A 57,671-nucleotide genomic window follows, 5' to 3' on the forward strand; every position below is an offset into this window, starting at 1 on the left:
ATGGCTCGCTGCTCGAAGGCGCGGTGCTCATCGAGACGGTGTTTGCCTGGCCGGGTTTCGGCCAATACCTCACCAGCAGTTTGATGCTCGGCGATATGAACGCGGTGATGGGCTGTGTGTTGGTGATTGGACTGATCTTTGTCGCGCTCAACCTGATCAGCGATGCCTTGTACAAGGTGTTCGACCCCCGCACCCGTTAATCCACAACGCTGCTGCAGTACCGATAAAACTATAAAAAGAAGGATCCTTGAATGAAGACTGCTTTTTCGAAACTGCACATAAGCCTGTTGGCGGCCGTTCTGGCCTTGGGGCCGATGACAATGGCCAATGCCAAGACCCCGGCTGATCAATTGATCGTCGGCATGAGCATGGTCAACCTGTTCTCGATTGATCCGGCCAACGCCCCCGGCCTCGATGCCTCCGGCGTCAACGCCAACCTTTACGACACATTGATCAAGCGTGATCAAGGCAACCCGGAAAAACACCTGCCGCAATTGGCCGAACGCTGGGAGATCAGCGAGGACGGCAAGCAGGTGACGTTCCACCTGCGCCAGGACGTGAAATTCCATTCTGGTCATCCGCTGACTGCCGAGGACGTGGCCTGGTCGCTGTACCGGGTGATGAAACTCAACTTCGGTCTGGCGACGACCTGGAAGGCTTACGGCTACAGCGTCGATAACATCCAGTCGCTGATCCGCGCCAGTGATGCCCACACGCTGATGATCGACTTGCCGCAAACCATGGATCCGCTGCTGTTGATCGACTCGTTGGCCATCTCACCCAGCGCCGTGGTGGTGGATCGCAAGACCGCCCTGGCACACGAGAAAAACGGTGACTTGGGTGCTGGCTGGCTGGTGACCAACGAAGCCGGCAGCGGTCCATTTGTACTGACCAAATGGAGCGCCAACGACTCGCTGCTGCTGACCCGATTCGATGGCTACTGGGGCGGCGCGGCCAAACTCAAGCGCGTGGTGGTAAGGCACATGACCGAATCCCAGTCGCTGCGCTTGATGCTTGAACGCGGTGACCTTGACCTGGCCTACGGCATGGCGGCCCCAGACATTCGGGCCATCGACGGCTCGGACAAAATCCAGGTGCAGTCGTTGCCGCGCGGCACGATGTACTACGTGGCGATGAGCATGAAGCAGCCCAAGTTCGCCAAGCCAGAGGTGCGCGAAGCGGTGCGCAACCTGATCGACTACAAAGGCCTGGACGAACAGGTGATGCCGTATTACGGCAAGCTCAATCAACAACCGATGCAACTGAGCCTGGAAGCGCGCCTGCCGGATCCGGGCTATCACATGAACGTGCCCAAGGCGAAAAAACTGCTCGCCGAAGCCGGTTATCCCGAGGGTTTCAGCACCACGATTCGTACGTTGTCGGAGCCACCCTTCATCGACATCGCCGCGCGCTTGCAAGCGACGTTGGCCGAAGGCGGGATCAAGGCCAGTATCGTCACCGGCACCGGCAATCAGGTGTATGGCGCGATGCGTGCGCGCAACTTCGAGATCATCGTCGCACGGGGCGCCGAGCGGTATCCGCATCCGTATTTCAGCCTGCGGACGTTCGCCTACAACCCCAACAACAGCGATGACGCCGGCTTGCCAAACTTCCAGGTCTGGCGTGCCTCGTTCTTTAACCCGCAGCTCAACAGTTTGATCGACCAGGCCGGGGTCGAACGCGACGGGGCGCAGCGGCTCAGCCTGTATCACCAGGCGCAGGAACTCTACGACCAGCAGGTCGGGCCGATCCTGATGATTTCGCAGATGACCGACACCGTGGTCAGCGCTGCCGACGTCAAGGGCTTCGCTGGCGATGATGCCGAGGCGACGCGTTACCTGGGCGTCTACAAGCAACGCTGAATGCGGCCGGACGTGTCTGCGGACGCGCCGGGTGATCCTGAATTCAACCCGAGAACATGCCAATGATTGCCAACATGTCTTCTACCGATTCCAACGCCAAGCGGCAGGTGGATCGCACCCCCGGGTCCAGCTTCGATGCCTTGTGCAAGAGCGGCCTGAAAGTGCTGCACCACCTGTTGCGTAACCCAATGACCCTGGCTGGGCTGCTGGTCGCGATGCTGTTGGTCGTGGTCGCGGCATTTGCCCCCTGGATCGCCACTCATGATCCAGTGGCACAGAACCTCGCCAACGCGCTACAGGCGCCCGGCGCCGTTCACTGGTTCGGCACCGATGAATACGGCCGGGATATCTTTAGCCGGTTGGTCTATGGCTCACGTATCACCCTGTACATCATCACGCTGGTCACGGTGATAGTCGGTCCTATCGGGCTGTTTATCGGCACGGTCTCCGGCTATTACGGTGGCCTCGTGGACACGGTCTTCATGCGCTTGACCGACATCTTCATTTCTTTCCCCAGCCTGGTATTGGCGCTGGCGTTTATCGCGGCCCTTGGTCCTGGCCTCGAACACGCGGTGGTGGCGATTGCCTTGACTTCCTGGCCGCCGATTGCGCGGCTGGCACGGGCCGAAACCCTGTCGTTGCGCAAGGCGGATTTCGTCGTGGCGGTCGAGCTGCAAGGTGCTTCGACATCGCGAATTATTCTGCGGCACATCGTCCCGATGTGCATGTCGTCGGTGATTATCCGCCTGACCATGAACATGGCCGGGATCATCCTCACCGCCGCGGCGTTGGGCTTTCTCGGCCTGGGCGCCCAGGCACCGTCACCGGAGTGGGGCGCGATGATATCGACAGGCCGGCGCTACATGCTTGAGTGCTGGTGGCTGGTGGCTGTTCCAGGTGCGGCGATCATGCTGGTCAGCCTGGCCTTCAACCTGTTGGGCGACGGCCTGCGGGACATTCTTGATCCGCGCAGCGAGTAATCGGAGGCTGTATGTCTGCAATCAAATTGAACGTCGAAGGGCTCAATGTGCGCTTCGTCAATGGTCAGAAAGAAACCCACGCGGTACGGGATGTGTCCTTCACCCTGGGGCGCGAAAAACTGGCCATCGTTGGCGAGTCAGGTTCGGGCAAATCAACGGTGGGACGCAGCCTGCTCAAGTTGCACCCGGCCAGTACCCGAATCACCGCCAAGGCCATGCAGTTCGGTGAAGTCGATTTGCTGACGGCCAGTGAAAAAGTCATGCAAAAGATTCGCGGACAGCGCATCTCGATGATCATGCAAGACCCCAAGTACTCGCTGAACCCGGTGGTCAAGGTCGGCGACCAGATTGCCGAGGCATACCTGGCTCACCATAAGGCCAGTCGCAGCGAGGCCCGTGAGCGGGTAATGGAAATGCTCGAAAAGGTGCATATCCGTGATCCGCAGCGAGTCTACAACTTGTATCCCCACGAGGTTTCCGGCGGCATGGGCCAGCGCATCATGATCGCAATGATGGTCATCACCCGGCCGCAAGTGATCATCGCCGATGAGCCGACCTCGGCCCTCGATGTCTCGGTGCGCCAACAAGTGCTAAGCGTGCTTGAAGAGTTGGTTGAGCAGCAGGAAATGGGGCTGATTTTTGTCAGTCACGACCTAAACCTCGTGCGCAACTACTGTGACCGCGTGCTGGTGATGTACGCCGGGCGGGTGGTGGAATCACTGGCTGCCTGCGACCTGCAACACGCCCAACATCCCTATACCCGTGGCCTGCTGGCGGCATTGCCGAGCATGGACAATCGTCGCGAACGATTGCCGGTGCTGCAACGCGACCCGCTCTGGCTGACTTGCTGAGGAATTGACCATGCCCATGATCCAAGCACACGCGCTGAACCTGAGTTTCGGCGTTGGCCCGGCTCTCAATCAAGTGCTGCACGACGTCAGCCTCAGCGTTGCCGATGGTGAATCCTTTGGTTTGGTGGGGGAGTCCGGCTCGGGCAAAACCACCGTGCTGCGCTGCCTGGCCGGGCAGTATCGGCACTGGAGCGGCGAGCTGAGCATTGCCGGCGTGCCGTTGCAGCACAAGATTCCGAAGGCGCATTTCCGGCAAGTGCAGATGGTTTTTCAGGACCCCTATGGTTCCTTGCATCCACGCCATACGGTCGACACTGCGCTGCGCGAGCCGCTGATCATTCACGGGGTAGCGGACAAGGACGACCGGATCAGCGAGATCCTGCTCAAGGTGGGTTTGAACGACAGTTACCGCTATCGCTATCCGCATCAGTTGTCCGGCGGTCAGCGCCAGCGAGTGGCGATTGCCCGTGCACTGATTCTTGAACCCAGGGTCTTGCTGCTGGATGAGCCGACGTCGGCACTGGATGTTTCGGTCCAGGCGGAAATCCTCAACTTGCTGGCGGATCTGCGCCAGCGCGAGAAGCTCACGTATTTGATGGTGACCCACGATCTGGGTGTGGTGACGCACCTGTGTGATCGGGTGGCGGTGATGCAGCAGGGCAAGATCGTTGAACTGCTCGACAGTAAGGCACTCAATCAGGACCTGGCGACCCACGCCTATACAAGAATGCTGGTGCAGGCCAGCCGTGATTTCAGCCAAGAGTCCGAGCGCCAAATGGCAGTTTGAACAGACCGATTCGCGGAGAAACAACCATGCCCCATTGCCTCATCGATTGCCCCGTAACCCTGGCCCAGCGCGTCGGCGAGCAGACCCTGCTGGCCACTGTGCACGATGCCCTCGACGCCTTTGGCGTATTCAAGCCGGGGGATATCAAGGTTCGACTCAACGGTTATGTCCATTACCGCTGTGGGGCTACCCAGGATGACTTCGTCCATGTGGCCCTATACCTGTTTGCCGGGCGCAGTGCCGAACAGCAACGCAGCTTGGCTTCGGCGGTGTTGGCCGCATTGCTGGGCCTGCTGCCAGACGTCGAAGCCTTGTCCATGGATGTACGGGAAATGCCACGGGAGACGTTCGTCAATCGTAGTCAATACCTCGAAGAAGCCGGGCTATCGGCCTGAACCCGTGGGTTCAGACACCCTGGCTTGAAGACTGGCAAAGACAAGGAAAACGACATGCCGTATCAACCTCCCGCTGTTGCTCCGCCCAAACACTTTTTGGCGCGGTCACTGATCGCCACCCTGGCCGTGAGTTGCAGTCTGTCATCGTGGGCGCTGCAAGCACCGTCGAAACTGCAAGTGCCGACCCTGGCCTTTGATGATCAGCAGATCATCCTCGTCTGGGAAAAACCTGCCGATCACACCGACACCAAGGACTATCGGGTCTACGCCAACGGCGTCCTGCTGGGCAGCAGCAACGCCAACAATGACCGGGTATCGCCGGCCAAGCCCTATATCGATCGCTTCTACGAGCAGGACACCGCGAACTTCCACTACCGCATCGGCATTCACAGCTACACCGCCCAAGGTCTTAAACCCGACACCTCATACCGTTTCACCGTGCGTGCAGTGGGTGCCGATGGCAAGGAATCGGCTGACAGTCCGGCACTCGTGCAACGTACGACGAAGGTTGCGCCGGTGTTCGACGTGAAGAAGTACGGCGCCAAGGGTGACGGCAGCAGCCTCGATACCCTGGCCATCCAGAATGCTATCGAGGCCTGTACCGTTGGCTGTAAAGTGTTGTTGCCCAAGGGCATCTACAAAAGCGGCGCGCTTTATGTCAAAAGCAACATGACTTTGGAAATCGCCGAGGGTGCGACACTGCTGGGTTCCGAGCGCGCCGAAGACTATCCGCTGGCGGGTTACATTCAGTACCCGTATTCGAGCACGGTGCGCCCGGCCTCGCTGATCAACGCCTTGCCCCGCGATCCACGTCAACACCAGTCGTTCGAAAACATCCGTATCGTTGGCAAGGGCACCCTTGATGGTAATGGCTGGAAGCGGCGCACGGATATCGTCGACGAGCGTGGTCAGCCTTTGCCGTTCTACCTGCCCAGCGATAACACGCGCTACCAGCAAGACGGCATTCTCGCCAAGGCGCAAGTCGAACAAGCGGTGGCGCGAGGCATGAATGTCAAGGATGCCTACGGGCAGATGCGTTCTTCGCTGATCACTCTGCGCAATGTGAAAAACGTGTTCTACGGCGGTTTCACCGTGTTGAACCCGGCGTTCCACGGGATCATGAACCTGGAAACCGAAAACGTGGTGCTGGCCAATACCACGCACCAGACCTATGACGCCAACAACGGCGACGGCATCGAGTTCGCCAACAGCAAAGGCGCGATGGTTTTCAACAACTTCTTCGACACCGGCGATGACTGCGTCAATTTCGCGGCTGGCACCGGTGCCGATGCGGTGCATCAAAAGCCCCAGGAGGATGCGTGGATCTTCAACAACTACTTTCGCAAAGGTCATGGCATGGTGGTTGCCGGCAGCCACACAGGTGCCTGGATTCAGAACATTCTGGCCGAGGACAACGTCTCTGACGGCACCGATGCCGGTTTGCGAATGAAGAGTACTAACTTCATGGGCGGCGGGGCGCGGAACGTCACCTTCCGGGATTCGGCGATGCGCAATACCGTCAAACAGGCCTTTATTTTCACCCTCGACTACAACGACCCGAACGCCAAACTGGATTACCAGCGTTCAACAGTCCCGGGGCAGTTCCGGGATATCCGAGTCGCTGATGTGAGCGTCGAGAATGCGCAAGGCAAGGCGATCGAGGTCAAGGGCGATAGCCGGAGCAACGCCTGGCATCAGGGCCTGGTGTTCGAACGCGTACGCTTCAGCGGCCCGGCCAAGGTGCAGATCGATGGGTTGAAGGATTCACAGTTCGACAGCGTTGTATTCAGCGAGACGGGCGGGGGAAATTCATGGCAAGTGAGTAATAGCCAGGGTTTGTCTTTCAGCGCGATGGGCCCGACTCCGCCATAGTCGTTGCTTGCCTTTGGAGCTGGATGGCGCTTGGAATGTGCCCGCAACAGCCATCCTTGCCACAGCCCAAGTCAATCCAACTGATGCCGATAAGGCAAGTCCGGCCCGGTCTTGCCGCAGGTGAGGGCGGCGGCGCTGACGGCGAAGGTGAGCATCGCGTCGATCTGTTCGCGACTCAAGCGCTGCAAACCCTCCACCGAATCCAGCTGCTGTTCGGTCAGCCAGGCGATCAACGCCGCTTGGAAGGTGTCGCCGGCGCCCACGGTATCAGCCATCACCACCGCGCAGGCCGGCGCCGACCAACTGCCATGGCGGCGGCTGAATACCGTTGCTCCCTGGCCGCCACGGGTGAGGAATACCAGCTGGCAGCGGTGTTCCAGCCAGTCATGGATCACGCTGTGCGGATCGCGCTCGGGGTAGAGCAGGTTCAGGTCCTCGTCGCTGACCTTGATCAGGTCGGCATGCTCGACCAGAGTGTTGATGCGTTCGCGCCACAGTTCGATATTCGGTTGCGGGTTGAGTCGCACGTTGGGGTCGAGGCTGATCAGGCGTTTGCCGCTTTCCCGGCGGACCAGGGCCAGCAGGGTGTCGGCAATCGGCTGCACCACCAGCGAGAACGAGCCGATATGCAACCCACGCACCTCAGCGCCTAACTCAGGTAAATGCCCTGGCAACAGCTGGCGATCGGCACAGCCTTCGCCTCGGAAGCTGTAATGCGGCGAGCCGTCGGCACCGACGGCGACCATCGCCAGGGTGGTCGGTGCATCGAAGTCCTGCAGGTAGTCCGGGCGCACGCCTTCCTCCTGCAGCACTTGCTGTAAACGCCGGCCGAGGTAGTCGCTGGACAGCCCGGCGAACAGCGCCACGTCGATGCCCAGACGTCGCAAGCCGACGGCGACGTTGAACGGCGAACCACCGGCAATCGCTTTGTAGTTCACTTTTGAAGCTTGAACGTTGACGTCGTTTTCACTGAAGAAATCGAACAGCGCTTCACCACATACCAGATACATAGTCATTCGCTCTTTAAAGGTTCGCTACAAGTTGTTAATAGCGTTCGTAGGCCTGTTAGCGTTAAAAAGCTAGCCAAGCAAAGCGCTTGGTTAACGGCGTGATTCTTTCTCAAAAGAGAGGAAGTGGGATCTTAATTTGTGATCGTGAAGTCAGCGATATTGCTGGCCGAAATCACAATGTCGGCATTCGGAAGGTCGTTGCGATGAACTTTTTCATAGGAAGTAGACTCATCGAAACCCAATGATCGCCATCGATCAAGCAGGCGCGCTTCCAGGGTTTTGCGGTCAGCTTGCAGCATTATGGTGGCGTCAAAACAGTCTATTAAGGACGACCATGGGGCGAGGTCTAATAGAAGGTAGTTTCCTTCCACGATGAGATATTTCACGTCAGAGGGAATCAACTGTCCTGCAGCACGGGAAATCTCCAGGATTCGATCGAATACCGGAACGGCAACCACTGGTTCGTTGTTCGCACGAAGCCGCAGCAGCAGACTCCTGAAGCCACCCACATCGAATGTATCAGGCGAGCCCTTACGATCCAAAAGGTTCAAGGATCCAAGAACCGCGTCATCGTAATGAAAGCCATCCCCGGGAACGACAGCTGCGCTCCCCGGCATAACGCTATTAAGAGCCTCTACCAAGGCCTGAGAGACGGTGGACTTACCGGCACCAGGCGGCCCCGCTAGCGCAACGACAATTCGATTCCCAGACAGGGCCTTAACGTAGTTGAGTAGCTCTGTACTTACTATTGTGTTTGTTTTGGTAAACATGCCAAATCTCTCCTCAGCAGCCGTCGCTCAGGTTTCCCGTAGGTTCGTCCCTTTAGGGGTTTTCATGCCGTGCGGCCGCTGCGAGCACCTCGCAGCAGCCATTCCCCGCATGACAGAGGTGGCTAGAAACCCCTATGTCATTTGACTCAACCCCTCAGTTGGTCAGTGGTCAGCTTGCCAGCCTTTGTACTCCATGACGTTGGCTCGTGTTACCAGTGAGGGTTGAAGCAGTACCGTTGTGCTTTCCAAAGATTTGCCATTCAACAGGTCATAACCCATCGTTACGGCCTGTTGTGCCTGGCCCCAAGGGGATTGAGAGGCGGATGCCTGGATCTGTGTATCGCTTTTGAGCGCAGTCTCTATATCGGGAGCGCCATCCACCGATGCGATAATGATGCCTTTGCGCTTGAGTTGTTTTGCTGCCAGGTCTGCACCTATGGCCTGGGGGTCATTGATCGCGAACACCGCGTCGACTTTTGCAAAACGAGTCAAGTCGCCTTGCATCACACTGTAGCCACCTTCGCGCGAGCCTTTGGCATCCTGATTATCAGACAGTACTTTGATATCGGGTGCCTGCGCGAATACACTCTTACAGCCATTGACTCGGTCCAAGACTGCTGAAGTTTGCGTACCATTCTGGATAATAACGTTACCCTTGCCACCCAGTTTCTCAGCGATGTACTGACATACAATCCTGCCGGCTTCGACGTTATCGGTCTGTACCGTGGCGTTGGCACCTTGCACCATGACATCTACGCCCACAACCACTATGCCTGCCTTCCTTGCTTTCGCAATCGCAGGCGCGATTGCAACAGGGTCGACGGCGTTGACAAGAATCAAGTCTACGCCCGAAGAAATGAAGTTATCGATTTGAGTGAACTGCTTATTCAAATCGTAATCTGCCGACACTGAGATAAATTTTGCGGCGGGATTGATATGCAGTGCCTCGGCTTTGGCGCCATCTACCATCGCTACAAAATAAGGATTACCCAGCGAGCCAACAGTTATCCCGACGGATTTCAACTCTCGCGCTTGAGCGCTGCTAAATACCAGTAGTGTACAAACAGCGGTAAATATTATTTTTTTCATGAGCACTGTCTCTTGTTATTGGAGTGTGGGGGTTATATATGATTCAGGTTCGTGCACCTGACTGCCGAAAGCGATCGAGGGCTACCGCGCCGATGATGACAACACCTTTGATAATGTATTGCCAGATATCCGAGACTCCCAGCAATATCAGGCCATTGGAAAGTGTAGCGATAATAAGGGCGCCAATTAGCGTACCGACGATAGTGCCGACGCCTCCTGTAAAGCGCGTGCCTCCCAGAATAACGGCGGCGATAGCGTCGAGTTCATAAGACTGTCCCATTTGCAGTCCGTTAGCAGCCATCAGTCGAGCGGAAGTCATGATGGCCCCCACGCCCGCCAACAAACCGGACAGGGCATAAGTAAATAACAGGACTTTCCAGACTTTGATTCCCGACAACCGTGCGGCCTCAGGATTACCGCCCACTGCGTAAATCTGTACGCCTAACACCGTACGTCGAAGAATAACCCACGAAAGAGTAACCACGACTACCGCGATTACAACCAGCCATGGCACCCCGAACAATGTATCGTTTCCAATGTAAGCAAAGGACAGGTCGGGATTGAAAACCGTTTTGTCTTCGCCGATGAGGCGTGCGATTCCGCGCATCGCTGTCAATCCGCCTAGCGTGACGATAAATGCCGGTAGCTTTCCAAAAGCGACCAATACACCATTGACGAGACCTAGTAGCAGTCCGACTCCAAGCCCCGCAGCGATGGCCAGGGGAGCAAACCCCGGAACTTGCGATACCAATAGCGCCACTACTGCGGAAACAGCCAGAATCGAACCAACCGAAAGGTCGATTCCACCTGTCAAAATCACGAAAGTCAGACCTGACGCCAATACCACATTGATAGAGGCTTGCTGACTGATGATCGAGAAATTCTGAACCGAGAAAAAGCTCTCGCTCATCAGGCCAAAGCCCACACAAAGGAGTAACAGTACGGGCAGCATGCCCGCCACTCTCATCAGTTGGCGCATTTTATCCTGGGTGGAAAGTCCGGCGATGCTTCGTACACCAGGCGTGGTGAGGTCACTTGCTACTTTGCTTTGCAGTGGGGAAGTCATTGGACTAAGTCTCCGTTGGCTAGAGTCAACCTGTCGCTGCCTGTGGCAAACGCGATAATGGCTTCAGGTGTGATATCAAGACCGCTGTGGCCACCGAGTTCGGTGACAAGTTTACCTTCACACATGACCAATACACGGTCGGCAATTCCAACGATCTCTGGTAGTTCACTTGAAATTATCACTACGCAAACGCCGGATGCTGCTAATGCATTGATGATTTTATATATTTCTGATTTAGCCCCAATGTCGACACCTGATGTAGGCTCGTCGAGGAACAATACTCTGGGCTTCATCTCCAGCAGACGAGCCAGCAAAACTTTTTGCTGGTTGCCTCCGGACAGTGCTCCAACATTGATATCTGAAGACGCTTTGATATTGAGTGCCTGGATTGCTTGTTCGGTACGTCCAGTTCCGGCCGCTCGGTCCACAAACCCCGCAAATCGGGCATCACTTCCCACGACACATACATTGATATTGTCGTGGACACTCATGTCGAGAAAAAGGCCCAGTGCTTTGCGGTCTTCTGTCAGATAGACGATGCCTGCGTTACCTGCATCGCGAGGAGAGCGTATTACTACAACTTCGCCGTCCATCTCAATCTTTCCGCCTGAGTACGCATCGACGCCTGCGATTAATCGGGCAAGTTCGGTTCTTCCAGAACCCACCAGTCCTGCAATCCCGAGAATTTCGCCGGCATACAGATCGAAACTGCAATCCTGAATTTTGAAGTCATCTGTAAGATTGCGAACACGTAGTATCGGTTGCTCGTAAGAGCACAAAGAACGCTCATGGGCGTAGAAGCCGGAAACATCGCGGCCAACCATCATCCGGACCAGGGTTTCAGCTGACAGTGTGACGCGATCCAGCGAACCAACGTAACGACCGTCCCGGAGCACCGAAACACAATCGGACAATGCGTATATCTCGGCCATTCGATGGCTGATATAGATGATCGCGACGCCATCATCACGTAGCTGCCGAATCAATGTAAAAAGACTTTCGGTCTCTTTTGTGGATAGCGGCGTTGTAGGCTCGTCCATCACCAGGATTCGCGTATCGGCATGAATTGCACGCGCGATTTCAACAAGTTGTTGGTCCGCAATCGACAAGGTGCCGACCAGTGCGTGCGGATCAAATGTGACGCCAAGTCGCTTTAGTACTACGAGCGCGCCTTCGGTCATTGCCTTGCGGTTTATAACGCCACATCGACGAATCTCTCTACCCAGGTAGATGTTCTCCACCACGCTCATATTTGCGCACAAGCTGAGCTCTTGATAGATGACGGATATGCCATGGCGCTTCGCATCGTTCACGCCATAGTTTCGAATATCACATCCGTCGATTCGTATAGTGCCACTGTCGGCGACATAGGCCCCCGATAGTATTTTCATCAGAGTGGATTTTCCGGCGCCGTTTTCGCCCATTAGTGCGTGGATTTGTCCAGGGAAAATACTGAGGTCAATATCGTGCAGGACGCGCACCCCATTGAATGACTTCGAGATGGAATGCATTTCCAATAGGGCAGGAGGGGGGCTTTCAGATCCAGTGCTCAGCATAGCTGTTAACTCCTTATCTACCGATTTGAGAGGCAGTTGAAACCCCTCATCGGTGTTCTTGTTTGAGCAACATAGTCGAAAGGAAAGCGCTTGCGCAAGCGCTTTCCTTTTCGTTCGAGGAATTCTCCAAAAAGCACTTCAACGTCCATCCCCTAGGGAAACCCCGATCAAAGAGCACATGAAAAGGATGTTAGAAAAGCGCTTGCGCAAGCGCTTTCGTCTCGGCTATGCTTTTTTCAACAAGCGCTGCTGCGTCCATCAATTGGTTCGCAGGATGATCGCTACGATAATAAAAAGGAGTGCCCGGCTATGCTGCATAGCGGATTCCACCATCTCGATTCACAGACTTCAGATGCGCTGCGCATCTCGCTGGGTCTTTCACGAAATTGCGGGCTCGCCCCGGCACCAATTCCGAGAGCCATCGACGCATTTTCTCGCCGTGAGCTTTACAATAGGTAGCAACTGGACATGAGTTCAGCGCTATCCATCAAATCACGTGAGAAAGGAGTGATGCACAGTGGGCGCAAAGATGAGCGATGTCGCGAGAGCCGCGAACGTATCAATGTCTACGGTATCTCATGTTCTCAACGGTACTCGTAAAGTACATCCTGACACCGTCCGTAGTGTGAATCAGGCTGTAGAGTCCGTAGGCTATATTCGAAACTCACTCGCTCGGTCTCTGGCTCGCTCCTCTTCGGGGTCGGGTGCTATCGGCGTGGCGATTGCTACGCTTTCAAACTATTACTTCAGTGAAACAGTACGTGCCATCGAAGCGGCATGCGCGAAAAGCGGATTGATGATGATATTGGTCAATACGCAAAGAGATCCGGAACAGGAACTTAAAGCGGTCAAGGCACTGCATGAGCGACGTGTTGACGGGATTGTACTCGCTTCGGAATATGATCCAGAAAATCGAGTATTTAATTACTTAAAAGCCAACAAGATACCCACGGTTCTTATCGATCGACTTCTCTCGACGTCTTTTGATCAAGTGGGGGTAGAGAATAAGCACTCCTCTCAAGAGTTGATTGCACATTTGATTAAGCTGGGTCATCGGCGTATCGGGATGGTATCCGGACGATTGACCCAGTCTTCTTCTCATGAGCGAATTGACGGCTACCGTGCGGCTTTAGCTGACGCTGGAATTGAGTACGAAGATCAATTGGTTTGCTGTGGTGAATCGGCGATTGCGCCGGCAATGGAAGCCACGCGGCGTTTGCTATCGCTAGAGCACCCGCCCACCGCAATAATGACTGCAAACAACTTGATGACCATTGGTGCAATGCAGGCTCTTCGTGAAGCGGGGCTTGAGGTGCCAAAGGATATCGCGCTGGTTGGCTTTGACGATTTCGACTGGGCGGATGCTTTTAGCCCAAGACTGACAGTTGTAGCGCAACCTCTCGAGGAACTCGGAGCCCAGGCTGTGAAGCTTTTATTGAAGCGTATCAAGCAACCTGAGGGTAGACGTCAGACTATTAGATTGAAACCCTCTTTAATTCAGCGAGATTCATGCGGCGCTCCCAAATGACTGTAATCAGGATTTCGTCCTGAGGATCTAGCGGTGCAGACGTGAATTACTTGACTTTTGTTCACGTCTCGCCGCTTGGATAACTTTGAAACTAAACGACTAGCACTTGGTTTCCATTTGTCGTGCACGTATATGTATGTTTTCAGTGTTTTCAGTGTTTTCTGTTTGAGTGTCCCGCGTTCGGTTTTGTTTTCTTCAGGTTTCAATGATTTCGTTATAGAGATAGACATTTATTTGAATCGCGATGGAGAACGCTGGCCCTCGCGGGACTAAATCCGATAATTGGTCGTAACTGCACAATGCAGGGCTTATTCCTGTGATGGCGCTTCTGCGTTTGCAGAGTTACAAAACGCCCGCATTTGAATGGCAAGAAAAGAGTTGATTGAGACGGCACAAGCCGTATTGGCGAAGAAGGGCTGAGCATGAATAACTACAACAAAACGAATGATGTGACTGCACTGCCGGCATGGCGCAATCTGCTCGACCATCGGGAGAGCATGAAAAATTTTAGTATGCGCGATGCCTTTCGAGATGACAGTAAACGCTTTCAAGAGTTTTCCTTGGCGGGCTGCGGGCTTTTTTTGGATTACTCCAAAAACCTGATCACTCACGAAACGCGTTCATTGCTTGTAAACCTTGCTCGCGAGGCAGGCGTGGAACAGGCCGCGCGTGCCATGTTCAGTGGAGAGAAAATCAACTGCTCCGAAGGGCGCCCAGTGCTGCATACGGCGCTGCGGCGACCAGTGGGGGACGCTTTGATGGTCGATGGTCGCAACTTGATGCGCGATGTTCATGGAGCCCTGGCGCAGATGACTGACGTTGTGAGTCGTATCCATAACCATCTGTGGCGTGGTTACAACGACAAGGTCATCACCGATGTCGTAAACATTGGTATTGGTGGCTCATTTCTGGGCCCGGAGCTTGTCTCTGAGGCGCTGGCGCCTTTTGCTCGGCATGGGGTGCGGTGCCATTATCTAGCTAATATCGACGGCAGTGAGTTCCGAGAGGTTACAGCCGAACTGAACGTAGAAACAACGCTGTTCATCATCTCCAGCAAAACCTTCGGTACTCTTGAAACCTTGAAGAATGCACAAGCTTCTCGTAGCTGGTACTTGGCTAAGGGCGGGACGGAGGAGAAGCTATATCGCCATTTCATTGCTGTGACAAGTAATCGCCAAGCGGCGCTGGATTTCGGCATTCGCGAAGCAAACATTTTTCCTATGTGGGACTGGGTCGGTGGCCGTTACTCACTATGGTCTGCAATTGGCCTGCCGATTGCGCTGGCCATTGGCATCGCTAACTTCAAAGAGCTGCTATCCGGCGCGTACGCGATGGATCAGCATTTCCTGAACGAACCATTGGAACAGAACCTTCCTGTTCTTTTAGCGGTACTCGGCGTTTGGTATCACAACTTTTGGGGTGCGCAAAGTTATGCTTTCTTGCCCTATGACCATTACCTGCGCAACTTCGTGAAGCATTTGCAGCAGATGGATATGGAGTCAAATGGCAAAAGTGTTCGTCATGACGGCACGTCAGTGTCCTGCAGCACGGGCCCAGTAATCTGGGGCGGCGTGGGGTGTAACGGACAGCACGCTTACCACCAGTTGCTGCATCAGGGAACGCCTCTGATTCCAGCTGACTTCATTGTGCCTGTGGTCAGCCATAATCCAGTGGCTGATCATCAGGAATGGCTGTATGCCAATTGCTTGTCTCAAAGCCAAGCGCTGATGTGGGGCAAAACCCGCAGTGAAGCTGAGGCAGAGCTAAAAGCCAAAGGCCTTTCATCCAGTGAGATTGAACGACTGGCACCGCATAAAGTGATCCCCGGTAACCGGCCAAGCAATACAGTTGCTCTTGAGATCATCAATCCACATAGCCTTGGTGCGCTGATCGCCCTTTATGAGCACAAGGTCTTTGTCCAGGGCGTAATTTGGGGAGTCAATTCGTTTGATCAATGGGGCGTGGAACTGGGCAAGGAGCTAAGTAACAACGTCCATAGCCTCCTGACTCGATATGACGCGCAACCGGCTGATGATTCCTCGACGCAGGGTCTTATAGATTTCTTCCGAGGACGTCATCGGGGGTAGAGCCTCATAAGATTGGACGGGACTAATGCCTTATCGTTAGCTCGTCGTGGTCACTTTGCACTGCCTGGATTTTTCGCATGCTTTTGGTTCAGGTAATGCAGTGCCTTTTTTTTATTCGATTTAACTTGGTATTTCCCTGTCGGAAACCGGTGCGTGGAGTTAGTCGCGTATCCGAATCAAAAGCGTGCTGTTCGTGTTATCGGCCTTGTCCAATAAATATAACAAACAAAAGGTGTTATGAATGAACGTTAAAACTCTCAGCGCAGTTCTGGGTGCGTCCTTTGCTGTCGGCTTTTTGCCCGTTGATGCGTATGCAACAGACTTCAGTGGTTATTTCAGAACCGGAGTAGGAGATTCGACTCAAGGAGGGAAACAGTCGTGTTTTCAGCTACCGGGCGCGCAATCCAAGTACCGTCTGGGCAACGAATGTGAGCAATATCTGGAACTGGATTTGCGTCAGGATCTGCTTTCACTGGACGACGGCTCGGTGGTCAGCGTGGAAGGTATGGCACAGTTTTACAACGAGTATGGCCATGAACCAAAATTTGACGGGGAGCACGGCTATACGCGGATGAGCCAGCTCTACGCTGAGTGGAGCAAGATGCCGGCATTGAATGGCGGTTCTTTCTGGGCGGGCCGTCGTTACTACAACCGAAACGACATCAATATTTCCGACTACTTCTACTGGAACCAAAGCTCGACAGGCTTTGGGTTCGACCAGGTCGCATTGGGAGATCTGAAATACAGTTACGTATTCTCACGCAAGGACAACGTCTTCCAAAAGGATTTTGTTACTCGTCATGATGTGACCGTCAGCGGATTCAACACAAATCCCGGTGGCGAGATTCAGCTGGGCGTCAGTTATCTGGACAAGCCGAGCCGCGAGAATGCTCATCAGGGCTGGTCGGTGGTTGCCCAGCACAAGCAGGTCGCGTTTCTCGGCGGAGTCAACAAGTTCGCTGTTCAATACGGCCGAGGGCCGGGCACCGCATTGGGCTACACCGGTGATACCACGCTGGATGAGAGCAACAAGAGCTGGCGGCTCGTGGAGTTTTTCGACTGGCAAATGACTCATGCTTTCAGTGGTCAAGTTGAATTGGTCTATCAAAAAGACACGCGGCCTGATGGTGATGATCAGAACTGGTTATCCATTGGTGTTCGGCCAATTTATGCGTTCACGGACCAGTTCAAGTTGATCACCGAAGTTGGGCGCGACCAGGTTGAAGCTGCAGACGGTACCCGAAAACTCACTAAGTACACCATCGCGCCTACCTGGTCACCGAAGGGCACGGGATTCTGGGACAGGCCGGAATTTCGTCTGTATTACACCTACGCAACCTGGAACAAGGCTGCGCAACGCGCCGCCAGCTTGCAATCTCCGGGATCGGCGTTGTCTGATACCGGTGCGTTTGGTACAGACCTGCAAGGCTCCAACGTAGGGTTTCAGGTCGAGTATTGGTGGAAATAAATCCTGAAATGGCAGTGCTGACAATCAGCCCGGATCTGCTTCAACAACTGCGGATAGCGAGGGCAATCCAACGCTTCTTCTCAAACAGAAGGGAGTGGTGAACCGCGAGAGGAAGTGAGCGAGTCAGAGGGCGCTGAACGTTGTGGCGTTCAGCGCCATCGTCGATCGAACATTGTTGAAGCTTTATCATGACCAGCAGGCGCATCGCGGCGGCAACGCTGCCGTCGTTGCAGTCATCCAGACGCAGCAGAAACCTGCCCAGGTCGACTGGCCTTTCGATTGCCGGGTTGCTGGTGACGATGTGGCGGATCTTCAGCTCCTCGATGTTGCTGAGCGCCACGTTGAGCTCCACCCAGCCGCGGCCCTCGGCAAACCCCAGGATGGCACGGATGATGGTGCGCACGCGCCGGGCCATGGCCAGGGTGCGTTGACGACGCAACTCGGTGATGATCGTAGTGATGTGCTCCAGCTTGATCTGCCAATGGCAGGCAAGATGTGGTTGTTCTCAGCGCTCCACGAAACCCTGAGATGGACTTGGTGACCAGTTCGGCAGACTTAAATGCCAACCATTGCTCGGCCACGTACGCGAAAGTGCGCTCTTCGTTGAGCAACTGTGTCTCGATCTTGGCTTTGAGCGGGGCGATGTGGTTAGACACGTCACGGCGTGCGCCGCGAGCAATGTCGCGCGCCTCCTTCAGCCCGATGTCAGGGTACGCACCGATCGAGAAACGGTTCTCCTTGCCGTGCAGCCGATACTTTAAGCGCCAGGACTTGGAAGGGGATTTTCCGACCTTGCTCGACGCCCTTACCTCCAAGTAGAGACCAGGGACTTCGCCGTCGGTGTGTTTGCCGGGTTCAGTCAACGAGCGGATGAAGGCATCGCTGAGTTTTCGTCTGTAAACAGGGGCGTTATCTGGGGGTATCGGTGGGGGCACCGTTTTTTAATAGTCGAAATTTGCCCCCAATTATGCCCCCATAAGTTTTGGAATCCATTGGATTTAGACAGACGGCAACAGACTGTAATTACCAATAAGATATTGTTATTAAAGAGTTTTATGGGGTCTGGTGGAATTCCATTACAGGCTATCGGGGTCCCCGAAAAACATCTGAATCCGCGACCGCAACCAACGCTCCCCCGGATCATTATCCTGCGACCCACGCCACGTCATGTGCAATTCAAAACTACGCACCGGCAACGGCGGATCCTCCGCTCGAACGCCACCAGCTGCGGTCAACGCTTCAGCTGTGTAATCAGGCACTGTCGCGACAATATCAGTGCCACTGATCAGCGTACTGAGCCCATTGAACTGCGGCACCGCCAGTACCACATGCCGTTTGCGCCCGAGTTTTTCCAGCTCTTCATCTATAAAGCCGCTCAGGTCGCCCGCGAACGAAACCAAGGCATGGGGGCGGGCGCAGAAATCATCCAGGCTCAACGGCCCCGGCACCGTATCGGCGCGCAACAATTTCGGCATGCTACGGCGCAGCACTTTGCGCTTGGCGTTGGCCGGCAGGTCGGCGGTGTAGCTGACGCCGATGGAAATCTCGCCCGAAGCCAGCAGGCTCGGCATCAGAATGTAGTTGGCCCGACGCACCACCAGCACAATCCCCGGCGATTCCGCGCGCAAACGCTTGAGCAGCATAGGCAGTAGCGCGAATTCAACATCATCCGACAGGCCGATGCGGAACACCGCAGTGCTGGTCGCCGGATCGAATTCCGCCGCACGACTGACTGCGGTGGAAATCGAATCCAGGGCCGGCGAGAGCAGGGCGAAGATTTCCACCGCCCGGGCGGAAGGCTCCATGCTGCGGCCGGTACGCACGAACAACGGGTCATCGAACAGCCCGCGCAGGCGCGAGAGTGCTGCACTGATGGCCGGCTGGCCGAGGAACAATTTCTCCGCAGCACGGGTCACGCTGCGTTCGTGCATCAGTGTTTCGAAAACGATCAACAGGTTCAGGTCGACACGACGCAGGTCATTACGATTCATCTGGAGTCCTGGCAGAGTCAGCAAACTTGACGTGAGCGGCCATATGGGAACAATGGCCGGCATGAATCTTACGGGGAAAGACTGGTACTCTGCACAGGGTAATTCAGTTTTTTCTGAAAGGCTGCTTCGGTTTTTACGGCATTTGATGATGTCGCCGTCGCTGCGGAATCAATGACAGGCATGTCGACTATTAATAGCCACTGATGGTCTTGGGTAGAAAGCCCAGATAGAGTTCAGGGCATTAGAGGTTACTTTGACGAGGTTTGCGATGTCCCGCACGATCCGTTTTCACAAGTTTGGTCCAGCCGAGGTGCTCAAATGCGAAGAGCATGCGGCCGCTCTGCCTGCGCCGGGCGAAGTGCAGGTGCGCGTCGAAGCGATAGGCATCAGCTGGTACGACATTCTCTGGCGCCAGAACCTGGCTTCGTCCCATGCTCGTCTGCCTTCTGGCCTGGGTCATGAAATGGCTGGCGTGGTCACTATGGTCGGCGAAGGCGTCGATGATTTGGCCGTTGGTGACAAGGTCGCCAGCTTCCCGGCCGAGAGCCCCAACGACTACCCTGTTTACGGCGAACAGATCGTTCTGCCGCGCTCGGCATTGACCCGTTACCCGGACGTGCTCAGCCCGATCGAAGCCAGCGTGCACTACACGCCGCTATTGATCGCTTATTTTGCCTACGCCGACCTGGCGCGAGTCAAACCCGGGCAATTTGCGCTGGTGACCGACGCCAGCCACTGCGCTGGGCCATCGTTTGTACAACTGGGAAAAGCCCTCGGTGTGCGAGTGATTGCTGCGACCAAAACCGCGGATGAGCGTGAGTACCTGCTGTCCCTGGGCGCCGAGAAAGTTATCGTCACCGAAGAACAGGATCTGCTGATGCAGATCAACAAGATCACCGATAACCGCGGCGTCGATGTGGTGTTCGATGGCCTTGGCGGGCCGCAGATGTCGCTGCTCGGCGATGTGCTCGCACCTCGCGGCAGCCTGGTGCTCTATGGCCTGCAGGGGGGTAATCAGACGCCATTTCCGGCCTGTGCGGCGTTCCAGAAGAACATTCAGTTCTTTGTACACTGCATCGGTAACTTCACCGGCAAGCCGGAGCTGGGCATCATCCAGGATCAGGCCGCACTGCAACGTGCCCTGCGCGATATCAACCAGTTGACCGCGGATCGTGTGCTGCTGCCACTCAAGACCCGGGTGTTCCCGTTTTCCGAGTTTGTCGAAGCCCACCGCTATATGGACGAATGCCCATGCCGCGAACGGGTCGCCCTTCAGGTCGAGCCTGCGTAAGCCCTTCCTCTGCAAGAGTCCGTGAGAACACGGACTCTTCTGCCGGTAGTCACTCCAAAATGAGACGTTCCATCGATCTGTCGGTGGGCTGGTTCAGCAACTGAACTGGTTTTTGCTCTCAATCTGTATCTTCTAATCATTATATAAGCCCTGATAATTGAATGATTAATTTCATCTCAAGGAAAGAGTCATGGCCGACTATCAGGCTGAAACTCCTCAATGCGCGCCTGCAATATATGCTCAACAAATAATGCAGCGTCGCTCAGTTGTCTTACATTCATTGGCAACTTCTTTCTTTATTTCTTGTACTAAGTGTCTGTGGGACGCTGTCGGAAATTTCCTAGGAAAGCGCGTGGGAGCACAGGGCGCCCATTCTGCCGGGCGTTGCGGCGATCTTGATCTCCTTGGGGTATCCGCGACATCCAATCATTTCAAATAATTACACAATGCTTAAGTGCTAGCATTTGAACAACAGCCCCGGCACTCCATTCATGACAGATACCTGTTGCGCAATACACCTCGTTGTTTGCGTGGCATTGAACTTATGAGTTACAGGTAAATAATGATGACCGCTACCCATGATCAGGCAATGAACTATGTTTATCAGCAAATGCTGCAGCGTTTGCTGGGTTTTTTCTCTCGCGCCGAGCGCACGGCATTGCAATTGATGATTCAGCGCCTGGTGATTTCCGCAGGAGGCATGGAGCGTATTGGCGATTACAAGGTGCTGGCGATGCAGTCAGGGTCCCGCGACAGCTGCTACACGCTGGCGCTACTGCGCGCCGCGCAACTGAGTATCGCCGGCCGGGCGCCGGCGACGTTTCAGCTGCGAGTGGCGACCTTGCGCTTGAACGGTGCGGCCTCGACGGCCATGGAAAACATCCATCGCAGCTGCAGTGCGTTGTTTCTCTACGACGATCCCCGGGTCGAAGTGCTGATGGTCGATAATCGTGAAGTCCTGCCGTTCAACCATCTGGCGTCGATCTCCGAAGCCGGTCGCGAGTCGAATCGGCTCAACTTGCTGATGGTCGGGCACCGTCGAGCCTGGAACGGGCCGCTTGATCTGTGGGATGACGGGTACCTGGCGACCGGCGAGTTTTGCGGACAAATCGCCCGCTGGGACCAAGGTGTCGATGCACTGGTCAGTAGCGATACGCCCCGTCGGCAGAAGCAGTTTATCGAGGGATTGAACCGCGCGGCGGCCAAGGCCGGGCTCAATGCACCAGACCATCATGAAACGGGATACGAGGGCCTGTTCGCGCGGCTCGATGAATTGGGCAGCGATTGCTACCGCGAGTTTTATCCTGCATCGGCCCTGGCGGCGTGGCGTCCCGCCGATCGTTTTGAAGCGTGTCGCCGCACGACCTTTATCGATATTCACGACATGCTGGTCAGCAACCTGGAAGAGCGCTGGCCATTGCTCACCGATTTTCTCGGGTTTCAACCTGACGAGTTGTCGGCTCAGCTCAGTGATAACGACTACGTCAGCCTGTCGATATCCGCGCACCTTCGTGGCTTGCAAGCGTGCTTTGTACACGGTGGCACCTACGAGATGGGCGTCAGCGAGTACCTGCAGCGGGCGCTGGTGATGATGCGTCGTAAACACGTTCCAGAGCGCTTTTGCGAACAGGCAATGGAGACCTTCGGCAACCCGGTGACAATGACCGACCAGCGCGCATTGGCGGCGGCTGAAGCACAAAAGAGCCTCGGTTTGAGCGAGGCTCAACTGGTGTGTTTGCTGTTCGCCCCTTTTGTCGATAATGGCGCGGCCCTTGAGCATTTTCTTCGACAGTGCCATCCCGGCATGCTCGTGGCATTGCCAGACTTGCACCGGGCAATGCAGGGCGGTCCGGCACCCGAGCAGGTTCTACAGTGGATGGTCGATGTCAGCGGGTTGTCGGTGAGTCTGATCGGCACGCTTTACCGCATGGCCTCGGTGGTTCGGGACGAGGGCAGGGGGAGCGGCACGGAAAGCGGCGACGCGGGTATGCAGGCTGAAGTCATGCCGCCTGACAGTGAAACGAGCGTGGCTGGCGAATGGTCGACGGGGCGGTGAAAGTGCCAGGTTTGACGGATCCGGCAAGGATGCGTCACGACGTTCGTAGCCTGTTCGGCCATTACCCATGAAAGGACCACGTGATACCGATTTTGCGTACCAGGCGGTGTACCGTTACCTGACAAACCTGATCAATGAGGCGGGCAGTCACGTGCAAGTACGCCTGCCTTCATTGCGACAGTTGGCGCACCGCCTGAGTGTGTCGATCTCGACTATTCAGTACGCCTATTCGCTGTTGGAGAAGGAAGGGCGCGTCTATTCGGTGGCCAAGTCCGGCTACTACGCCGTACCCGTATCCTCAATAGGCATACCCGGCCGCGGCAAGGACTTGCTCGAAACGGTTTATGTCAACGCCAGACGTCCCGGCATGCTGGTGCTGAGCGCCGATGAACCGGCGTTATTACAACCGCTGGATAGCCCGTTGCTGTTGCTGGAGAGAGAACTGCTGCGCCAGTACCCACGCCAGCCACAACCGTCTTCACAACCCTGCGGCGAGCTGGAGCTGCGCACAGCCCTGGCGGCGCGTTACACCACTTCGCCGACACGTTGCTGGCATGCCGATGATGTCTATATCGGCGCCGACCTGCGGGGAGTCCTGGAAATATTGATCGCCGCTCTTGGCCTCAAAGACGCTGTAGTGGTGGTCGAATCACCGTGCGATTGGGGCATTCTGCGTCTGCTCCAGGATGCGGACGTGCGGGTGATCGAGCTGCCGTTGCAAGCCGATGGCGGTCTGGATCTGGAGCAGTTGAAGGAACTGCTTGAGGCCGAGCAGGTGCGACTGGTGATGCTTTCATCGGGGCTGAACATGCCACGAGGCAGTGTGGCGCCTGACAGCAACAGGCAATCCGCCGCACAGCTGCTGAAACGACATGGCAGTTGGGTACTGGAAAACGATTGCTATGGCGAGCTTGAGTTCGAGCCGAACGGCCTGCGATTTCGCGATCTGCTGGACCCGGATCGGCTGATCGTGTTTTCCACATTCGAGAAGTTCATCGGGTCGGAGGCGCCCTTCGGCTATCTGCTGTCGCGACAATTGCGTGCCAGATTGCAGCGGCACTTTCTGCTACGCGCTTTCCGTTTGTCGTTGATTCGTCAGAAAGCCATTGCGCGGCTGTACAGCAACGGACGCATCGATCAACACCTGCTGGTGTTGCGTCGACTGCTCAAGGAACGCATGGTGCAGATGACACAGTTGCTTGAAGATCGCCTGCCCGACGCGCTGCACTTCGTTGAGCCCCAGGGCGGGGCGACGATCTGGATTCGTTCGTTGCGCCAGGTCAATGTGCATCGAGTGTTCGAGCGTTTGCTCAAGCAACATGTTGTGATTGCTCCGGGAGAATTGTTCAGCTTGCAGGGCCTGCACGGCCAGCATTTGCGCCTGAGTCACACCTTCGGTGGTCACCACGACCTCGCCGACGCACTTGGGCTGTTGGGGGATGCCTTGCGCCTGGAATCGATCGACTGAGCCGAGGCGCAAACTCATCCTCGGAACCTGACAATCGATAACATCGCGCCAAGGCCAAACTGTCAGTAAACTGCGTTCTATTCCCGAACCACTCTCTCTCAGAGGTTTTGCATGACACTCAGTCCTTTTGCGGGCAAACCGGCACCGGCAGAACTGTTGGTCGACATCCCGCGACTGGTAACGGCCTATTACACCGGCCAGCCCGATGCAGCCATTTCTACCCAGCGCGTCGCCTTCGGCACGTCCGGACACCGAGGTAGCTCGTTCGATCTGAGTTTCAACGAATGGCACGTTCTGGCCATCAGCCAGGCAATCTGCCTGTACCGCGAAGCCCAGGGCATCGACGGTCCGCTGTTCGTCGGGATCGACACTCATGCGCTGTCCACGCCGGCCGGTGCCAGTGCCCTGGAAGTCCTGGCGGCGAACGGTGTGACGGTGATGATCGCCGAAGGCGATGAGTACACGCCGACGCCAGCCGTTTCCCACGCGATTCTTTGCTACAACCGTGGGCGCACCTCGGGCCTGGCGGACGGCATCGTCATCACTCCGTCCCACAACCCGCCACAAAGCGGTGGCTACAAGTACAACCCTACCAACGGCGGCCCGGCCGATACCCACATCACCAAGTGGATCGAAGCCAAGGCCAACGAGTTGCTGGCGGCCAAGCTCGCTGGCGTCAAACGCATCAGCTACGAGCAGGCCCTGAAGGCCAGCACTACCCATCGTCACGATTACCTCAATACCTATGTCGCCGACCTGATCAATGTGATCGACTTCGACGCCATCCGCGATGCGAAGCTGCGTCTGGGCGTCGATCCGCTGGGTGGAGCAGGGGTGCGCTACTGGTCGGCGATTGCCGAGCACTATCGCCTGGACCTGGAGGTGGTGAATAAAGAGGTTGATGCGACGTTCCGTTTCATGACCGTCGATTGGGACGGGCAGATCCGCATGGACCCATCGTCCGGCCACGCCATGCAAGGCCTGATCGGTCTGAAAGAGCGTTTCGACGTGGCCTTTGCCTGTGACCCGGATCACGACCGCCATGGCATCGTGACCCCGTCCGGTGGTTTGTTGGCACCCAACAACTACCTCGCGGTGTCGATCGATTACCTGTTCCAGAACCGTCCACAGTGGCGCGCCGATGCAGCTGTGGGCAAAACCGTGGTCAGCAGTGGTCTGATCGATCGCGTTGCCAAGCGTCTGGGCCGACGTCTGTATGAAGTGCCGGTCGGCTTCAAATGGTTTGCCGACGGCCTGTTCGACGGTTCCCTCGGTTTTGGCGGTGAAGAAAGTGCTGGCGCGTCGTTCCTGCGCAAGGACGGCAGTGTCTGGTGCACCGACAAGGACGGCTTGATTCCGGCATTGCTGGCCGCCGAAATGACTGCCCGCACGGGCCGTGACCCAAGCCAGGCCTATCGCGCGTTGACCGATGAACTGGGCGAACCCTTCTCGGTACGGGTCGATGCCAAGGCAAACCCTGAGCAGAAAGCGCTGCTGAGTAAATTGTCGCCAGACCAGGTCACCTCGACTCAACTGGCGGGCGAAGCGATCCAGAGCATCCTCAGCCATGCACCGGGCAACGACCAGGCCATTGGCGGTCTGAAAGTCATGACCGAGAACGGTTGGTTCGCGGCGCGGCCGTCGGGCACTGAGGATATCTACAAGATCTACGCGGAAAGCTTTGTCAGCGACGATCACCTGAAGCAACTGGTGGCAGAAGCCCAGACACTCGTGGATAGCGCAATTTCCGCGAAGTGATTGAGGGGACCCTTCGCGGGCAAGCCTCGCTCCTACAGGATTGGCGTCGATCGGCGCCGACCTTCTGTAGGAGCGAGGCTTGCCCGCGAAGGCGTCAGTGCAGTCACCCAGAATTTCAGTCAAAAAAAGGGGCGATCCATCAACGGTCGCCCCTTTTTTTTGTCGCTGCATTTACCGCATCAAGCCACATCCACCAACACAATCTCACTGTCCTCAATCGCGGTCACGCGCAACACCTGCTCATCGACAATCGCAACACCGTCTCGAGCTTGTGCACGCAAGCCATTGACTTCAATGACCCCAGTGGCTGGAACCAGATAAGCACGACGGCCGCTATCCAGGTGATACTCCGCGGATTCACCGGCCTTCAGGTTCGCCGCCACCAGACGCGCATCGGCGCGAATGTGCAGGCTTTGATCGTCGCCGGCCTTGCCGCTGGCCAGGGTCACGAAACCTTCGCGCTCGCCTTTGGGGAATGGCTTGGCACCCCACGACGGGGCCGAACCGGCTTCATTGGGGATGATCCAGATCTGAAAGATCCGGGTCTCGGTCGCTTCCAGGTTGTACTCACTGTGAGCGATCCCGGTGCCGGCGCTCATGACCTGAACGTCGCCCGCTTCGGTGCGGCCTTTGTTGCCGAGGTTGTCCTGGTGGGTAATCGCGCCTTCACGAACGTAGGTGATGATTTCCATGTCCCGGTGCGGGTGTTGCGGGAACCCGGTGCCGGGGGCAATCACATCATCGTTCCACACCCGCAGGTTGCCCCAGTTCATGCGTTTGGGGTCGTGGTACTCGGCGAACGAAAAGTGGTGATGGGCATCCAACCAGCCATGATGCGCGCCGCCCAGCGAGTTGAAGGGTCTGAGTTCAAGCATGATCGTCTCCTGAAAAGGTTCGTTATTGGGGCAGAACGCTTGGGCCACAAACGAGAACCGGTGGTTGATGGCGAGCATCATCTATCAGGTAATCATCGATAAAAAGCGTAAAAAATGCCTCAATACAATCGAATTAGTTGATAGCAAATAACCTCGAAACATTCTCATCCAGCCTTCACTTCATCGCATAAGCCAATGACCTGTAAGCATTTCACTAGAACTAAACGGCAAATGCAGACACCATAGCCCTCAACAGCCTCACACCCTGGAGTCCGTCAGCGTGCCGCAACACACCCCCGATCTTCCTCCCGAACTTCGACCCTTGGCCGAGATGCCGTTGTTCAAGCGCCTGGCCGCCCGGTTCTTTGGCCACGGCCTTACCCGTCTGCGCGCGCAACATCGTGCGTCCTGGCTGCACGGCCAAGCTGACGGTTTTCGCAGCGGTCACAGCGCCGGAGTGGATTACGGCTATAAGGAAGGCAAGCTCGAGGGGCTGGAGGAAGGTCGGCAGGTTCTATTGATTCGCGACTCGCGCTCGACCGAGCATCGACCGCCCAACGTCGATGACAATCTGTTCGACGATTGGCGCCTGCCATTGAGTGCTGAGCTGAAGAAGCGCATGAAGGCCGACGTGGCGCGGCTGTTGCCCGCGCATGCCCAGCCAAGTGCTGCCCAGTGGAAGATGATTTTCAGCGACACACCGTCGACCTCGGTGATCGCCGGGGCGGGCGCGGGTAAATCGACGACCCTGGTGCTGCGAATTCTGCTGCTCAGCCATTACCTCGGGTTTGAGCTGAGCTCGATGACCGTGGTGACCTTCACCCGCGAATCGCGCAAGGACTTCATCAACAAACTGATCGAACTGTTTGCAGTGTGGGGCCGGGGAATCAGCCTTAAGGAAGCGCGCGATCTGGTGCGCACGTTCCACTCGCGCATCCTGCCGATGGTCCGCAGCTTGCCGGGTTTCGAGCGGCTGCAAGCCTTCGAAAACCTCAGTCACCGCGTGCAAGGCGGCGATGAGGAGGTCGACAGCAACCCCTTCGACCTGCGCATCAACGATGCCCAGCGCCAGCAACTCAACGCCTGCTATCACAGCCTGTACACCCGCGATGAGCGTTTTCGCGAGTTGATCAAGCCTTTGTCTCGTCATGCCTTGCAGCTCAAGGAGCTGGAGCGTGATCACCCGGACGTGCAGAAACGCATGGCGGTGACTGAACTCGCCGCCAAGCGCGATGAAGAACTGTGCGACACAATCGAAGACTTGTGGTTTCGCGCCGGTGCCTGGCCGATCAAGGGCATCGAACCGAATCGTCAGACCTTCGACATCAATGGCTCGACCTTTCATTGCCACGGCTACATTCCGACGCTGGATGCCTGGGTGGTGCTGGGTTTCGATCCTCGGGAAAATCCCCAGGTCAGCCGTCCGAATGCCAAGCTTTCAGTGCGTGCAGAGTGGGCTGTAAAGCGCACCCTGTTTCAAGCTTTCTGTCGTAAGCCTTTGATATGGCTGGATAGTTATGAGTCTTCAAAACGTGTTTTGGCCTCGCTTGCCGGAGACGCCAGCGCCGGGCCGGGTTTCGATTACAAGGTCAAGGGCGAACTCGGCTCCGCGCCGTTGCTGGACTGTTTTGTCGCGGCGGCCGGGTTTATTGAAAACCTCGGCCTGGATGTGCCGAATGCCGTGGGCCAGATGAGTTTCGCCAAGGATGATCCGGACCGGTTTTTCTTCGAGGCCTTGAGCCTGTTCTGGCGAGCGCTGGAAGATCATCTGCTGGATCAATCGCCACCGGTGATGACCTACAACCGGATGTTCGCTTTGTTCAGCGAGCATTCGCCGGAGAATCTCAAGCTGCTCGGCGATGAGCTGCTGCGGCCGATGTCGCACTTGATGATTGACGAGTTTCAGGATGTATCGCCGCAGATCGTTTCGTGGATTCGTGCCAGCCTGGCGGAGATCCGCAGTCGCGGACCGGCCATGCATGTGGGGCGCGGCGCGCAGCGTTCGTCATTGCTCTGTGTCGGCGATGACTGGCAGTCCATCTATGGCTGGCGCGGCAGCTCGCCGACTTACTTCATGGAGTTCAACAAGGAATTCCCGTCGCCGAGCACGACCAAAGTGATGCTCAGCGACAATTACCGCAGCCATCAGCACATCATCGACGCAGCGGAGCATATTGTCCGCGCGGCACCAGCGATTGCCGGTAAGAAGGCCAAGGCCAGTGGTGAGCCCAAGGCGCTGCTGCCGGTGAATGTTCTCGACCGGGATGACCAAGGCATGGCCCAGCGCCTGATCGAGCACTACAGAAAAGGCGATTCAATCTTGATGCTTTATCGAAAAAGCAGCGATAAGTCATTGATAGAAGAGCATATTCAGTCTGTAGTTAATGTGGATTCTAGCTTGCCGTACGAAGCTCGACGGCTCAAACAACTGACCTATCACAGCGCTAAGGGCCTACAGGCCGATGCGGTTTTTCTGCTGGGCGATTGCCAGCACCTGACCACTTCACCCTACAAGAACCAGGTCTATCGCATGGCCGGACTCGGCAAGGCTGGCGACAGCGAGCCTTACGACAGCGCACAGAAAGACGAGATCTTGCGACTGGCCTACGTGGGCATTACCCGGGCGGTGAGTCATTGCTATTGGTATGTCGATGGTCAGGATACCTCGGCTGCGAATATGCCCAAGGCCTCCGACCGGATTGGCAAGGGCAAGGTGTTCTTTGTCGATCATCGTCAGGGGAAAGTGCCGGCCTGACTTTCAAGAGAGTCTTGAGCAGAAAACCTGTGGCGAGGGAGCTTGCTCCCGTTTGAGTGCGCAGCACTCATAAAAAATCGGCAATGGTTCTCAGATTTTTGGGGCCGCTACGCGACCCAGCGCGAGCAAGCTCGCTCGCCACAGAGACGCGACCGACTGGCCGCGAAAAGTTGCGAGGGGCGCGATCCCGGCCTATGGTCCAAGGCGAGGCTTTGCTTGCGACTGGCGCGCAATGATTCGCCGCAGGTCGCTGTCCATCCAGTGCGGATACATGCAGCGAGGTGACGACATGCCGAACGACTCCCGTCCCGCCGTGCTCGAACTGATCGGCAATACGCCGCTGGTGCGTATCAGCCGCTTCGATACCGGCCCGTGCACACTGTTTCTCAAACTCGAATCGCAGAACCCCGGCGGTTCGATCAAGGACCGCATCGGCCTGGCGATGATCGACACCGCCGAGCGCGATGGCCGGCTGCGCCCCGGCGGCACCATCGTCGAGGCCACTGCCGGCAACACGGGACTTGGCCTGGCTTTGGTCGGCCGAGCCAAGGGTTATCGGGTGGTATTGGTGGTGCCGGACAAGATGTCCACCGAGAAGGTCCTGCACCTCAAGGCGATGGGCGCCGAAGTGCACATCACCCGCTCCGACGTCGGCAAGGGCCATCCCGATTATTACCAGGACGTCGCTGCGCGGTTGGCGCAGGACATTCCCGACGCGTTCTTCGCCGATCAATTCAACAACCCGGCCAACCCGCTGGCCCACGAGTGCAGCACCGCGCCGGAGATCTGGGCGCAGACTCAGCATGATGTGGATGCCATCGTTGTCGGCGTCGGTTCGGCCGGCACGCTGACCGGGCTGACCCGTTTCTTTCAGCGCGTACAACCGAATCTGGAAATGGTGCTGGCCGATCCGGTCGGCTCGGTAATGGCCGAATACAGTCGCAGCGGCACCCTTGGTACGCCCGGTTCCTGGGCGGTGGAGGGCATTGGCGAAGACTTCATTCCGTCGATTGCCGACCTGTCCAGCGTGCGCAAGGCCTATTCGATCAGCGATGAGGAAAGCTTCGATCATGCCCGCCAATTGCTGCGCGCCGAAGGGATTCTGGGCGGTTCTTCGACCGGCACGTTACTGGCGGCGGCGCTGCGTTACTGCCGCGAACAAACCGAGCCGAAGCGGGTGGTCAGTTTCGTCTGCGACACCGGCACCCGCTACCTGTCGAAGGTCTATAACGACCAGTGGATGAACGACCAAGGGCTGCTTGCGCGCAAACGCTATGGTGACTTGCGTGACCTGATCGCGCGGCGCTTCGAGGATGGCCGGGTGGTCAGCGTGGGGCCGGACGACACCTTGCTCACCGCTTTCCAGCGCATGCGCCTGGCGGATGTATCGCAACTGCCGGTGCTGGTGGATGGGCAGCGGCTGGTCGGGGTAATCGACGAGTCCGACATTCTGTTTGGCGTGCACGAAGACGCTACGCACTTTCGCATGACCGTGACCAGCGCGATGACCGACAAGCTCGAAACCCTGCCTCCCGGCGCCAGTCTTGCTGAGCTGGAGGCAGTGCTCGATCGCGGGTTGGTGGCGATCATCGCCGACACGTCGGGCTTCCACGGCCTGATTACTCGCGTCGACATGCTCAATCACTTGCGGAGATCCCTCGCATGAGTCAGCACGATGAAACCGCCGCGCCACGCGGATTTGCCACCCGTGTGATCCATGCCGGACAAACGCCGGACCCTTCCACCGGGGCGCTGATGCCGCCGATTTACGCCAACTCCACCTATCTGCAACAGAGCCCGGGTGTGCATAAGGGCTTCGACTACGGGCGTTCGCACAACCCGACGCGCTTCGCCCTGGAGCGTTGCGTGGCGGACCTCGAGGGCGGTACTCGGGCCTTCGCCTTCGCTTCCGGGCTGGCGGCGATCGCCAATGTGCTCGAATTGCTCGATGCTGGCGCCCACATTGTCTCCGGCAATGACTTGTACGGCGGTACTTTCCGACTGTTCGACAAGGTGCGTCAGCGCAGTGCCGGGCATCGTTTCAGCTTCGTCGATCTGACTGACCTGGCGGCCTTCGAAGCAGCGCTGCGGGACGACACGCGGATGGTCTGGGTCGAGACGCCGAGCAATCCTTTGCTGAGCCTCACTGACCTCGCCGCCGTCGCGCGCACCTGTCGCGAGCGAGGCATCATTTGTGTGGCCGACAACACTTTCGCCAGCCCGTGGATACAGCGCCCGCTGGAGTTGGGCTTCGATATCGTGCTGCACTCGACGACCAAGTACCTGAACGGTCACTCCGACGTGATCGGCGGCATCGCGGTGGTCGGGCAGAACGCTGAACTGGCCGAGCGCCTGGGTTTTCTGCAGAACGCGGTGGGGGCTATCGCCGGGCCGTTCGACGCGTTCCTCACGTTGCGCGGGGTGAAGACCCTGGCGCTGCGCATGGAGCGCCACTGCAGTAACGCGCTGGAGTTGGCGCAATGGCTGGAGCGTCAGCCGCAGGTGGCGCGCGTTTACTATCCGGGCTTGCCATCGCACCCGCAGCACGAACTGGCGCAGCGGCAGATGCGAGGATTCGGCGGAATGATTTCCCTCGACCTGAACAGCGACCTGGCTGGCGCCAAGCGCTTTCTCGAGAGCGTGCGGATCTTTGCCTTGGCCGAGAGCCTGGGCGGGGTGGAAAGCCTGATCGAGCACCCGGCGATCATGACCCATGCCAGCATCCCCGCCGAAACCCGGGCACAACTCGGTATCGGCGATGCGCTGGTGCGTTTGTCAGTGGGGGTCGAAGATGTCGAAGACCTGCGCGCTGATCTGGCTCAGGCCCTGATGCGGATCAGTTAAACACTATCCATGTGGGAGCGGGCTTGCCCGCGATGAGGGCGTGTCAGCGACATTAATGTTGCCTGACACACCGCCTTCGCGGGCAAGCCCGCTCCCACAGGTTTTGTGGCGCGCTGGTCGTCAGGCATAACTCCTGAGAGCCTGCGGCGGAATGAACGCTTCCAGCTCATCTTCCACAGCTTCGATGATTCGTTCTACATCCGCCGCATTCATGACTGTTGCGCAAGGAATGCCGGCGATGGCGATCAAGGTTTCACCACTGGCGCGGTCGAACAGCCGGGCAACCATACTGCCCGGTGCATCCATGGTGGCTTCGAAACCCATGGGATGAAAATGCCAGCGCATCAGCTGGCAGGCATTTGGAAAAGTGACTTTGCTGAAAGACCTTTCATTCATGTGTTGCCCACCTTCATCATCGAGCGCTTCCTTTAGCTCATGTTAGGAGGGAAGAACCTTCAATGGCTCAACCGGTGACTGTCTTTAAAAGTAGCATCCGGATGTGAAAGTCATGTGGAATTTTTCAGTCCGTTTAGCGATTGGTTCATTTTTTTTGACGCAGATCACGAGACACCGATTTTGTGGCGAAAGGCCAATATTGCCGGGGCATTCCACGGGGTCATTGAAGCCCGGTGAGAACTTCGGCAAGCTCGGTTTTTTCTCGTCGAGTCCCTTATGCACGCCGATGATGATGGTCCGTTGCAAACCCAGGCCACGGGCGAGACAGTCATGCGTTACCACCTGCGCTGGAAACACCGGGATCTGGACGGCGTCATGGCGCTTTATCACCCGGACATTCAGTACAACGATTTTTTCCAGAACCGCGTGATGGGGCTGGATGAGTTGCGCGAGTATGTGCGCGACAGCATGCCGCGCGATCCGGATGAGGCCCTGGAGCATTCGGACCGTATTCGCCTGGACGGCAACACGGCGTTCATTCAATACCGCATAACGCTTCGCGGCGGTGAAGGGTTGGTGTCGTTTCGGGCCAGCGAGGCCATTACCGTGCGTGACGGGCTGATCTGGCGGGTCAATGAATACGCCTCGCTCGTGCACGAACAAGCGTCCAGCAAAGCCGCCCCCAACTTGCGCCCGGCGGTCAGCCGGCTCGGGCTGTCACCGCGGCAGCTGAGTTTCATGGCCGAGGATTTGCAGCAGTACTTCCAGCGCCAGCAACCGTACCTGGATCCTGAACTCGACCTGCAACGGGTGGCGAAGGAGTGCGGGTACAGCCGCAATCAGATTTCCTATCTGCTGAATCAGGTGCTCGGCCAAAGCTTCTACCGTTACGTCAATCAGGCGCGGTTGCAGCATTTGCTTGCGGCACTGGACGCCGCCACGCCGCCACTGCGCATCGACGAACTGGCCTTCGCGGCTGGCTTCAATTCGTTGTCGGCGTTTTATAGCTGTTTTCGCCGCCACACCGGTCTGTCGCCCAAGGCTTACGCCAAACAAATTTCTTTGCGTGCACGCGCGCAAGACAATCCCTGAGCCCACGCACTAGGATCGACGCCATCGAAGTTTTCAGTGGTGGAGTCTTGCATGCAGGCGTGGCGCACGATCAGTTTATGGATGGATCAACTCGACGAGCCATTGCTGGCGCGCCCGGCGCTGGAGCAGGATCTGGACGTCGACGTGGCCATCATTGGCGCCGGGTACACCGGGCTCTGGACCGCTTACTACCTCAAGCGCCTGGCGCCGGAGCTGAACATTGCCATCGTCGAAGCAAGCATCGCGGGTTTTGGTGCTTCGGGCCGTAACGGCGGTTGGCTGATGGGCAACCTGCTGGGCGAAGATCGCTTGCTCGCCGATTTACCGGCCGAACAACGGCGCGCCTCTTTCGACCTGCTGCACGGCATCCCTGATGAAGTAGAGATCGTGCTCGAACGAGAAGGCATCGACTGCGATTATCGCAAAGGTGGGGTGCTTTACTGTGCTGCGCGCTATCCGGAGCAGGAAGCCAGCCTGCGCCATTATCTGGACACGCTCTACCGTGAGGGGCTGACCGAAAGCGACTACCGTTGGCTCAGTCCTGAGCAATTGGCGCAACAGATCAGAATTGCCAAACCTTATGGCGGTATCTATGCACCGCACGTCGCGACCCTTCACCCGGCAAAGTTGGTCCGAGGCCTGGCACGGACGGTGGAGCGTATGGGGGTCAACATCTATGAGAACAGCCCGGTCACTCAATGGCAGTCGGGCAGTTTGCGTACGGCCAAGGCGCAGGTTCGCAGCCGCTGGATCGTGCCGGCGGTAGAAGGGTATGCCGCCACGTTGCCACCGTTGGACCGCTACCAGTTGCCGGTCCAGAGTTTGCTGGTGGCGACCGAACCGCTGTCCGCCGCGACCTGGGACGAAATCGGCCTCAGCCACGGCCAGGCCTTTAGTGAAAGCAGCCGGCAAGTCACCTATGGCCAGCGTACGGCGGATAACCGCTTGGTGTTCGGTGCCCGTGGCGGCTATCAATTTGCTGGCAAGTTGCGCCATGACTTCGACTTGACCACCAGCGAAATAGAGTTGCGGCGCTACCTGTTCAGCGAACTTTTTCCGCAGCTCAAGAACGTCCGAATTACCCATGCGTGGGGCGGCAACCTGGGCATGTCCCGGCGCTTCAAGCCGCACATGCTCTGCGATCAGGCCAGCGGCATCGCCTTGTCCGGCGGTTATGGCGGGGAGGGCGTCGGAGCCAGCAACCTCGGCGGGCGAACCCTGGCCGACCTGATTCTTCAGCGCGACACCGAGTTGGTCCGCCAGCCGTGGGTCATTCCTCAGGGTGGTCTCGACGCGCTCAAAGCCTGGGAGCCGGAGCCCTGCCGCTGGTTGGGTTACAACGCGATCATCCGCAGCTTCGTCCACGAAGACCAGACCCTGGCCAACCCGGCCACCGCGCCCTGGCGACGCAAACTGGCCAGTCGGGTTGCGGGGTTCATGGAAGGTTTCATGCACTGAACGGAGAGGCTCTGATATTGCCCACCGTCAGCCCGGGAAGTGATCTCCAAACATGGGATGACCGCCAGCGGAGCTTTCGCGCGTCGCCTCGTCCTGGATGACGTCCCAATGTTCGACCATCACGCCGTCCTCGAGGCGGAGAATGTCGACTACGACCCAGTTCGCCGGCTGGCCGAGGCCAGAGAACCGGCCGTGCAGCATAACGAAATCGCCTTGTGCCACAGCGAGCTGGCATTCGTAACGCAGGTCGGGCGACCCCGTGGCTACCAGGCCGAACAGGCCCTCGCGACCTGGGGGCACATGAGCACTATGTTGAACATAGGAAGGCGACCAGAAGTGTTCGGCCGCAGCCAGATCTTTGCGATTGAATAGGGTTTCGAAGCCTTCGAGAGCGATTGCCTTGTTCTCGGCTGGTGTGCGTCTGGTCATAGTCTTGGTCCCGTTAACTCTATTAGGAGCAGGCGACCGCTGGGGGCGCCCGACGCGGTAGCGGTCAGCCGAGAGTCGGCCCGGCTGCGATCATGTCGTTGAACTGATTGACCCACGCATGCTCGTTCGGGCCGGGGTTGGCACGCATAGCCTCGGCTGGAGAGACGAGGATTTCGTCTACGCCACTCTCGAACTGCTTCATCGCTTCAGTAATGAACTGGTCGAGAGGAATAGCGCGCTCTTCCTCGCTGCTATCGAGCAGCTCGGTGCGTACCCAAGGCGGCGCGATTTCGACCAGTTGAATGCCTTGTTCGCGCAGCAGGTAACGCTGTGACAGCGTGTAGGAATGGAGTGCTGCCTTGGTCGCCGAATAGACCGCCGTCACGGCCATCGGCACGAAACCAAGAACGGAGGAGACGTTGATGATCACTGCATCAGGTTTAGCCTTCAGATGCTCGATCAGTGCCGAACTCATGCGGATCGGGCCGAGCAGGTTGGTGGTGACGGTCGACAGCGCGAGCGCATCGTCCACTGGCTTGTCTGCGTGATCCAGCATCATGACGCCGGCATTATTGATCAGCACATTCAAGTCCGGGTAATTGGAAATGAGCGTTTGCGCTGCCACCTGGATGCTGCCCGGATCGGTAATGTCCAGCACAACGGCGGCCATGCCGGGGTTGGCGTCCAGCGTCTCTTGCAGCCGCTCCTTGCGCCGGCCAGAGATGATCACCTTATTGCCCAGCTTGTGGAAGGCTTCGGCCAAGCCTCGGCCAATGCCGGAGCCGCCGCCGGTGATGAAGATGGTATTGCCGGTCATACGCATGACACTTCTCCTTGATTGATGAAGTCAGGGGTGAACAGCGCGTCGCGCGGATGAAAAGGATAGTCCGTGTAACCCACCTCGGTGCCACCGAAGAACGACTCGCGGTCGTACGGGTTTAGCGGCCAGTCGTTGCGCAGGCGCTCTGGCAAGTCAGGGTTGGCGATGAAGTGGCGGCCAAAAGCGACCAGGTCGGCATCGCCGGCCTCAAGGATCGCCTTGGCCGATTCACCAGAGAAGCCGCCCGCCGCGATAAGGGTGCCCTTGTAGTGCTGGCGGATGAGTTGGGATGCCACCGGATTCTGGTCCCGGCGCTCGTCCTCGGCGACACCTAAAATGCGTGGCTCGATCAGATGCAGATAGGCGAGGTCCAGCTTGTCCAGTTCGCGCGCGACATAGGTGAACAGGCCAACAGGGTCGCTGTCGGACATATCACCGAAATTGCCGCTCGGCCCCAGGCGCACCGCCACCCGATTGCTGCCCCAGACGGAGATCACTGCTTCTACTGCTTCCAGCAGGAACCGGCTGCGGTTCTCGAACGAACCACCGTAGATATCCGTACGTTTGTTGCTACCGTCCTGGAGGAATTGATCGAACAGGTAGCCGTTGGCCGAGTGCAACTCCACGCCGTCGAATCCGGCTGCGATACCGCGTGCAGCCGCGGCGCGGAAGCTGTCTACCAGCCCGCGGATTTCAGCGATGGTCAGTTCGCGCGCCGGGGAGCCGGGGGTCCAGCCGGACTCGGTGTAGGCCAGGCCGCCGTGGTCCACGACGGAAGGAGCCACCGGCTGGGCGCCGTTCGGCTGTAGCAGGCTATTGGACTGGCGCCCCGCATGGTAGAGCTGCAGGAAGATTTTGCCGCCCTTGGCATGAACGGCGTCGGTCACGAGCTTCCAGCCGGCGATCTGGCTGTCGTCATACAGACCGGGAGCACCGAGGTATCCATTGCCATTGGGTGCGGCGATAGTGGCTTCGCCGATCAGCAGGCCACCGGCAGTGGTACGTTGGGCGTAGTACTCGGCCATCAGTTGGCCAGGAATAGCACCTGGTTCGGCACGCATGCGGGTAAGGGGCGCCAGAACGACGCGATGGGCAATCTGGTATGGGCCTATTTGGACGCTCGTATGCAGTTTGGACATGACATCGATACCTATCAGTGGCGGGATGGGCGCAATGTAGGCGTAAAATGCGTGAAGAAAAATGTCCCGCGATGCCGAACATTTCGGATGGTTTTTCCGTAATCCCGCCTTGTTGGTGGGGGGCTACCGGGGAAAGCAGGAAACGTGATGGAAAGTCTGAGTGGCATCTCAATGTTCGTGCAAGTTGCCGAAACGCGCAGCTTTACCGAGTCCGCCCGGCAGTTGGGGGTGTCGTCTTCGACCGTGGGCAAAGCCATCGCCCGGATGGAGGAGCGCTTGCATGTACGGCTGTTTCATCGCAGTACACGCAGTATCACGTTGACGGCCGAGGGGGCTCTGTTCCTTGAGCGATGCCGCCGCATCCTCAGCGAGGTCACCGCTGCCGAGTCCGAGCTGTCAGGCTTGGCTGGCAGTCCACGTGGGCGGCTTCGCGTGGGCACACCTCTACTGGGCGACCTGATGATGCCGGCCTTTGACGGGTTCATGGAGCGGTATCCGGAAGTCGAACTGGATATCGATTTTTGCGACCGCATGGTCGATGTGATCGAGGAAGGGTTTGACGCGGTGATTCGGACCGGCGAGCAAACCGATTCGCGCTTGGCCGCGCGCCGCTTGGGCTCCTGCGCACATGTGCTGGTGGCGTCGCCAAGTTATCTCAAGCGGCATGGTATGCCCACTTCTGCGCGTGAGCTGGAGAGCCATTCATGCCTGCAACACAAATTTCCCGCAACGGGAAAGCTGGAGCGTTGGCCGCTGCGACTCGGAACATCCGAAGCTGAATTGGTGCTGCCCGCCACGATGACGTCGAACACAATCGAGCCTCTTGCCTATGCCGCAATCCAGGGCAGGGGGATTGCCTTTCTGCCTACCTTCCTGGTGCGCGAAGCGCTGGAACGCGGCCAACTGGTCACCGTGCTGGACGATTACGTGGATCGCCAGGTCGTCTTCTGGATGCTGTGGCCAGCCAGCCGCTATGCCTCGCCCAAGCTGCGCGTGTTCATTGACTACATGAGTGCGCACTTGCGCATCTGAAATCTGTCATTTGCTGGCGTCCAGCACGACGCGGTAGCGCGCCTTGCCACTGCGCAGGTGATCGATGGCTTCGTTGACCCGGCTCATCGGAAAGTGCTCGACCTGCGGCAGGATCTGATGACGTGCGCAGAATTCCAGCATGGTCGCCGTGGTACTGGGCGAGCCGACCGGCGAGCCGGACATGCTCTTTTGTTGGGGAAGCAGGTCGAACACGTGCACTGGAATAGCGCCAGGCACCACGCCCACAAAGTGCAGGCGGCCCTTGCCGCGCAACGTTCCGAGCATGGCCGGCCAATCGAGGTCGGCGTTGGCGGTGACCAAGAGAAAGTCCAGTGTACCGGCAATGGATTTCAGCGCGTTACTGTCGGTCGAGGCGAGGACGTTGTGTGCGCCCAGGCGCCTGGCTTCGTCCTGCTTGCTCAACGACGAGGTAAAGGCTGTGACTTCGCAACCCCAAGCGTTGAGGAAGCGCAGTGCCAGATGACCGAGGCCGCCGATACCCACCACACCGACCCGGTCAGTAGGCTTGATGTCGAATTCCACGAGCGGGTTGAACACCGTCGAACCGGCGCAGAACAGTGGTCCGGCCATGGCCGGGTCGAGTCCGTCCGGTATCGCAAGCGCCCAGGCCCAATGCGAACGCAGACGGTCGGCAAAGCCCCCGTTGCTGCCGATGATGGTGGGTTGGGCTGTGCTGCACAGATTGTGGGAGCCTCCAATACACGAAGCGCAATGCATGCAACTGCCCTTGTACCAACCAACGCCCACCCGTTGTCCCACTTCGAGACCGCGTACCTGTGCACCCACTCGCACGATATTGCCGACCACCTCGTGACCGGGGATAAAGGGATAGTTGCTCAGGCCCCATTCGTTATCGATCATCGACTGGTCGGAGTGGCAGACGCCGCAATACTCCACTGCGACCTCCACCTCATCTTTCCCCAATGGACCTGGGTCGTAGCTATAGCGCTCCAGTGGAGCCCCGGGCGCCGTTGCGGCCCAACCGGTAAAAGTAGTGAGTTCGGTGCTGTCGCTCATGGGATACCTCCAGATCAGGAGACAGGGGCTTTGACCGCTCGGATGCGGTGGCCTGGCAACGCCGATCAGCAGCCAAGGCGTAATCAGTCTAGCAGGCCGCAATGACAAGCATGGTCTGAGGGCGGCGTTGGAATTAACTGGTCGTCGGAGCCTGTCTCCGGCACCGCTGCAACTAACTGGACGTTTAATTTAGTTGATAGCAATACACTGGCACTTATATTAATAAGCCAAAAAAATGCGAACTCATCTACAGAAAAACAACTTACCCATATTTAATATTTAAATAACAAATTGTCGGACAATCCGGCTAAAACCTTCAACTAAAAACTATATTTCGACAGCACACGTACTGTTTACTGGAGTTCGCCGGAACCACTCAATTTGACGTCAAAAAAAATGTAGACGTTTGATTTCGAATTGTGTCAGTTTTTATACGCCTTCATTGGGCGAGTGATAGGACGATCTCGCCAGAGATTGTCGTATCGGACAAAAACTGTTCCATTGCTAAACAAGGAAGTGTGTTTATGTCGAAAGTAAAAGACAACGCTATTGATCTTGCCGAACAGGCCTTTGCGCCATTGCAAGCGCTGGCTGCACCCAGTTCCGCCTACAACCAGATCGATAGTTTCAGCCATCAGTATGACCGGGGTGGCAATCTCACGGTCAATGGCAAACCCTCCTTCTCCGTCGACGAGGCTGCTACCCAGCTGCTGCGTGACGGCGCTGCCTACCAGGACAAGGACGGCAGCGGCAAAATCGAACTCACCTACACGTTCCTGACCTCGGCCTCGTCGAGCACCATGAACAAGCACGGCATTACCGGGTTCAGCCAGTTCAGCGCGCAACAGAAAGCACAGGCCGCACTCGCCATGCAATCCTGGGCCGACGTGGCCAATGTCACCTTCACCGAGAAGTCCTCCGGTGGTGACGGTCACATGACTTTCGGGAACTACAGTGGTGGTCAGGATGGCGCGGCAGCATTCGCCTACTTGCCAGGTACCGGTGCAGGTTATGACGGTACTTCGTGGTATCTGACGGGCAGTGGCTATAACGTCAACAAGACGCCGGACCTGAACAACTACGGCCGTCAGACCCTGACCCACGAAATCGGTCACTCTCTGGGCCTGGCTCACCCTGGCGACTACAACGCCGGTGAAGGCGCACCGACCTACAATGACGCGACTTACGGGCAAGACACCCGCGGCTACAGCGTCATGAGCTACTGGAGTGAAAGCAATACCGACCAGAACTTCAGCAAGGGCGGTGTGGAAGCCTATTCCTCCGGCCCGCTGATGGACGATATCGCCGCCATCCAGAAACTCTACGGTGCCAACACCACCACCCGTACCGGTGATACCACCTACGGCTTCAACTCCAACGCCGGTCGCGACTTCCTGAGCGCGTCTTCGTCGTCGGACAAAGTCGTGTTCTCGGTCTGGGATGCGGGCGGTAAGGACACCCTGGACTTCTCCGGTTTTACCCAAAACCAGAAAATCAACCTCAATGAGGCCTCGTTCTCCGACGTTGGCGGCATGGTGGGCAACGTGTCCATCGCCAAGGGCGTCACCGTCGAGAACGCGATTGGCGGTTCGGGCAGCGACCTGCTGATCGGTAACAGCGTGGCCAACGAGCTGAAGGGCGGTGCCGGCAACGACATCCTCTTCGGCGCGGGCGGTTCGGACAAACTGTGGGGCGGTTCGGGCTCGGACACCTTTGTGTTCGCGGCCAGCAGCGACTCCAAACCAGGTGCGGTCGACCAGATCCTCGACTTTGTCAGTGGCCTGGACAAGATCGACCTGACCGGCATCACCAAAGGCGCGGGCCTGCATTTCGTGAACTCGTTCACCGGTGCGGCAGGCGATGCGGTATTGACCACTTCGGGCGGCAATAGCCTGTTGTCGGTGGACTTCTCCGGGCACGGCGTGGCTGACTTCCTGGTCAGCACCGTTGGCCAGGCGGCGTTCTCGGACATCGTGGCCTGATTCAAGGCAAAAGGAGGGCGGCGCTTGACGCGCCGCTCTCTGCCTCTGAACGGCAGGTGCTATGAGCAAGGCTATAACCATGAGTAAAACGCCTTATGATCCACAACGCTTTTACCTGCAAGGCAACCGCGTGGCTGTTGGCGACGCTGATGATGTTTCTTGGAGATGTAGCCATGGCACGCAGTCTTAAATTAGCCGACCCGTCGGAACTCGCCGGGAAATGGCAGGCCACCTTGATCACCGCGCAAGACTCGCCCGAGTCCCAGGTGTTGCAAGACAAGCCGTCGAATGTTTGCACGATCGAGTTCAATTTGAACCAGACCTTGGGTGAGGGGGCCGACTGCCTCGGTGCCTGGCTGAACCAGTCGGCGATTGGCTGGTTTCCGGAACCGGATGGCATTGCCGTGACCGGTAAAGAAGGCTCGAAAATTGTGTTTTTCAGCCTACAGCATGAGGGGCTTTATAAAAGCACCTTGAAGTCAGGTCTGATCATTACCCTCGAGCGCACTGGCGCATCAAGTAAATAATGCCTGAGTGAATATAAAAATAGTTATTGCCGTTATAAGCAGCAGATCAATAGCCGGAACGCTCTGAAGAGCACAAAGAGTTGTTGTTGATGTGTAAGCGACAACCGGCAAAAAAATGTCTCGGCCATGTGCGGACAGTTAATTGGAACCTTGCCAAGTAAGGCGAGGATTAATACCTCAGGAAAAACCAATGAAGATGGCGAAGAGCCCGGCCACCGCCCCGTTATTCAAGGCGCTGGGCGACTATAAGAGCATCCTGATCAGCGTCGGGTGTTTTACCGCACTGATTAATGTGCTGATGTTGGTCCCATCGATTTATATGCTTCAAGTCTATGACCGGGTACTGTCTTCGCAAAACGAAACCACCCTGGCGATGTTGTCGTTGATGGTGGTCGGGTTTTTCGCTTTCATCGGTCTACTGGAAATCGTGCGCAGCTTTATCGTTATCCGTATCGGCAGCCAATTGGAGCGCCGTTTCAACCTGCGGGTGTATCAAGCCGCTTTCGAGCGCAACCTGTTCAAGGGCGAGGGCAACGCGGGGCAATCCCTGGGTGACCTGACCCATATTCGCCAATTCGTCACCGGTCCGGCGCTGTTTGCCTTCTTCGATGCACCGTGGTTTCCGGTCTACTTGTTTGTGATCTTTCTGTTCAACGTCTGGCTCGGCGTATTGGCCACCGCAGGCGCGGTACTGCTGATCGGACTGGCCTGCCTCAACGAGGCGATGACCAAAAAGCCCTTGGGCGAAGCCGCGGGGTTTTCCCAGAAATCCAGCCAACTGGCCACCAGTCACCTGCATAACGCCGAAACCATTCAGGCCATGGGCATGCTCGGTGTCTTGCGCAAGCGCTGGTTTGAGGTGCACTCGCGTTTTCTCGGCTTGCAGAATCAGGCCAGTGACACCGGCGCGGTCATCAGCTCCCTGAGCAAAACCCTGCGCCTGTGCCTGCAATCCCTGGTGCTGGGGTTGGGCGCTTTGCTGGTGATCAAGGGTGACATGACCGCCGGGATGATGATCGCAGGTTCCATCCTGATGGGCCGGGTGCTGAGTCCCATCGATCAGTTGATCGCCGTGTGGAAACAGTGGAGCGGCGCCAAACTCGCTTACCGCCGTCTCGATGGCTTGCTGCAAGCCTACCCACCGGTTGACGAAGCCATGGCGCTGCCGGCGCCGAAAGGCCAGATCACCTTCGAGCAAGTCAGCGCCGGCCCGCCGGGGCAACGGGCAGCGACCTTGCACATGGTCAATTTCAACCTGGGCGCCGGGGAAGTGCTGGGCGTGCTCGGGGCTTCCGGTTCGGGTAAATCGACCCTGGCCCGGGTGCTGGTCGGCGTCTGGCCGACGCTGGGCGGCACGGTGCGGCTCGATGGCGCGGACATTCATCGCTGGAACCGCGACGACCTCGGCCCTTACATCGGTTATCTGCCCCAGGACATCGAACTGTTCAGCGGCAGCATCGCCGAGAACATCGCTCGATTCCGTGAAGCGGATCCGCAAAAAGTCGTCGAAGCCGCGCAACAGGCTGGTGTTCATGAACTGATCCTGCGCATGCCGCAAGGCTACGACACCGTGCTTGGCGAGGACGGCAGCGGCTTGTCCGGTGGCCAGAAGCAACGCGTGGCCTTGGCTCGCGCGCTGTACGGCAATCCGAGTCTGGTGGTGCTGGATGAACCGAACTCCAACCTCGACACCGTTGGCGAAGCGGCATTGGCCGGCGCCATCGCGCACATGAAGGCCCGGGGCACCAGCGTGATTCTGGTCACCCATCGCTCTTCGGCCCTGGCCCAGGCCGACAAGTTGCTGGTGCTCAACGAAGGTCGTTTGCAGGCCTTTGGTCCAAGCCAGGAAGTGCTCAAGGCGCTGTCCGGCGCTCAGGAGCAGCAACGTGAAAAACCTGCGCAGGCACCGGGCGGGCTCAGCATGAGCCGGCAGTATCAGCCCACGACAAGGAATTCGGGTGTATGAGCAGCACACGTATGAACAACGAGAGCGAAGCGACGATGGAACACGACTACATCGCCGAACGCCCTGAGCGCGACGCGCGCTTCTTCGCGCGCATGGGCTGGATTCTGGCGATTGTCGGCGCCGGCAGTTTCTTCACCTGGGCGAGCCTCGCGCCGCTCGATCAAGGTATTCCGGTGCAGGGGACTGTGGTGGTCTCGGGCAAGCGCAAAGCCGTGCAATCGATGAGCAGCGGCGTGGTCAGCCAGATTCTGGTGCGCGAAGGGCAGGTGGTGAAGCAGGGCCAGCCCCTGTTCCGCCTCGACCAGACCCAGGTCGCGGCCGACGTACAATCGCTACGAGCGCAATACCGCATGGCGTGGGCCAGCCTGGCACGCTGGCAGAGCGAACGGGACAACCTCAAGCAGGTGAATTTCCCCGCCGAGCTGAGCAACGATCCTGACCCGCGTCTGGCCCTGGTGCTCGAAGGCCAACGGCAATTGTTCAGCAGCCGTCGCGAAGCCTTTTCCCGCGAGCAAGCTGCCCTGCGCGCGAACATCGAAGGCGCCAGCGCGCAACTGGCTGGCATGCGCCGTGCGCGCACCGACCTGACGGCCCAGGCCAGCTCCCTGCAACAACAGTTGAGCAATCTTCAGCCCTTGGCGGACAACGGCTACATCCCGCGCAACCGCTTGATGGATTACCAGCGTCAGTTGTCGCAAGTGCAGCAACAGCTGGCAGAAAACACCGGCGAAAGCGGCCGGGTGGAGCAGGGCATCCTTGAATCCCGGCTGAAACTGCAACAGCACAGCGAGGAATACCAGAAGGAAGTCCGCAGCCAACTGGCCGACGCGCAACTCAAAAGCGTGACCCTGGAAGAGCAACTGACTTCCGCCGGCTTCGATCTGCAACACAGCGAAATCATCGCCACCGCCGACGGCATCGCCGTCAACCTTGGGGTTCATACCGAAGGCGCGGTGGTGCGTCAGGGCGACACTCTGCTGGAGATCGTCCCGCAAGGCACACGCCTGGAAGTGGAAGGGCACCTGCCGATCAACCTGATCGACAAAGTCGGCACGCACTTGCCGGTGGACATTCTGTTCACCGCGTTCAACCAGAGCCGTACCCCGCGAGTCCCCGGTGAAGTCAGCCTGATCTCCGCCGACCAGATGGTCGATGAGAAAACCGGTGTGCCGTACTACGTGCTGCGCAGCAGCGTCAGTGATCAGGCCATGGAAAAACTCAACGGTCTGGTGATCAAGCCGGGCATGCCGGCAGAAATGTTCGTGCGTACCGGTGAACGTTCACTCCTCAACTATTTGTTCAAGCCGCTGCTCGACCGGGCAGGCTCCGCGTTGACCGAGGAATAAGGATGTTCGGCTGTATGAATAAGCTTTCCCTGCTCGCAGCGACCCTGGCGTTGCTGACGTGCAACAGTGCGATGGCCATGGGGCCGTTCGACATTTATGAGCAAGCGTTACGCAATGATCCGGTGTTCCTCGGCGCCATCAAGGAGCGCGATGCCGGCCTTGAAAACCGTGCCATCGGCCGCGCCGGCCTGTTGCCGAGGCTCGGTTACAACTACAACAAGGGGCGTAACACCTCCAAGGTCACTCAAATTAATGAGGGGAGACCAGACTTCACCGAGGACCGCAACTACAGCAGTTACGGCTCGACCTTGACCCTGCAACAGCCGCTGCTCGATTACGAGGCTTATGCGGCGTATCGCAAAGGCGTGGCGCAATCGCTGTTCGCTGACGAAAACTTTCGTGGCAAGAGCCAGGAGCTGCTGGTTCGCGTACTGGAGAATTACACCAAGGCGCTGTTCGCTCAGGACCAGATCGACATTGCACGGGCCAAGAAAAAAGCCTTCGAGCAGCAGTTTCAGCAGAACGAGCAGATGTTCCGCCAAGGTGAAGGCACGCGCACCGATATCCTCGAAGCCGAGTCACGTTACGAGCTGGCCACCGCCGAGGAAATCGAGGCGCGTGACGAACAGGATGCGGCCCTGCGCGAACTGGGCGCACTGATTGGCGTGCCAGCCATCGACATTGCCGACCTGACGCCACTGGATCAGAACTTCCAGACCTTCACCCTGCAACCGGCCAATTACGACACCTGGCACGAGATGGCGGTGGCCAACAACCCGAACCTGGCCTCCCAGCGCCAGGCGGTGGAAGTGGCGCGCTACGAAGTCGAACGCAACCGCGCCGGCCACCTGCCAAAAGTCAGCGCCTATGCCTCAGTGCGCCAGAACGAATCGGAAAGCGGCAACACCTACAACCAGCGCTACGACACCAACACCATTGGCATTGAAGTCAATGTGCCGCTGTATGCCGGTGGCGGCGTCTCGGCCTCGACCCGGCAGGCCAGCCGCACCATGGAACAGGCCGAATACGAGCTGGACGGCAAGACCCGGGAAACCTTGATCCAGCTGCGCCGCCAGTTCAGCGCCTGTCTGTCGGGGGTCAATAAATTGCGGGCTTATCAGAAGGCCCTGACGTCGGCGGAAGCGCTGGTGATCTCGACCAAACAAAGCATTTTGGGCGGCGAACGGGTCAACCTCGATGCGCTGAATGCCGAACAACAACTGTTTACCACCCGCCGGGACCTGGCCCAGGCGCGCTACGACTATTTGATGGCCTGGACCAAATTGCACTACTACGCCGGCACCCTGAGCGAGCAGGACCTGGCGAAGGTGGATGAGGCCTTCGGCCAGGGCCGACCAACAAAGACCCAGTAACCCCTGTGGCGAGGGGGCTTGCCCCCGTTGGACGGCGAAGCCGTCCCAAAACCGGAATCGGTGATTCAACAGACATGTCGCATTTGCCGGACTTGCGACTGCTTCGCAGCCGAACGGGGGCAAGCCCCCTCGCCACAGAGCACCGGGACACAGTATTTGAGTTAGCAATGAAACACCGCCCCTGAACCGGGGGACTACAACTCTAAAAACGCCAAAAAAGCGAGAGTCATGCACATGGACGTACAGATCAAGCCGATGTCGGTCGGCACGCTATTGCTCCTGATTTCATCCGTGCCGGGCTCGGCCCAGGCGCTTTATCTGGAAACCGGTACCCTCGGCGACCCCGCCAGTTGGCGCTCGGCAGAGTTCCAGCGCGATTGGGGCCTGGCGCGCATGCAGGCCGATCAAGCCTATGCCGCCGGCATCACCGGTAAGGGCGTGAAAATCGGCGCGCTGGATTCCGGTTTCGATTCCAGCCATCCCGAATTTGCCGCAGACCGTTATCACGCGGTGACGGCCAGCGGCAGCTATGTCGACGGCTCAACGTTCAATGTCGACGGTATGCTCAACACCAACAACGACTCCCACGGCACCCACGTCACCGGCACCATGGGCGCTTCCCGGGATGGCAGCGGCATGCATGGCGTGGCGTACAACGCGCAAATCTACGTCGGCAACACCAACAAGAACGACAGTTTCCTGTTCGGCCCCACCCCCGACCCGCGCTACTTCACCGCGGTCTATAACGCCCTGGCAGATGCCGGTGTCCGCGCGATCAACAACAGCTGGGGCAGCCAGCCACCAGACGTCAACTATCGAACCCTCGACGACCTGCACGCTGCCTACGCCCAGCACTGGAACAAAGGCACCTGGCTCGATGCCGCCGCCGACGTTTCGCGGCGCGGCGTGATCAACGTGTTCAGCGCCGGCAACAGTGGCTACCCGAATGCCAGCGTGCGTTCGGCCTTGCCGTATTTTCAGCCGGACCTGGAAGGCCACTGGCTGGCCGTGTCGGGGCTGGATCAAAGCAATCAGCAGAAATACAACCAGTGCGGGATCGCCAAGTATTGGTGCATCACCACGCCGGGCGCGAAGATCGACAGCACCATTCCCGGCGGCGGTTACGCGATCAAGTCCGGCACCTCCATGGCCGCGCCGCATGCTACCGGGGCACTGGCGTTGGTGATGGAGCGCTATCCGTACATGAACAATCAGCAGGCGCTGGAGGTGCTGCTGACCACCGCGACCCAGCTCGACGGCTCGATCACCGAGGCACCGAGTACGCGCATCGGTTGGGGTGTGGCCAACCTCGAACGGGCGATGCGCGGGCCGGGGCAATTGCTCGGGTCGTTCGACGCCAATCTGGTGGCAGGGCAAAGCGATGTCTGGAGCAACGGCATTACCGACAAGGCGCTGATTCAGCGTCAGGCCGAAGACACCGCCGAACGCAGCGCCTGGCAACAAACGTTGAAGGACAAGGGCTGGGAGAACGGTATCGCGGCCGGCGCCAGTCAGCAGGATCAAACCGATTACGCGGTGGGCATGGCTCGTGATTCCGCCGCCGCCAACCGAGTCTACGAAGGCAGCCTGATCAAGTCCGGTGCCGGACGGTTGATGCTCACGGGCGACAACACGTATCGCGGCCCGACCACGGTTAACGGCGGCTTACTGGCGGTGAACGGCTCGCTGACGTCGGCGGTGACCGTCAATGGCAGCGGCACCCTCGGCGGTAACGGACGGATCGTTGCCTTGACCGCCAATGCCGGCGGCACCGTGGCGCCCGGTAATTCCATCGGTACGTTGCAAGTCAGCGGCGATGTGACGTTTGCGCCGGGTTCGACTTATGCCGTCGAACTGTCACCCACCAGCAGCGACCAGATTATTGCCGGTGGTACGGCCACGATCAGCGGCGCGACCGTGAGCCTGTCCCTGGAAAACAGCCCGACCTTGCTCAGCACCCAACAAGTGCAAAGCCTGCTGGGCCATCGGTACAACATCCTGCAAGCGGCGGGCGGCATTCAAGGCCAGTTCGGCGAGGTGCTGCCCAACTACGTGTTCATCGGCGGCAGCCTCGATTACGCCGCGACCGGCATTCAGCTGAGCGTTGAGCGTAACGCCACCACCTTCGCCAGCGTCGGGCAAACGCCGAATCAGCGTAATGTCGCGGCCGCTGTGGAAGGGCTTGGCGCGGGTAACGCAGTCTATGAAAGCCTGCTGCTGTCGCCGACCGCGAGTTCGGCGCAACAGGCCTTCCAGCAGTTGTCGGGGGAAATTTACCCGGCGCTGGGCTCGGTGTTGATCAATGACAGCCGTTATCTGCGTGATGCGGTCAGTGAGCGTCTCAACGAAGCCAACGGTTCCCGAAGCAACGGCTGGATCAAAGCACTGGGCGCCTGGGGCAAGACCGATGACAGCCATGACACCGCCGACTACACCACGTCGATTGGCGGTTTGTTGGCCGGTGTCGATGGCGCAGTGGATGACGAAACCCGTGTCGGCCTGGTCGCCGGTTATAGCGACAGCTCGGTCAGCATGGGCTCCGGAACTCATTCATCAGCACAAGTCGATAGCTATCACCTGGGCGCCTATGCCGGCCACGAAATGGGCGCGTGGCGCCTGAGTGCCGGCGGTGCCTACAGCTGGCATCGGGGCGACGTCAAACGTGACCTGCAATACGGTGACGTCAGCGCCAAACAGAAAGCCAAAGTCGACGCCGGAACCACCCAGGTGTTCGGCGAAGCGGCTTATCGCTTGAACCTGCAAGCACTGGCCTTGGAGCCATTCGCCAACCTGGCTTACGTGCACCTCGACACTGAGGGCTTCACCGAAAAAGGTGACACCGCCGCGCTCAAAAGCCGTGGCGACCGGCGTGACGCGGTGCTCAGCACCCTGGGCGTACGCGCGCTGAAAACGCTGACGCTGTCTGGCCAGCAACAACTGGACCTGAGCGGCAGCCTCGGTTGGCAGCACAACCTGAGCCACACCGATTCCGAGGAACACCTGGCGTTTGCCAGCGGTGGCACTCCGTTCGTGGTGCAAAGCTCGCCACTGGTTCGCGATGCGGCGCTGGTGGGCGCCCATGCCAGCCTGGCCTTGAGCCGGGATGTTCGGTTGAACCTCGATTACACCGGCCAACTGGCCAGCCGCGAGAAGAGCCACGGCGTCGGGCTGAGTCTCAATTGGCAGTTTTAACACGGTAAAGGGCTGGAACACCGCCCCCCCTGTAGGAGCGAGGCTTGCCCGCGAAAGGGCCGTGACATTCAGCATTGATGTTGACTGACACACCGCCTTCGCGGGCAAGCCTCGCTCCTACAGGAATTGAGGCAAGCCTCTTGTCACAAGGATTTTGGCAACACAACTAAGGACGGTAGCTCGATGATTAACAAGTACAACAACCTTGCCTTGCTCTGCGCATTGGCCACCCTGGGCACCGCACACGCGGCGCCCTACGTGGAAAACGGCAGGACAGGCGATCCCGATAGCTGGCGCAGCACGGAGTTCAACGCCGATTGGGGCCTGGGGGCGATCAATGCTCAGGAGGCCTATGCCGCCGGTTACACCGGCAAAGGCGTGAAACTGGGAATCTTCGATCAACCGGTTTACGCCTTGCACCCGGAGTTTTCCGGGGCCAATAAGGTGATAACCCTGGTCACCAGTGGCATCCGCGAATACACCGACCCGTACATTCCGGTCAAAGCCGGGGATGCCTTTCTGTATGACGGTTCGCCCTCGGTGGGCTCCAACGGCAAACTTGGCGCCCACGGCACTCACGTTGGCGGGATCGCCGCGGGCAGTCGCGATGGCGGCCCAATGCACGGCGTCGCCTTTGGCGCGCAGATCATCAGCGCCGACAACGGCGACCCGGGCCCGGAAGACGGGATCATTCGCGGCAACGACGGCGCGGTGTACAAGGCCGGTTGGGATGCCCTGATCGCCAGCGGCGCGCGGATCATCAACAACAGCTGGGGCATCGGCATCACGGATCGCTTCGACCTCGGTGGCCGGGACCCGGCGTACCCGCACTTCACCGTGCAGGACGCGCAACTGCAGTTCAACGAGATCCAGACCTTGCTGGGGACCAAACCCGGCGGTGCCTACGACGGCGCCATCGCGGCGGCCCGCAGCGGCATCGTAACGATCTTCGCCGCCGGCAACGACTACAACCTCAACAACCCGGACGCCATCGCCGGTCTCGGTTACTTCGTCCCGGAGATCGCGCCGAACTGGATGACTGTCGCCGCGTTGCAGAGAAATCCGGACACCAGCAGCCCCGACCCTTACAACATCAGCACCTTCTCGTCGCGTTGCGGCTACACCGCGAGCTTCTGCGTGTCGGCCCCGGGCAGCCGCATCTACAGCTCGATTATCAGCGGCACCAATGCCGGTGACCTGACCACCGGCTACGCCAATTACAACGGCACCTCCATGGCGGCGCCGCACGTGGCAGGCTCGGTGGCGGTATTGATGGAACGCTTCCCGTACATGACCGGCGCGCAAGTCGCCAGCGTGCTGCGCACCACTGCCACCGACCTCGGCGCACCCGGCGTCGACTCGCTGTACGGCTGGGGCATGATCAACCTGCGCAAAGGCATCGATGGCCCGGCCATGTTCGTCACCGAGCAGGACATTCCCGAAGAATTCCGCATCGACGGCGCCTACGGCTCCAGCCAGTTTGTCGCTGACTTGCCGGGTATCGGCGCGATCATCGATGCCGGCAAACCCACCGAGCGCGTGTGCAATGACGTGCACTGTGGACTCGACGTGTGGCGCAACGACATTTCCGGCCATGGCGGCCTGACCAAGCAGGGCATCGGCACACTGGTACTGACCGGCGCCAATACCTACGCCGGCCCGACCCTGGTCAATCAGGGCCGATTGGCCATCAACGGATCGTTGCTGTCAGCCGTCACTGTCAATGACAGCGGCATCCTCGGCGGTAACGGCAGCATCGCGGCGCTGACCGCGAAAAGCGGCGGTACCGTGGCGCCCGGCAATTCCATCGGCACCTTGCAGGTGGCGGGCGACGTGACTTTCGAGCCTGGCTCGACCTACGCCGTAGAGCTGTCGCCCACCAGCAGCGACCAGATTATTGCCAGTGGCAAGGCGATCATCGAGGGCGCAACGGTCAGCCTGTCGCTGGAAAACAGCCCGACATTGCTGACCACCGGTGAAGCGAAAAGCCTGCTCGGCAATCAGTACAACATCCTGCAAGCGGCCGGCGGAATCGAAGGGCGCTTCGGTGCGGTGGTGCCGGACTACCTGTTCCTCGGTGGCACCCTCGACTACTCGGCGGGCGGCATTCAACTGGCTGTGGAGCGCAACGCGACATCCTTCACCAGCGCCGGGCGGACTCCAAACCAACGCGCCGTGGCCGCTGCCGCCGAGCAACTGGGCGCAGGCAATCCACTCTACGAAACCCTGCTGCTGTCGCCGACTGCCGCCGTGGCGCAACAAGCGTTCCAGCAACTGTCCGGCGAGATTCATCCGGCAATCGGCACGCTGCTGATCAGCGACAGCCGTTACCTGCGTGATGCAGTCGGCGAGCGTCTGCGTGAACACGATTTGTTCGACGCCGGGGCACCGACCGATGACCGCAGCAACGCCTGGCTCAAAGTGCTCGGCGCCTGGGGCAAGAGCGATGGCGGGCATGACAACGCCAGTTCCAACAGCTCCATTGGCGGGCTGCTGGCCGGTGTCGATGGCTTGATCACTGAAGATACGCGACTGGGTTTCGTCACCGGTTATAGCGACAGTTCATTGAGCATGGGCGATGGCACACATTCGTCGGCCTCGGTCGACAGCTACCACTTGGGTGCGTACCTGGGCCATGAAATCGACGCGTTGCGCCTGAGCGTCGGTGGCGCTTACAGCTGGCATCGCATCGACGTCAAACGTGACCTGCAATTTAACGGCGTCAGCGGCAAGCAGAAATCCAAACGCGATGCGACCTCCGCGCAACTGTTCACCGAAGCGGCATATCGCCTGGACCTGCAACCGATCGCTCTGGAGCCATTCGTTAACTTGGCCTACGTGCACTTGAACACTGAAAGTTTCAGCGAAAAAGGTGACGCCGCTGCACTCAAGGGCGGGGAAAACAACCGCGACGTGGTGCTTTCGACCCTTGGCCTGCGGGCGAGCAAAGCCATTGCGTTGTCCGACCAGCAACAGCTGGAACTGTCCGGCACGCTCGGCTGGCAGCACAACCTGAGCAACACCCGTTCCGAAGACCACTTGGCCTTCGTCAACGGCAACACCGCGTTCAGCGTGCAAAGCGTGTCCATGGACCGCGATGCCGCGGTGGTCGGTGCCCGTGCCGGATTGGCGCTGGGCCGCGATACCCGTTTGAACCTGGATTACAACGGGCTGCTCGGCTCCCGGGAAAAAGACCACGGTGTGGGCCTGACCCTGGACTGGCAGTTCTGATTTGACGCTAAGGAAGCAAGAAGATGGGACTGTTTGATTACAAAAATGCCGGCAGTGAGGCCGGCAAGGCGCTGTACTCCGACGCGATCGCGCTGACGCTCTACGCGTACACGCCGACCGGCCAGCCACTGCCGGCGACCGCTTGGGCGCCGATTGGCGCTGCAGCGTTGGGCTATCAGGGCAACGTCGGGGCTCAAGGCACTTTCTATGGTGAGAAGGACGGCTTCACCAGCGCCGAAGCCGAAGTGCTCGGTAAATACGACGGGGCAGGCAAGCTGATCGGCATAGGTATCGCCTTCCGTGGCACCGGCGGCCTGGGGTACAGCGACACCTTCGGCGACATGAAAAACAATCTGCTGGCCGCGGTCGGCCCGGTGGATTACGCAACGAACTACGCGAAAAACGCCTTCGATACTTTGCTGAAAAGCGTCGCCGCGTTCGCCATCGCCCACGGCTTGAGTGCCAAGGACGTATTGGTCAGCGGGCATAGCCTCGGTGGGTTGGGGGTCAACAGCCTCGCGGAGTTGAGCGGCAATAACTGGGGCGGTTTTTTCAAGGACGCCAACTACATCGCCTTCGCCTCGCCGACCCAGAGCGCCACCGGCTACAACGTGCTGAACATCGGCTACGAGAATGACCCGGTGTTTCGAGTGCTCGACGGCACCACCTTCAGCAGTGGCTCGCTGGGCAAGCACGATGGTCATCAGGAGTCGGCGACCAACAACATCGTCAACTTCAATGACCAATACGCCTCCACCGCGCAGAACCTGGTGCCGTTCAGCATCCTCAATCCGCTGAACTGGTCGGCCCACGGTTCGTTGGGCTATGCCGACGGCTTGAACCGGGTGATCGACTCGCGCTTCTACGACCTCACCGACAAGGACTCGACGCTGATCGTGTCCAACCTGTCGGAATCGTCCCGAGGCAGCACCTGGGTCGAGGACCTGGGCCGTAGCGGCGAGCCGCACACTGGCAGCACCTTCATCATCGGCACCGACAGCAATGACTGGCTCAAGGGCGGCGCGGGCAATGACTTCATCGAAGGCCGTGACGGTAACGACCGGTTCCGCGATGACGGTGGCTACAACCTGCTGCTGGGTGGCAAGGGCAGCAACACTTTCGAGCTGCAGAAGCCGTTGCAGAACTTCAGCTTTGCCAATGACGGCGACGGCACGCTGTATGTGCGTGACGCCTACGGCGGCATCAGCATGACCCGCGACATCGGCGCGCTGTTGAGCAAGGAATCGGGTTCGTGGTGGGGCAGCAAGGAGGTGACCTACAACGTCACCGCCAACGGTTTGCTCAACGGCAGTGAACTGACCCACTACAACCACTCGCTCAACGGCGATGGCTACGGCAACACACTGGTGGCCAGCGTCGACGGTGACTGGCTGTTCGGCAACGCGGGTGATGACCTGCTGCGCAGCGACAAAAGCCACGTGACCTTCGTCGGTGGCGCGGGCAATGACGTGATGCAGGCCTCGGGCGGCAACAACACATTCCTGTTCAGCGGCGCCTTCGGCTTCGATGCGATCAATGGCTACCAGGGCAGCGACAAACTGGTGTTCATGGGCGTGCAGGGCGCGGGGCAGGGTTATGACTACACCCAGCACGCGACCCAGGCCGGCAACGACACTGTGCTCAAGATTGGCGATTACGCCGTAACGCTGGTGGGCGTGGGGCTGGATAATCTCTCGGCTTCGGGAATTACCTTCGCGTAAAGGCTGCATGCACTAAATGCTCCGGGGCGCCTCGTCAGTGAGGCGTCCTGGTTGTGAGCTATCTCTGACAATTTCAACAAAGAGAGAGGCAATATCAATGGGTGTGTACGACTACAAAAACTTCGGTACAGCAGACTCCAAGGCGATGTTCAGCGACGCCATGGCGATCACGCTGTATTCCTATCACAACCTCGACAACGGTTTCGCCACCGGTTACCAGCAAAACGGCTTCGGCCTGGGCTTGCCGGCAACCCTGGTCACCGCACTGATCGGCGGCACCGACTCCCAGGGCGTCATTCCCGGCATTCCCTGGAACCCCGATTCGGAAAAGGCTGCGCTCGAAGCTGTGCAAAAAGCCGGCTGGACGCCGATCACCGCCGCGCAACTGGGCTATGACGGCAAGACCGACGCTCGTGGAACCTTCTTCGGCGAGAAGGCCGGTTACACCAGCGCGCAGGTGGAGATCCTCGGCAAGTACGACGCCCAGGGTCATCTCACGGAAATCGGTATCGCTTTTCGCGGCACCAGTGGCCCGCGGGAAATCCAGATCGGCGACTCCATCGGTGATGTGATCAACGATCTGCTGGCGGCGTTGGGCCCCAAGGATTATGCGAAAAACTATGTGGGCGAAGCCTTCGGCAATCTGCTCGGTGACGTTGCAGCATTTGCCCAGGCCAATGGGCTGTCGGGCAAGGACGTGCTGGTCAGCGGCCACAGCCTTGGCGGGTTGGCGGTCAATAGCCTGGCGGATTTGAGTAGCAACAAATGGTCCGGGTTCTACCAGGATTCCAACTACATCGCCTACGCCTCACCGACTCAAAGCAGCAGCGACAAAGTGCTGAACATCGGTTATGAAAACGACCCGGTGTTCCGCGCCCTCGATGGCTCCTCGTTCAACTTGTCCTCGGTAGGCGTGCACGATGCCGCCAAGGATTCGACGACCGATAACATCGTCAGCTTCAACGACCACTACGCCTCGACGGCGTGGAACGTGCTGCCGTATTCCATCCTCAACATCCCCACCTGGATCTCGCACTTGCCCACCGGTTACGGCGACGGCATGACCCGGGTGCTGGAGTCGAAGTTCTACGATCTGACCAGCAAGGATTCGACCATCATCGTCGCCAACCTCTCGGACCCGGCGCGCAGCAACACTTGGGTCCAGGACTTGAACCGCAACGCCGAAACCCACAAGGGCAGCACCTTCATCATCGGCAGCGACGGCAATGACCTGATCCAGGGCGGCAAGGGCAACGACTACCTGGAAGGCCGCGACGGTAACGACACCTTCCGCGATGGCGGTGGCTACAACATCCTGTTGGGCGGCAAGGGCAGCAACGTGTTGGACCTGCAGCAGTCGGTGAAGAACTTCACCTTTGCCAATGACGGTGCCGGTAACCTGTACGTGCGCGACGCCAATGGCGGCATCAGCATCACCCGCGACATCGGCAGCATCGTGACCAAGGAGCCGGGTTTTCTCTGGGGGGTGTTCAAGGATGACGTGACCCACAGCGTCACCGCCAATGGCCTTGCGGTCGGCAGCAACCTGACCCAGTACGCCTCAAGCGTGAAGGGCACGGCCGGGGCCGATACGCTCAAGGCACACGCAACGGGCGACTGGTTGTTTGGCCTCGATGGTAACGACCATTTGATCGGCGGCGCCGGCAACGACGTGTTTGTCGGCGGGGCGGGTAATGACCTGATGGAGTCGGGCGGCGGGATCGATACGTTTCTGTTCAGCGGCGCGTTTGGCCAGGACCGGGTGGTGGGCTATCAAGCCAACGACAAACTGGTGTTCCTCGGCGTTCAGGGCGTTGCGCCGAACGACGACTTCCGCGCCCATGCCACGGCGGTGGGGCAGGATACGCTGCTGACGTTTGGCAGTGATTCGGTAACCTTGGTGGGTGTGGGGCTGGACAGTTTGTCCGGTAGCGCGTTTGTGATCGCCTGACGGTAGCGGGGCGCCTGTCAGGGCCCTATCGCGGGCGAGCCCGCTCCCACAGTGGTTGGTGATGTTCACAAAATCTGTGTCCGCATCAAATCCCTGTGGGAGCGGGCTTGCCCGCGATGAACGATAACGCGGTAAACCTGCCTGTCTACGTGACCCGCCGGTCACTCTCGAACTCCAATACCTGCACCAACAGGAATCTGGCACTAAACCATCAGCCCATCCACGCGTTATCCCTATGACGCCGGTGCTGCATGCCGCCATTGAGTACAGGAGATTTTGCAACGTGAGTAACAGCAAGAGGTACACCTTCGGTCTGGCGCTGGCCTTTATATCGGCAACCGCCGCCGCAGAACTGCCTCAGAGCTCGATTCTGACCCGTTACGGGGTCACCTCTGATCAACTGCCGAAACCGGCCGCGATCGAAACCACCAAACCCACCACGCCCGTCGAAGAAAAAAGCCGCTTTCAGATCCAGCCGGAACAGCCCTGGGTGACAGTACGCCTGGGCGACGGCAAACCACCGGAGCAGACCGGCAATATCAGCATCGATCGTTCGATGCAGCAGGAACGGGAGCGTTGCCAGCGGATGCAGGAACGACTGATACGGCAAGGAGGGCAG

General features: G+C 58.5%; 43 protein-coding genes and 1 pseudogene (2 of these 44 cut by a window edge). 31 read left to right on the plus strand and 13 right to left on the minus strand.

Annotated elements, in window-relative coordinates; translation table 11 throughout:
* From AB7M22_RS11060 to AB7M22_RS11090, 7 genes are all read left to right on the plus strand, one after another.
* Positions 1-200, plus strand: partial view of an ABC transporter permease gene (locus AB7M22_RS11060; protein WP_454188788.1) — the end only. It extends 814 nt beyond the left edge of the window; the window shows 200 of its 1,014 coding nt (coding positions 815-1,014); its start codon lies beyond the left edge, outside the window; it ends in the stop codon at positions 198-200.
* 51 nt (positions 201-251) lie between these two features.
* Positions 252-1,862 (plus strand): ABC transporter substrate-binding protein, encoded by a 1,611-nt coding sequence (locus AB7M22_RS11065; RefSeq protein ID WP_454186299.1) that lies wholly within the window; start codon positions 252-254, stop codon positions 1,860-1,862.
* Between the two features lie 62 nt (positions 1,863-1,924).
* Positions 1,925-2,842 (plus strand): ABC transporter permease, encoded by a 918-nt coding sequence (locus tag AB7M22_RS11070; protein ID WP_008006398.1) that lies wholly within the window; start codon positions 1,925-1,927, stop codon positions 2,840-2,842.
* Positions 2,843-2,853: 11 nt separating this feature from the next.
* The gene (locus tag AB7M22_RS11075) at positions 2,854-3,693 is read left to right on the plus strand and encodes an ABC transporter ATP-binding protein (RefSeq protein WP_008006397.1); all 840 of its coding nucleotides are present in this window, start codon (positions 2,854-2,856) and stop codon (positions 3,691-3,693) included.
* A 10-nt stretch (positions 3,694-3,703) separates the two neighbouring features.
* Positions 3,704-4,480, plus strand: coding sequence for an ABC transporter ATP-binding protein (locus AB7M22_RS11080; protein ID WP_008006396.1), 777 nt, complete (start codon positions 3,704-3,706; stop codon positions 4,478-4,480).
* Between the two features lie 26 nt (positions 4,481-4,506).
* Positions 4,507-4,875 (plus strand): 5-carboxymethyl-2-hydroxymuconate Delta-isomerase, encoded by a 369-nt coding sequence (locus AB7M22_RS11085; protein ID WP_454186300.1) that lies wholly within the window; start codon positions 4,507-4,509, stop codon positions 4,873-4,875.
* Between the two features lie 54 nt (positions 4,876-4,929).
* The gene (locus AB7M22_RS11090; protein ID WP_454186301.1) at positions 4,930-6,747 is read left to right on the plus strand and encodes a glycosyl hydrolase family 28 protein; all 1,818 of its coding nucleotides are present in this window, start codon (positions 4,930-4,932) and stop codon (positions 6,745-6,747) included.
* Positions 6,748-6,818: 71 nt separating this feature from the next.
* Here the strand turns inward: AB7M22_RS11090 and AB7M22_RS11095 are convergent, their stop codons facing one another.
* From AB7M22_RS11095 to AB7M22_RS11115, 5 genes are all read right to left on the minus strand, one after another.
* A complete protein-coding gene (locus tag AB7M22_RS11095) occupies positions 6,819-7,757 on the minus strand; it encodes a carbohydrate kinase family protein (protein WP_454186302.1) in 939 nt (312 codons plus the stop codon).
* A 131-nt stretch (positions 7,758-7,888) separates the two neighbouring features.
* Entirely contained in the window at positions 7,889-8,527 is a 639-nt protein-coding gene (locus AB7M22_RS11100) for a nucleoside/nucleotide kinase family protein (protein ID WP_454186303.1), read from the minus strand.
* Between the two features lie 162 nt (positions 8,528-8,689).
* A complete protein-coding gene (locus tag AB7M22_RS11105) occupies positions 8,690-9,616 on the minus strand; it encodes an ABC transporter substrate-binding protein (RefSeq protein ID WP_454186304.1) in 927 nt (308 codons plus the stop codon).
* Between the two features lie 43 nt (positions 9,617-9,659).
* Positions 9,660-10,682 carry an ABC transporter permease subunit gene (locus AB7M22_RS11110; protein ID WP_454186305.1) on the minus strand — a complete coding sequence of 341 codons (1,023 nt, stop codon included), beginning with the start codon at positions 10,680-10,682 and terminating at the stop codon, positions 9,660-9,662.
* A complete protein-coding gene (locus AB7M22_RS11115; protein ID WP_008006388.1) occupies positions 10,679-12,238 on the minus strand; it encodes a sugar ABC transporter ATP-binding protein in 1,560 nt (519 codons plus the stop codon). The genes AB7M22_RS11110 and AB7M22_RS11115 overlap by 4 nt, the downstream gene beginning before the upstream one ends.
* Before the next feature lie 517 nt (positions 12,239-12,755).
* Here AB7M22_RS11115 and AB7M22_RS11120 point away from each other — a divergent pair.
* The 3 genes from AB7M22_RS11120 to AB7M22_RS11130 all read left to right on the plus strand — a co-directional run bounded on the left by AB7M22_RS11120 (position 12,756) and on the right by AB7M22_RS11130 (position 17,321).
* Complete coding sequence (locus tag AB7M22_RS11120) at positions 12,756-13,766, plus strand: LacI family DNA-binding transcriptional regulator (RefSeq protein WP_008073818.1); 1,011 nt, start codon at positions 12,756-12,758, stop codon at positions 13,764-13,766.
* A gap of 422 nt (positions 13,767-14,188) precedes the next feature.
* Positions 14,189-15,853, plus strand: a complete 1,665-nt coding sequence (gene pgi / locus AB7M22_RS11125; protein WP_454186306.1) for a glucose-6-phosphate isomerase — start codon at positions 14,189-14,191, stop codon at positions 15,851-15,853.
* A gap of 241 nt (positions 15,854-16,094) precedes the next feature.
* On the plus strand, positions 16,095-17,321 hold the full coding sequence (locus tag AB7M22_RS11130; protein ID WP_454186307.1) for a carbohydrate porin: 1,227 nt from the start codon (positions 16,095-16,097) through the stop codon (positions 17,319-17,321).
* A 175-nt stretch (positions 17,322-17,496) separates the two neighbouring features.
* Here the strand turns inward: AB7M22_RS11130 and AB7M22_RS11135 are convergent.
* Positions 17,497-18,244: pseudogene (locus AB7M22_RS11135) on the minus strand (tyrosine-type recombinase/integrase); the annotation flags it as partial.
* A gap of 153 nt (positions 18,245-18,397) precedes the next feature.
* Positions 18,398-19,312, minus strand: coding sequence for a LysR family transcriptional regulator (locus AB7M22_RS11140; RefSeq protein ID WP_367375701.1), 915 nt, complete (start codon positions 19,310-19,312; stop codon positions 18,398-18,400).
* Between the two features lie 268 nt (positions 19,313-19,580).
* On the opposite strand from AB7M22_RS11140, the gene AB7M22_RS11145 reads away from it, so the two are divergent.
* From AB7M22_RS11145 to pgm, 5 genes are all read left to right on the plus strand, one after another.
* The gene (locus AB7M22_RS11145) at positions 19,581-20,603 is read left to right on the plus strand and encodes a zinc-dependent alcohol dehydrogenase family protein (protein WP_008006061.1); all 1,023 of its coding nucleotides are present in this window, start codon (positions 19,581-19,583) and stop codon (positions 20,601-20,603) included.
* A gap of 190 nt (positions 20,604-20,793) precedes the next feature.
* Positions 20,794-21,042, plus strand: coding sequence for a hypothetical protein (locus AB7M22_RS11150; protein ID WP_454186308.1), 249 nt, complete (start codon positions 20,794-20,796; stop codon positions 21,040-21,042).
* 126 nt (positions 21,043-21,168) lie between these two features.
* On the plus strand, positions 21,169-22,659 hold the full coding sequence (locus AB7M22_RS11155) for a hypothetical protein (RefSeq protein WP_454186309.1): 1,491 nt from the start codon (positions 21,169-21,171) through the stop codon (positions 22,657-22,659).
* 67 nt (positions 22,660-22,726) lie between these two features.
* Positions 22,727-24,127 carry an aminotransferase-like domain-containing protein gene (locus AB7M22_RS11160; RefSeq protein WP_454186310.1) on the plus strand — a complete coding sequence of 467 codons (1,401 nt, stop codon included), beginning with the start codon at positions 22,727-22,729 and terminating at the stop codon, positions 24,125-24,127.
* Positions 24,128-24,238: 111 nt separating this feature from the next.
* Positions 24,239-25,885 carry a phosphoglucomutase (alpha-D-glucose-1,6-bisphosphate-dependent) gene (pgm, locus tag AB7M22_RS11165; protein WP_454186311.1) on the plus strand — a complete coding sequence of 549 codons (1,647 nt, stop codon included), beginning with the start codon at positions 24,239-24,241 and terminating at the stop codon, positions 25,883-25,885.
* 179 nt (positions 25,886-26,064) lie between these two features.
* Here pgm and AB7M22_RS11170 read toward each other — a convergent pair whose 3' ends face one another.
* Positions 26,065-26,760 (minus strand): pirin family protein, encoded by a 696-nt coding sequence (locus tag AB7M22_RS11170; RefSeq protein ID WP_007896194.1) that lies wholly within the window; start codon positions 26,758-26,760, stop codon positions 26,065-26,067.
* Positions 26,761-27,040: 280 nt separating this feature from the next.
* Between AB7M22_RS11170 and AB7M22_RS11175 the strand changes: the two genes are divergently transcribed.
* From AB7M22_RS11175 to AB7M22_RS11185, 3 genes are all read left to right on the plus strand, one after another.
* A complete protein-coding gene (locus AB7M22_RS11175) occupies positions 27,041-29,515 on the plus strand; it encodes a UvrD-helicase domain-containing protein (protein ID WP_454186312.1) in 2,475 nt (824 codons plus the stop codon).
* Positions 29,516-29,804: 289 nt separating this feature from the next.
* Positions 29,805-31,181, plus strand: a complete 1,377-nt coding sequence (locus AB7M22_RS11180; protein WP_427623846.1) for a pyridoxal-phosphate dependent enzyme — start codon at positions 29,805-29,807, stop codon at positions 31,179-31,181.
* A complete protein-coding gene (locus AB7M22_RS11185; RefSeq protein WP_454186313.1) occupies positions 31,178-32,359 on the plus strand; it encodes a cystathionine gamma-synthase in 1,182 nt (393 codons plus the stop codon). The genes AB7M22_RS11180 and AB7M22_RS11185 overlap by 4 nt, the downstream gene beginning before the upstream one ends.
* 120 nt (positions 32,360-32,479) lie before the next feature.
* Here AB7M22_RS11185 and AB7M22_RS11190 read toward each other — a convergent pair whose 3' ends face one another.
* Entirely contained in the window at positions 32,480-32,755 is a 276-nt protein-coding gene (locus AB7M22_RS11190; RefSeq protein ID WP_454186314.1) for a DUF1652 domain-containing protein, read from the minus strand.
* A gap of 276 nt (positions 32,756-33,031) precedes the next feature.
* Here AB7M22_RS11190 and AB7M22_RS11195 point away from each other — a divergent pair, with 276 nt between their 5' ends.
* On the plus strand, positions 33,032-33,847 hold the full coding sequence (locus AB7M22_RS11195; RefSeq protein ID WP_454186315.1) for a helix-turn-helix domain-containing protein: 816 nt from the start codon (positions 33,032-33,034) through the stop codon (positions 33,845-33,847).
* 51 nt (positions 33,848-33,898) lie between these two features.
* On the plus strand, positions 33,899-35,305 hold the full coding sequence (locus AB7M22_RS11200; protein WP_454186316.1) for an NAD(P)/FAD-dependent oxidoreductase: 1,407 nt from the start codon (positions 33,899-33,901) through the stop codon (positions 35,303-35,305).
* Positions 35,306-35,332: 27 nt separating this feature from the next.
* Here AB7M22_RS11200 and AB7M22_RS11205 read toward each other — a convergent pair whose 3' ends face one another.
* From AB7M22_RS11205 to AB7M22_RS11215, 3 genes are all read right to left on the minus strand, one after another.
* Positions 35,333-35,734, minus strand: a complete 402-nt coding sequence (locus AB7M22_RS11205) for a nuclear transport factor 2 family protein (RefSeq protein ID WP_454186317.1) — start codon at positions 35,732-35,734, stop codon at positions 35,333-35,335.
* Positions 35,735-35,798: 64 nt separating this feature from the next.
* Positions 35,799-36,557 carry an SDR family oxidoreductase gene (locus AB7M22_RS11210; RefSeq protein ID WP_454186318.1) on the minus strand — a complete coding sequence of 253 codons (759 nt, stop codon included), beginning with the start codon at positions 36,555-36,557 and terminating at the stop codon, positions 35,799-35,801.
* Positions 36,548-37,693 carry an alkene reductase gene (locus AB7M22_RS11215; protein WP_454186319.1) on the minus strand — a complete coding sequence of 382 codons (1,146 nt, stop codon included), beginning with the start codon at positions 37,691-37,693 and terminating at the stop codon, positions 36,548-36,550. Before AB7M22_RS11215 ends, AB7M22_RS11210 begins: the two co-directional genes overlap by 10 nt.
* 147 nt (positions 37,694-37,840) lie before the next feature.
* On the opposite strand from AB7M22_RS11215, the gene AB7M22_RS11220 reads away from it, so the two are divergent.
* Complete coding sequence (locus tag AB7M22_RS11220; protein ID WP_454186320.1) at positions 37,841-38,725, plus strand: LysR family transcriptional regulator; 885 nt, start codon at positions 37,841-37,843, stop codon at positions 38,723-38,725.
* 6 nt (positions 38,726-38,731) lie between these two features.
* On the opposite strand, the gene ahr is transcribed toward AB7M22_RS11220, so the two are convergent.
* The gene (ahr, locus tag AB7M22_RS11225) at positions 38,732-39,763 is read right to left on the minus strand and encodes an NADPH-dependent aldehyde reductase Ahr (RefSeq protein ID WP_454186321.1); all 1,032 of its coding nucleotides are present in this window, start codon (positions 39,761-39,763) and stop codon (positions 38,732-38,734) included.
* Between the two features lie 524 nt (positions 39,764-40,287).
* Here ahr and AB7M22_RS11230 point away from each other — a divergent pair.
* The 10 genes from AB7M22_RS11230 to AB7M22_RS11275 all read left to right on the plus strand — a co-directional run.
* Positions 40,288-41,745, plus strand: a complete 1,458-nt coding sequence (locus AB7M22_RS11230; RefSeq protein WP_454186322.1) for a serralysin family metalloprotease — start codon at positions 40,288-40,290, stop codon at positions 41,743-41,745.
* A 95-nt stretch (positions 41,746-41,840) separates the two neighbouring features.
* Positions 41,841-42,272 carry an AprI/Inh family metalloprotease inhibitor gene (locus AB7M22_RS11235; RefSeq protein ID WP_454186323.1) on the plus strand — a complete coding sequence of 144 codons (432 nt, stop codon included), beginning with the start codon at positions 41,841-41,843 and terminating at the stop codon, positions 42,270-42,272.
* 190 nt (positions 42,273-42,462) lie between these two features.
* Positions 42,463-44,238: a type I secretion system permease/ATPase gene (locus tag AB7M22_RS11240; RefSeq protein ID WP_454186324.1), complete on the plus strand. Its 1,776-nt coding sequence runs from the start codon at positions 42,463-42,465 to the stop codon at positions 44,236-44,238.
* A complete protein-coding gene (locus AB7M22_RS11245; RefSeq protein WP_454186325.1) occupies positions 44,235-45,584 on the plus strand; it encodes an HlyD family type I secretion periplasmic adaptor subunit in 1,350 nt (449 codons plus the stop codon). Before AB7M22_RS11240 ends, AB7M22_RS11245 begins: the two co-directional genes overlap by 4 nt.
* Positions 45,585-45,586: 2 nt before the next feature.
* Entirely contained in the window at positions 45,587-46,957 is a 1,371-nt protein-coding gene (locus AB7M22_RS11250) for a TolC family outer membrane protein (protein ID WP_454186326.1), read from the plus strand.
* A 234-nt stretch (positions 46,958-47,191) separates the two neighbouring features.
* Entirely contained in the window at positions 47,192-50,149 is a 2,958-nt protein-coding gene (gene eprS / locus AB7M22_RS11255) for an autotransporter serine peptidase EprS (protein ID WP_454188789.1), read from the plus strand.
* A gap of 183 nt (positions 50,150-50,332) precedes the next feature.
* Positions 50,333-53,380 (plus strand): autotransporter domain-containing protein, encoded by a 3,048-nt coding sequence (locus AB7M22_RS11260; protein ID WP_454186327.1) that lies wholly within the window; start codon positions 50,333-50,335, stop codon positions 53,378-53,380.
* Between the two features lie 23 nt (positions 53,381-53,403).
* Positions 53,404-55,101: a polyurethane esterase gene (locus tag AB7M22_RS11265; RefSeq protein ID WP_454186328.1), complete on the plus strand. Its 1,698-nt coding sequence runs from the start codon at positions 53,404-53,406 to the stop codon at positions 55,099-55,101.
* Positions 55,102-55,198: 97 nt separating this feature from the next.
* A complete protein-coding gene (locus AB7M22_RS11270) occupies positions 55,199-57,052 on the plus strand; it encodes a polyurethane esterase (RefSeq protein WP_454186329.1) in 1,854 nt (617 codons plus the stop codon).
* A 283-nt stretch (positions 57,053-57,335) separates the two neighbouring features.
* Positions 57,336-57,671, plus strand: partial view of a hypothetical protein gene (locus AB7M22_RS11275; RefSeq protein ID WP_454186330.1) — the 5' portion only. Its footprint extends 39 nt past the window's final position; only the first 336 of its 375 coding nucleotides appear in the window; the start codon lies at positions 57,336-57,338; its stop codon lies off the right edge, out of view.

This window comes from Pseudomonas sp. ADAK2 TE3594, assembly GCF_053628675.1.

What these genes read in the sequence shown, in the direction of transcription:
- AB7M22_RS11095 (WP_454186302.1), bottom strand. Translation starts at nt 7,757, where the DNA reads ATGTATCTGGTATGTGGTGAAGCGCTGTTCGATTTCTTCAGTGAAAAC.
- AB7M22_RS11115 (WP_008006388.1), bottom strand. Translation starts at nt 12,238, where the DNA reads ATGCTGAGCACTGGATCTGAAAGCCCCCCTCCTGCCCTATTGGAAATG.
- AB7M22_RS11205 (WP_454186317.1), bottom strand. Translation starts at nt 35,734, where the DNA reads ATGACCAGACGCACACCAGCCGAGAACAAGGCAATCGCTCTCGAAGGC.
- AB7M22_RS11075 (WP_008006397.1), top strand. Translation starts at nt 2,854, where the DNA reads ATGTCTGCAATCAAATTGAACGTCGAAGGGCTCAATGTGCGCTTCGTC.
- AB7M22_RS11080 (WP_008006396.1), top strand. Translation starts at nt 3,704, where the DNA reads ATGCCCATGATCCAAGCACACGCGCTGAACCTGAGTTTCGGCGTTGGC.
- AB7M22_RS11085 (WP_454186300.1), top strand. Translation starts at nt 4,507, where the DNA reads ATGCCCCATTGCCTCATCGATTGCCCCGTAACCCTGGCCCAGCGCGTC.
- AB7M22_RS11260 (WP_454186327.1), top strand. Translation starts at nt 50,333, where the DNA reads ATGATTAACAAGTACAACAACCTTGCCTTGCTCTGCGCATTGGCCACC.
- eprS (WP_454188789.1), top strand. Translation starts at nt 47,192, where the DNA reads ATGGACGTACAGATCAAGCCGATGTCGGTCGGCACGCTATTGCTCCTG.
- AB7M22_RS11155 (WP_454186309.1), top strand. Translation starts at nt 21,169, where the DNA reads ATGACCGCTACCCATGATCAGGCAATGAACTATGTTTATCAGCAAATG.
- AB7M22_RS11105 (WP_454186304.1), bottom strand. Translation starts at nt 9,616, where the DNA reads ATGAAAAAAATAATATTTACCGCTGTTTGTACACTACTGGTATTTAGC.
- AB7M22_RS11240 (WP_454186324.1), top strand. Translation starts at nt 42,463, where the DNA reads ATGAAGATGGCGAAGAGCCCGGCCACCGCCCCGTTATTCAAGGCGCTG.
- AB7M22_RS11235 (WP_454186323.1), top strand. Translation starts at nt 41,841, where the DNA reads ATGATCCACAACGCTTTTACCTGCAAGGCAACCGCGTGGCTGTTGGCG.
- AB7M22_RS11145 (WP_008006061.1), top strand. Translation starts at nt 19,581, where the DNA reads ATGTCCCGCACGATCCGTTTTCACAAGTTTGGTCCAGCCGAGGTGCTC.
- AB7M22_RS11170 (WP_007896194.1), bottom strand. Translation starts at nt 26,760, where the DNA reads ATGCTTGAACTCAGACCCTTCAACTCGCTGGGCGGCGCGCATCATGGC.
- AB7M22_RS11090 (WP_454186301.1), top strand. Translation starts at nt 4,930, where the DNA reads ATGCCGTATCAACCTCCCGCTGTTGCTCCGCCCAAACACTTTTTGGCG.
- AB7M22_RS11220 (WP_454186320.1), top strand. Translation starts at nt 37,841, where the DNA reads ATGGAAAGTCTGAGTGGCATCTCAATGTTCGTGCAAGTTGCCGAAACG.
- ahr (WP_454186321.1), bottom strand. Translation starts at nt 39,763, where the DNA reads ATGAGCGACAGCACCGAACTCACTACTTTTACCGGTTGGGCCGCAACG.
- AB7M22_RS11265 (WP_454186328.1), top strand. Translation starts at nt 53,404, where the DNA reads ATGGGACTGTTTGATTACAAAAATGCCGGCAGTGAGGCCGGCAAGGCG.
- AB7M22_RS11250 (WP_454186326.1), top strand. Translation starts at nt 45,587, where the DNA reads ATGTTCGGCTGTATGAATAAGCTTTCCCTGCTCGCAGCGACCCTGGCG.
- AB7M22_RS11100 (WP_454186303.1), bottom strand. Translation starts at nt 8,527, where the DNA reads ATGTTTACCAAAACAAACACAATAGTAAGTACAGAGCTACTCAACTAC.
- AB7M22_RS11245 (WP_454186325.1), top strand. Translation starts at nt 44,235, where the DNA reads ATGAGCAGCACACGTATGAACAACGAGAGCGAAGCGACGATGGAACAC.
- AB7M22_RS11065 (WP_454186299.1), top strand. Translation starts at nt 252, where the DNA reads ATGAAGACTGCTTTTTCGAAACTGCACATAAGCCTGTTGGCGGCCGTT.
- AB7M22_RS11160 (WP_454186310.1), top strand. Translation starts at nt 22,727, where the DNA reads ATGAAAGGACCACGTGATACCGATTTTGCGTACCAGGCGGTGTACCGT.
- AB7M22_RS11110 (WP_454186305.1), bottom strand. Translation starts at nt 10,682, where the DNA reads ATGACTTCCCCACTGCAAAGCAAAGTAGCAAGTGACCTCACCACGCCT.
- AB7M22_RS11210 (WP_454186318.1), bottom strand. Translation starts at nt 36,557, where the DNA reads ATGCGTATGACCGGCAATACCATCTTCATCACCGGCGGCGGCTCCGGC.
- AB7M22_RS11130 (WP_454186307.1), top strand. Translation starts at nt 16,095, where the DNA reads ATGAACGTTAAAACTCTCAGCGCAGTTCTGGGTGCGTCCTTTGCTGTC.
- AB7M22_RS11185 (WP_454186313.1), top strand. Translation starts at nt 31,178, where the DNA reads ATGAGTCAGCACGATGAAACCGCCGCGCCACGCGGATTTGCCACCCGT.
- AB7M22_RS11180 (WP_427623846.1), top strand. Translation starts at nt 29,805, where the DNA reads ATGCCGAACGACTCCCGTCCCGCCGTGCTCGAACTGATCGGCAATACG.
- AB7M22_RS11150 (WP_454186308.1), top strand. Translation starts at nt 20,794, where the DNA reads ATGGCCGACTATCAGGCTGAAACTCCTCAATGCGCGCCTGCAATATAT.
- pgi (WP_454186306.1), top strand. Translation starts at nt 14,189, where the DNA reads ATGAATAACTACAACAAAACGAATGATGTGACTGCACTGCCGGCATGG.
- AB7M22_RS11140 (WP_367375701.1), bottom strand. Translation starts at nt 19,312, where the DNA reads ATGAATCGTAATGACCTGCGTCGTGTCGACCTGAACCTGTTGATCGTT.
- AB7M22_RS11195 (WP_454186315.1), top strand. Translation starts at nt 33,032, where the DNA reads ATGCACGCCGATGATGATGGTCCGTTGCAAACCCAGGCCACGGGCGAG.
- AB7M22_RS11200 (WP_454186316.1), top strand. Translation starts at nt 33,899, where the DNA reads ATGCAGGCGTGGCGCACGATCAGTTTATGGATGGATCAACTCGACGAG.
- AB7M22_RS11215 (WP_454186319.1), bottom strand. Translation starts at nt 37,693, where the DNA reads ATGTCCAAACTGCATACGAGCGTCCAAATAGGCCCATACCAGATTGCC.
- pgm (WP_454186311.1), top strand. Translation starts at nt 24,239, where the DNA reads ATGACACTCAGTCCTTTTGCGGGCAAACCGGCACCGGCAGAACTGTTG.
- AB7M22_RS11070 (WP_008006398.1), top strand. Translation starts at nt 1,925, where the DNA reads ATGATTGCCAACATGTCTTCTACCGATTCCAACGCCAAGCGGCAGGTG.
- AB7M22_RS11230 (WP_454186322.1), top strand. Translation starts at nt 40,288, where the DNA reads ATGTCGAAAGTAAAAGACAACGCTATTGATCTTGCCGAACAGGCCTTT.
- AB7M22_RS11270 (WP_454186329.1), top strand. Translation starts at nt 55,199, where the DNA reads ATGGGTGTGTACGACTACAAAAACTTCGGTACAGCAGACTCCAAGGCG.
- AB7M22_RS11190 (WP_454186314.1), bottom strand. Translation starts at nt 32,755, where the DNA reads ATGAATGAAAGGTCTTTCAGCAAAGTCACTTTTCCAAATGCCTGCCAG.